Origin of the sequence: Thermohalobacter berrensis (assembly GCF_003609645.1) — a bacterium.
Lineage (GTDB): Bacteria > Bacillota > Clostridia > Tissierellales > Thermohalobacteraceae > Thermohalobacter > Thermohalobacter berrensis.
In genome coordinates this window covers 461372-519042 of record NZ_MCIB01000001.1, presented here as the reverse complement: position 1 = coordinate 519042, position 57671 = coordinate 461372, and the positions used below count along the sequence as shown (strand labels likewise).

The window sequence follows — 57671 nt, the reverse complement described above, 5'->3', positions numbered from 1 at the left end:
CAGATATAGACAAAGTTATTTTAGTTGGAGGTTCAACTAGAATACCTGCTGTTCAAAGAGCAATTAAGAATTTAACTGGTAAAGACCCTCATAAGGGGATTAATCCAGATGAATGTGTTGCTATTGGTGCTTCTATTCAGGCAGGGGTACTTAGTGGAGAAGTTAAAGACTTGTTATTACTAGATGTTACACCACTTTCACTAGGAATTGAAACATTAGGTGGAGTATTTACTAAGCTTATTGAAAGAAATACTACAATACCAACTAAAAAGAGTAAAATTTTCTCAACTGCAGCAGACAATCAAACTACTGTTGATATACATGTTCTACAAGGTGAAAGACAAATGGCTAAAGACAATACAACACTTGGCAGATTCCAATTAACTGGAATACCACCAGCACCTAGGGGAGTACCTCAAATAGAAGTAACTTTTGATATAGATGCAAATGGTATTGTAAATGTATCAGCAAAGGACTTAGGAACAGGTAAAGAGCAGAAAATCACAATAACAGCTTCTACTAATTTATCAGAAGAAGAAATAGAGAAAAAGGTTAAAGAAGCAGAAAAGTTTGCTGAAGAAGATAAAAAGAAAAAAGAGGAAGTAGAAGCCAGAAATAATGCTGATTCAATGGTATATCAAACAGAAAAGATTTTAAAAGATCTAGGAGACAAAGTAAGTGAATCTGAAAAGGCTAATGTTAAAGCCAAATTAGACGAACTGAAAAAAGCTTTAGAAGGAGATAATACAGAAGAAATCAAGAAAAAGACAGAAGAACTTCAACAAGAATTCCATGGCTTATCACAAAAGATGTATCAACAAGCAGCACAACAACAGGCTAACCAACAAGCCCAAGGGCAACAGGCAGGAGCTCAAACAGGTCAACAAACGGAAAATGATGATGACAATGTTGTAGATGCTGACTATGAAGTTGTAGATGAGGAAGACAAAGATAATAAATAAGATTACCAAAGCTAAATCCTTTGGATTTAGCTTTGGTTTTTAATGTTGAGAGGTGGTATATAGTGAGCAAAAGGGATTATTATGAGGTTTTAGGTGTTGACAGAAATGCTAGCCAACAAGACATCAAAAGAGCATATAGAAAACTTGCTAAGAAATATCACCCTGATTTAAACCCTAATAATAAAGAAGCTGAACAAAAATTTAAAGAAATTAAAGAAGCCTATGAAGTATTAAGTGATTCAGACAAAAGGGCAAGATATGACCAATTTGGTCATGCAGGTGTAGATGAAGATGCTGCAGGGGGTTTTGGCGGATTTGGTGGATTTGGCCACGGTGCAGGTGGCTTTGGTGATATTTTTGACGATATATTTGATATGTTTGGTGGAGGATTTTCCTCTAGAAAAAGAAATACAGGACCTAAAAAAGGTGCAAATCTAAAAATTACCTTAGATATAAAGTTTGAAGAAGCAGCCTTTGGAACAGAAAAGGAAATCAAGGTAAAGCGAACAGAAGATTGTACTGTTTGTAATGGAACAGGGGCTAAACCTGGTTCAAATAAATCAACTTGTTCTCAATGTAACGGAACTGGTGAAGTAAGATATGCACAAAGAACACCCTTTGGTCAGTTTGTTAATGTTAGAACCTGTGATAAATGTCATGGAACTGGGGAAGTTATAGAAGAACCTTGTAGCAAATGTGGGGGAACAGGTAAGGAAAAAAGAATAAAAAAGATTACTTTAAAGGTTCCAGCAGGTGTAGATACAGGTTCTGTAATTCCTTTAAGGGGAGAAGGAGAACCAGGAGAAAGAGGAGGTCCAAGGGGAGACCTATATGTTTATATAAATGTATTACCACATAAATATTTTAAAAGAGATGGCTATGACATATATTATGAAATGCCAATATCTTTTGTTCAGGCAGCATTAGGAGCTGAAGTGGAAGTTCCAACGGTAGATGGGAAGGTAAAATATAAAATTCCTGAGGGAACTCAACCTGACACAGTTTTCAGACTAAAGAACAAGGGTATATCATATCTTGGTGGAAATGGAAAAGGAGACCAATATGTTAAGTTGAAAATACAAGTTCCCCAAAAATTAAATGAAGAGCAAAAACAAATATTAAAAAAGTTTGCAGAAGTGTCAGGTGAAAAAATAAATGAAACTAAGAAAGGCTTTTTTGATAAAGTTAAGGATGCTTTTGGAGGATAAAATAATCACTCCATAAATTTATGGAGTGATTATTGTTTTTGTTGTTTTTAAAATATATAACTAGTTTTTTTTGAAATTATAGGGTATAATAAAGTGAGAATTTATGTGGACGGCTAATCTTACTTATATTAAAAAGGATGGGGATTATATGAAATGGATTGAAATCCAAATTAAAACTACCACAGAAGCTGTTGAAGCTGTATCCAATATTTTATATGATGCTGGAGTTGGAGGTGTAGTAATAGAAGATCCAAAGGATATTCTCATGAGAGATCAGAATGAGGATGACTGGGATTACGTAGACCCTAATCTATTAAAACATGACTTTGAAGGTGCAATCGTTAAAGGATACCTTCCAGAAAGTGAAGACTTAATAGACAAGATTGAATTAATTAAGCAAAATGTAGAAAAAATACCTCAGTATAATCTTGATAAAGGATTGGGAGAAGTTACAACAACAGAAGTTTATGAAAAAGATTGGGCACACGCTTGGAAAAAATATTATAAGCCTAAAAAAGTAGGAGAAAAAATAGTCGTTAAACCCTCATGGGAGGAGTATAAAAAAAGTTCGGATGATGAAATAGTAATAGAGTTAGACCCTGGAATGGCCTTTGGGACAGGAACCCATGAAACTACAATTATGTGTATAAAACAACTTGAGAAATATGTACATCCTTTTGATGTAGTATTTGATATAGGATGTGGTACGGGAATTCTATCCATAGCTGCTGCTAAACTTGGTGCAATAAGTGTTGTTGGCGTAGATTTAGACGAGGTATCTGTTAAAGTTTCTAGGGAAAATGTAAGAAAAAATGGAGTTGCTAATACTGTTCAAATAAGACACGGAAATTTACTAGGTGTTGTAAATAGTAAAGCCAATATAATTGTAGCCAATATTATAGCAGAGGTTATTACAGTTCTTGCAAAGGATATTTCAGACTTTTTACTTGAAGATGGAGTTTTTATTGCTTCAGGAATTATTTTAGAAAAAATTGATAAAGTAAAAAAAGCTTTAGAAGATAATGGCCTTCAAGTTGTTGATTGTATTAAAATGGGAGAATGGGCATGTTTAGTTTCAAAGTTAAAAGAGGGGTCTTGATATGAATAGATTCTTTGTAAATAAAGATAATATAAAAGAAGGCAGAGTCATTATAGAAGGAGAAGATGTTAAACATATAAGAAATGTTTTACGGCTTAATGAAGGTGATTTAATAACTGTTTGTGATTGCCAAAAGAACGATTATTTAGTAGAAATAACTGATATCAAAAAAAATTATGTTCAATGCAATATATTGGAAAAGAGTAAATCCAAAGGTGAACCAAACTTAGAAGTTGTATTGTATCAAGGTATTCCTAAATCAAGTAAAATGGACTTAATAATTCAGAAGGCTACTGAGTTGGGTATTAGTCAAATAGTACCTGTTGAAATGAAAAGAAGTGTAGTTAAATTAAAAAATGAAAAAAAGGAACAAAAAAAGTTAAATAGATGGAGAAGAATAGCTAAAGAAGCTGCAAAACAATGTAGAAGGGGAATAATACCTGCAGTAAGTGAAATTGTAAGTTTTAATGAAATGCTAAAATCCTTAGAAAAAGAAGAATTTATATTAGTTCCTTATGAAAATGAAGATAAAGTTGGATTGAAGGATATTTTGGCTAAAAATAAAGGGAAACATAAAGTTAATATAATAATTGGACCTGAAGGAGGCTTTGAAGAAGAAGAAATAGATAATATTAACAAACTTAACTGGCATGTAGTGTCACTAGGTCCAAGAATATTAAGAACCGAAACTGCTGGATTTACTGTATTATCTATAGTTATGTATGAGCTTGGAGATTTAGGAGTGATTTAAATGAATTCCGTAGCTTTTTATACCTTAGGTTGTAAAGTTAACCAATATGATACAGAGGCAATGATGGAATTATTTCAGAAAAAAGGATATAAAGTTGTAGATGCTAACCAGAAAGCAGATATATATGTTATAAACACATGTACAGTAACCAATTTAGGGGACAAGAAGTCAAGACAATTTATTAGAAAAGCAAAACGATTAAATGAAAATGCAGTAGTTGCAGTAGTAGGTTGCTATGCCCAGACTTCACCTGACGAGGTTTTAAATATTGAGGAAGTTGACCTTGTTTTGGGGACAAATAATAGAAATAAAATAGTAGAGCTTTGTGAAGAAGCTAAAAATGAAAGTATAAAGATAAATGCCGTTGAAGATATAATGAAAGTAAGAGATTTTGAGGAAATGTCAATTATAGAAGTAAAAGGTAAAACTAGAGCATTTTTAAAAATACAGGAAGGATGTAACCAATATTGTTCATATTGTATTATACCTTATGCAAGAGGTACAGTTAGAAGCAGAGAAATGGACAATATAATAACAGAAGTTAAAAATCTAGCTTCAAAGGGATTCAAAGAAATAGTTTTAACGGGGATACACATTGCATCTTATGGTAAAGACCTAAAGGGAATAAAACTTATTGATGTTATAGAAAATATACATAATATAGAAGGGATAGAAAGAATTCGGCTAAGCTCATTAGAACCTACAATTATAACAGATGAATTTATGAATAGGTTTGCAAACCTTAAAAAAGTATGTAATCATTTCCATCTATCACTTCAAAGCGGAAGTGACACAGTACTTAAAAGGATGAATAGAAAATATTCTACAGACAGATATAAAGAGTCAGTTGATATTATTAGAAAATATCTACCAGACTCAAGTATAACTACAGATATTATTGTAGGATTTCCAGGTGAAACTGATAAAGAGTTTATAGAAACATATAACTTTATTAAAGAAATTGGTTTCTCAAAAATACATGTATTTAAATATTCACCTAGAAAAGGAACACCAGCTGCTAAGTTTAAAAATCAAATAGACGGAAATACAAAAAGTAAGAGAAGTAAGATTTTAATTGAACTGGCTAGTGAGCTTACTAAAAATTATAATAAGAAGTTTATTGGAAGAACAATGGATGTTTTATTTGAAGAGAAATCAAAAAACATGAAAGGATGTATGGAAGGATATACTACAAACTATATAAGGGTTATATCAGAGGCCGATGAATCTGTTGAAGGGAAAATTTTGAAAGTTAAAATTAAAGAAGCTATTGGAGAAAATTTATTTGGTGAAATAGTATAAGTTAGAGGAATTTAATTGTTTATGTTGAATATATAGAAGTATGGGAAGCTTTTGCAAGGAGGTGAAACAAAAAATGTCAGAATGTATTTTCTGTAAAATAATTAACGGAGAAATACCTAGTGATAAAGTATATGAAGATGAAAAAGTTATAGCTTTTAATGACATTAATCCACAAGCTCCTGTTCATATATTAGTGATACCAAAGGAACATATTTCATCAATAAAGGAAATTGATGAAAATAATGGCGATATAATAAAACATATTCATTTGGTAATTAACAGAATTGCAAAGGAAAAAGGATTAGATGAAAAAGGCTTTAGAATAGTTAATAATTGTGGTGAGGAAGGTGGTCAAACCGTTGGACATCTTCACTACCATTTATTAGGTGGAAGACAATTACAATGGCCTCCAGGTTAATTTTAACTATATATAGATTATTTTAACTATAACAAACAGCAACTATAATCCACTTTCTGTTTAATTTGGCAGTTAGTGGGAGAGGGGAGGGATAAAGATGACAGAAGTAAGAATAAAAAAGAATGAATCTTTAGACAGTGCTCTAAGAAGATTTAAAAGACAGTGTGCAAGAGATGGAATAATATCAGAAATTAAAAAAAGAGAGTACTATGAAAAGCCAAGCGTTAGGCGTAAAAAAAAGGCAGAAGCTGCAAGAAGAAAAAATAAAAGAAGATAGAAGGTGATAATATGTCACTTAAGGATAAATTAATGTCAGACCTTAAAGTAGCCATGAAAAATAAAGATAAAATAAGAAAAAATGCTATTACAATGGTTAGAGCTGCTATTAAGCAAAAAGAGGTAGATGAGAGAAAAGAATTAACAGATGAAGATATTATTCAAATTATCTCTAAACAGGTTAAACAAAAAAGAGATTCATTAGAAGATTTTAAAAAGGGGAATAGAGAAGATTTAGTTGAATTAACTGAAAAAGAGATAGAAATACTTAAAGAATATCTACCAAAACAGTTAACTGAAGAAGAAATTGAAGAACTTGTAAAGCAGACTATCGAAGAGGTAGAAGCTGAAAGTAAAAAGGATATGGGGAAAGTAATGTCTGCAATTATGCCTAAGGTTAGAGGTAGAGCAGATGGTAGTCTTGTTAACAAAATAGTTCAAAAACATTTACAATAAAACCTGAATATGAAGATATTCAGGTTTTATTACATAAATAAATTTGTTCCCCTCTCCTAAAGGGAAAAAATGCGACCACTTAAATATAACGTGGTCGCATTTTGTAAATTTGGTATATTTTTTGGTATAATGTATGCAACAAAAATAGAACAATTAAAATTTAGAAAGGAGATTTATGTTGGAAGCCGAAAAAATAAAATCTATATTAATGGATATAAAAAAAGGAAAACTAGATATAGAAACTGGATTGACAAAATTAAAGGATTTACCCTTTGAAGATCTAAGCTATGCAAAAATTGACCATCATAGAGGATTAAGGCAAGGATACCCTGAAGTTATATATTGTGAAGGGAAGTCAATTGAACATATAAAGGGTATTGTAAAGAAAATGCTAGAACGTAATAGTAATATATTAGCTACTAGGGCAAATAAAGAAGTATATGAAGCATTAAAAGATACTACAGAAGATATCGAATATAATGAGATGGCTAGAATAATTATGATTAGAAAAAATGAAATAAAAAAGAGTAAAAGTAAAATTCTAGTTGTAACAGGTGGAACTTCCGATATTCCAGTGGCTGAAGAAGCAGCAATTACTGCTGAATTTTTAGGAAATACAGTGGAGAAACTGTATGATGTTGGTGTTGCTGGTATACATAGATTGTTATCACATAGAAAAAATTTAGATGAAGCAAATGTTATAATTGTAGTGGCAGGAATGGAAGGGGCCTTAGCTAGTGTTGTAGGTGGACTAGTTGACAAACCTGTTATAGCAGTTCCTACAAGTGTAGGTTATGGAGCAAATTTTAATGGTTTAGCGGCATTACTTGCAATGCTTAATAGTTGTGCTAGTGGAGTTTCAGTAGTAAATATTAACAATGGGTTTGGTGCTGGATATTTTGCTAGCACAATAATAAAACAAATAGATAAAATTAAGTAATCTTAAGAGGAGGAAAACAATTGGAAGAAAGATTTTTGTATTTTGATTGCTTATCAGGAATTAGTGGAGATATGACTATTGGTGCTTTATTGGATTTAGGCGTTAATAAAGAAGAATTTATTAAAGAATTAAACAAGCTCAATTTAGATGGATATGAAATCCAGATAAAAAAAGGTAAAAAAAATGGAATAACAGGAACAGATTTTAAAGTAATTATAAAGAATGATGAAGAAAGTAATCATGTTCATAGAAATTTACATGATATTAATAATATTATTGATAATAGTCAATTAAATGAAAATGTAAAAAAACTAAGCAAAGAAATTTTCAAAATAGTAGCAAATGCTGAGGCAAAGATACATGATAAAGAAATAGATAATATTCACTTTCATGAAGTAGGAGCTGTTGATTCTATAGTTGACATAGTAGGAACAGCTATTTGTATAGATAAACTTAATATAGATAAAGTATATGCTTCTCCTTTGCATATAGGAACAGGATTTGTTAATTGTGCACATGGAAATATACCTGTTCCTGCACCAGCCACTTTAGAAATTTTAAAGGATATTCCTGTATACTCTAAAGGAATTAAATCAGAATTAGTAACTCCTACAGGTGCTGCAATTGTAAAAGCCCTTTCTGAAAAATTTATTCCTATTCCAGATATGACTTTAGATGAAATTGGATATGGATTAGGAAAGAAAGATTTAGAAATAGCAAATGTTTTAAGAGTAATAATAGGTAAAAAAAAACTAAAGAAAGTTTAGTTATGCTTGAAACAAATATAGATGATATGAATCCAGAATCTTACTCATATATTATACCTTTACTGTTGGAGAAGGGAGCCTTAGATGTTTATTTAACTAATATTATCATGAAAAAAAATAGACCAGGTATAAAGATAAATGTTCTTTGTAATGAAGAAAATTGTAGTAAGCTTGAAGAAATATTATTTACTGAAACTACAACTTTAGGAATAAGAAAATATAAAATTGAAAGGGTTAAATTAAATAGAGAGTTTACAAAAATTAAAACTAAGTATGGCATTGTTACGATTAAAAAAGCATTAAAGGATGGAGAAACTATAAAATATGCACCAGAATACGAAGAGTGCAAAAAAATTGCAGAAGATTTAAAGATTCCTTTAAATAAAGTTTATCAAGAAATAATATGTGAATTTAATAGGTACTTAAATAAGTAAAGCACAAATCCAAAATTGGATTTGTGCTTTATTTACTATTCATACTTTCATAAATTAATTTTTCCTTTAAATTATAAAGGTTGTCTGATAAACATACATGCATAACTTCAGGGTTAGTAAGCCTTTTGTATTCCTCCCATAATGTATTTAGTTCTCTCTGACAATGATTTCTTATTTCCATTACTGGAGGTGTTTTGTAGACACATTCTCCATTAATAAAGATAGGAACTAATAGTTCTTTAAGCTTGTAGGTACCTGATTTTAGTGTTTTTACCTTCCATCTATGTGTTTCATCGTATAAAGTTAAAGTAGAGTTTTCATCTAAATGTTCATTGTCTAAAGTAATAAAATCTGAAATAATTTTATTTGTCTTTTTGTCATATATTCTATAAACCTTTTTCTTACCAGGGTTAGTAATTTTTTCAGGATTGTTAGAAAGTTTTATCTTAGGTATTCCCTTTTCTCCATTTTGAATTTGTACCAGTTTATAAACTCCTCCAAGGGCAGGATCATCTTTTGCTGTTATCTGCTTTGTTCCTACTCCCCATACAGAAATTTTAGCTCCTTGAATTTTTAGCTCTTGGATTAGATATTCATCTAAGTCACTAGATGCACTTATTACAGCATCCTTAAAACCTGCATCATCTAACATTTTCCTAGCTTCCTTAGATAAATATGCTAGATCACCACTATCTAGCCTGATACCATATAATCTTGGCTTAATATTTGCGTCTCTCATTTCTTTAAAAACCTTTATAGCATTTGGCACACCACTTTTGAGAGTATTATAAGTATCGACAAGTAATAAGCAAGAATCAGGATACTTTTTAGCAAATCTTCTAAAAGCAGTAAGTTCATCTTCATAAAACATTACCATACTATGGGCATGGGTTCCCTTTACAGGAATATTAAACTTTTTGCCTGCTAAAACATTACTAGTTCCGTCACAGCCACCTATTATTGCTGCCCTTGCACCATATACAGAAGCATCAGGTCCTTGGGCTCTTCTTAAACCAAATTCTAAAACAGTATCATTTTTTGCAGCCCATTTAACTCTAGCAGCTTTAGTTGCAATTAAAGTTTGATGGTTTATTATATTTAAAATTGCTGACTCTATAATTTGTGCCTGAATTATTGGTGCTTCTATTCTAATTAATGGCTCTTTAGGAAATACAACTGTTCCTTCAGGTACGGCATATATAGTTCCAGTAAACTTAAAATCCTTTAGATAATTAAGAAATTTATCATCAAAAACATTAAGATTTCTTAAATATTCTATATCTTCTGGGGAAAAGTTTAAATTTTTTATATATTCAATAAGCTGTTGAAGTCCTGCAAAAACTGCATATCCACCATTAAAAGGATTTTTTCTGTAAAACATATCAAAAACAACCCTTTGATTATGGTCCTGATTTTCATAGAAAATTTGGTTCATAGTTAGTTCGTAGAAATCGGTAAGTAGAGCGAGTTTTCTGCTATCCATAGGTTACCTCCTATATAATATCTAATTTTTAAGAATTAATATATATTATGTAGAGTAAAATTATAATTTTAGAAACTCTTTAATATTATATCATATAATATTGATAGATTTGCAAACTATCTTGTTTATATTAATATTCTCATATATTTATTATTACATAAACATACTAATAATTTACAAAATATAGTATAATGATAATTAAAGGAGGTGATTTAGTGAAGTCAAACAAAACCATAATTAGCTTTCTACTTGTAATTTTTTTTATTTTTAGCTCTTTTTCAGTATTTGCAGAAAACTCAAAAGATGTTTATGTTATTCCAATAAAGGGAGAAATAAATAAAGCTACTTATCAATTTATAAAGAAAAATGTAGATATGATTATTGATAAAGAACCTATGGCAATAGTCTTTGAAATTGACACATACGGTGGATTAGTAAAATCAGCTGAAGATATAAAAAATTTAATCATGAATTTAGAAATACCTACTATAGCTTTTGTAAATACAAAAGCAGAATCAGCAGGTGTACTTATCACAATTGCTTGTGACAAAATTGTAATGGCTGAAGGGGCAACTATTGGGTCAGCAGAAACAATACCTAATACAGAAAAAATATTGTCATGGTGGGTTGAAACGTTAAAGGCAACTGCTCAACAAAGAGGTAGAGACCCTCAACTTGTAGCAGCTATGGCAGATAAAGATATTGAGATAGATGATATAGTTGCTAAGGGAAAACTCTTAAATTTAAGTTATAAAAGGGCAGAACAATTAGGCTTTATAGACTTAGTTTCAAATGAATATGATAATTTTTTAGATAAATTAAATATCTCATATAATAATATCATTAAGATAGAAACAAATGCGAGAGTAAAATTAGCCAACATGTTAACAAATCCGTACATATCTGGAATATTAATATTTATAGGCTTTATAGGTCTTCTAATAGAAGTTTTTACACCAGGTTTTGGTGCAGGGGGGACTATAAGTTTTATTTCCTTTGCTCTATTCTTTGGAGGAAGTATCCTTGCTGGCAATACTGGTTGGGGAGTGCTTATTTTATTTATAGCTGGTCTAGCTTTATTATTAATCGAAGCTGCAATACCAGGTTTTGGCGTGCCAGGCATTGGTGGAATAGCCCTTTTTGTTGTAAGTATTGTATTAGCCTCAGATAATATAGAAATTGGTATCCTTTCTGTTGGAATATCCATAATTTTAACTATTGTAATAGCAATATTACTATTAAAATATGGGTACAAAAGTCCCTATTTAGATAGAATTATATTATCTTCTAAACAAGAAAATAAAAGTGGTTATGTTAGTATAGCTTCAAGGGAAAACTATTTAAATAAAGAGGGAATAGCAATTACCTCTTTAAGACCAGCAGGAACAATAGAAATAGATGGAGATAGAGTAGACGCAGTAACTGAAGGAGGATATATAGATAAGGGTTCTAAAGTAAAGGTACTAAAAGTAGAAGGACCTAGAGTTGTTGTAAGGAAAATTTAAGGAGGTTTTATTTATGCCAAGTAGTATTATTTTTATTCTTATAATCATTATTGCTGCTGTTATTTTTTTCTCAATACTATTTACGTTTATACCAGTTGGGTTATGGATAACAGCGTATTTTGCAGGAGTTAAAATTGGCTTTTTTACACTAGTAGGTATGAGGCTAAGAAGGGTAATCCCTTCTAAAATAGTTGGACCATTAATAAAAGCAACAAAAGCGGGTCTAGATTTAAGTGTAGATAAGCTAGAAGCCCATTATTTAGCAGGTGGAGATGTTAACAGTGTAGTAGATGCCTTAATAGCAGCCCAAAGGGCTAATATTAATTTACAGTTTGAAAGAGCTGCTGCTATAGATTTAGCAGGTAGAAATGTATTAGAGGCTGTTCAGGTAAGTGTTAATCCTAAAGTTATAGAAACACCTAAGGTTGCTGCTGTTGCCAAAGATGGAATAGAAGTAATGGTAAAGGCAAGGGTTACAGTTAGGGCAAATATAGAAAGACTTGTTGGTGGAGCTGGAGAAGAAACAATAATTGCAAGGGTTGGTGAAGGTATTGTAACAACAGTAGGTAGTGCAGAAAGCCATAAAAAGGTATTAGAAAACCCAGATAGTATCTCAAGGACTGTTTTGGATAAAGGATTAGATGCTGGGACTGCCTTTGAGATTCTTTCAATAGATATTGCTGATGTAGATGTTGGTAGAAATATAGGTGCTAAGTTACAAACAGACCAAGCTGAAGCTGATAAGAGAATTGCTCAGGCTAAGGCAGAGGAAAGAAGGGCAATGGCAGTTGCAAGAGAGCAAGAAATGAAGGCTGAAGTTCAATCAATGAGGGCTAAAGTTGTAGAGGCAGAAGCAGAAGTACCACTGGCAATTTCTAAGGCTTTAAAAGATGGAAATATAGGTGTAATGGATTATTATAAACTTAAAAATATATTAGCAGATACTGATATGAGAGATGCAATATCTAAGCTAAATAAATCAGATGAAAAGAATAACAGGGGTAATGATAAAATTTAGGGATGTGAGTATATGGATTTTTTAGGTGATATACTTAAGGTTTTTTTTATAATAGGAATCCCAATTATTTTAAAATCTTTAAAAGATAAAAAGGAAATAAATGCTAAAAAAAATATAAAGCAAAGAAAAAAAGTAAATACTATTAATAAAAAAAGAATAGAAAAAGCTGAAAATACAGTTACCTTTAATGTTGAAGATGAAAAAACAAATAAACCAAGTGAATATATGGAAACTAACCTTGAAAAGGGAATTGATAAAATTAAAGATGAAGGAAATATAGATTGTACTATAGAGGATAAAAATAGGCATAAAAAAGAAGATGTAAAAAAAGATGAAATAAGGGATGAGATAAGAGAAAATGAAATAGGAATTGGAAATGTTAAGTTAAGTTTTAAGGAAGATGAGATAATAAAGGGTATACTTATGGCAGAGATACTAAAAAAACCTAAAGGATTAGAGTAAAGCAGGCAATCGCCTGCTTTTATTTTTTGTATTGCTTGTAAATTTGTATTTAACAATAAAAGGATAAATTTTTTCTTTTTTATTTAACATTTAAAATCAGTAATACTAATTGTTATATATACATAAATTTTATATATGGAGGAGGGCTTTTTGTGAGTAAAAAAGTAGAGGAAGTAAAAGAAAGTTTATCTGAAATGTTAGAGTTACCTAAAGATATAGTTTTGGATTTGCCTAAGATTACTATGATTGGTAATTTACAAATTTATATAGAAAATCATAAAGGTATTATTGAATATAATAAGCAGAGAATACGAATTAACACAAATAATGGTTTATTAAGAATTATTGGTAAAAACTTAAGTATTAGAACTATAGTAACTGAAGAAATAATAATAGCTGGTGAAATTGAATCAGTTGAATTTGATACTTAAGGGGTGTTATACTTGTTAGTAATAAGAATATGGAATTATTTTAGAGGATATGTTATTATTAAAATTGAAGGTTTGACTTTGGAAAAATTTATTAATTTAGCAATAGCAAAGGGTATTTATCTATGGGATATAGTTAGGTATGATTATACAACACTTGAAGCTAAAGTAGGAATAAAAGGTTTTAAAGAATTGAGAGATGTTGTTAAAAAAGTTGGATGTAGAGTTTCAATAGTTGAGAAAAAAGGATATCCATTTTTAGTCCATAAATTAAGATATAGAAAGATGCTTGCTTTTGGTTTTGTTATAGCTTTAGCTATAGTGATTTTTTTGACTTCTTTTATATGGAGTATAGATGTTATAAATAATGAAAAAATAGAAGATGAGTATATAATAGACTATTTGCAAAGTTTAGGTATAAAACCAGGTATATTAAAGTATAATATTGATACTCAAGAACTTAAAAGGATGCTATTAACAGATTTAGATGTTATATCCTATGCCCATGTAGAAATAAAAGGTACAAAACTAATAGTTGATATTAAAGAAAGAGAAAAAATAATAAAAAAGATAAAAGAAAATGTTCCTTGTCATATAGTTGCTAAGAAAAAAGCAGTTATTCAGAAGGTTATAGCTAAAAATGGAAAAAGTGTAGTTGAAAAAGGAGATATAGTAAAAAAGGGGCAAATACTGATATCAGGAATAATAGAGGATCCAAAACTTGAAAATCCACTTTTAGTTCATTCAGAAGGTACTATCTATGGAAAGACGTGGTATAAATTAGAAATTAGAGAACCTATATATAAAATCATAAAGAATGAAACTGGAAGAATATATAAATCTAGGGAAATTAAAATAGGTAATAAGAAAATTCAAATGATGGAAGGAGACATACCGTTTAATAACTATATAAAGAAAACTAAGGAAAAAAATATCTTGAAGTGGGGAGATATGAAACTTCCCACAAAGATTTTGATACATGAATATAGAGAGGTAGAAGTAGAAAGAGTTAAACAAAATGTTGATTCACTTAAGCAACAGACAACTGTTAAAGGTGTTCAACAAATAATGGATAAACTACCCAAAAACGCTAGAGTTGTTTCAAAAGATGTTGAATTTTCAATAGAAGATAATACTTTAATTACTAAAATAAATATAGGAGTTATAGAGGAAATTGGTATTAAACAAAAAATTAATTATAGTAGGGAGGATTAATATTGACAAAAGAAACTCAAGAAAAAAATATCTTAATAGAAGAAGTAGATTATACTAGAGAGTTATTTGGGAATTTTGATGAAAATATTAAAATTATTGAGAAAGAATTTGATGTAAACATTGTTTCAAGGCAGGGTGAAATAAGAATTATAGGGTATGAACCAAATATTTCTATAGTTGAGAAGCTAATTTTTAAACTACTAGAAATGATTAAAACTGAAGGCAGGCTGACAAAACAAAGAGTAAGGTATGCTATAAAATTAGTTTGTGAAGGACAAGAAGATAAAATAAAACAATTATTAGATGATGTGGTTTGTATTACTGCCAAAGGTAAAAGTATAAAACCGAAAACCCTTGGTCAAAAGAGATATATAGATGCAGTAAGGAAAAATGATATTGTTTTCTCAATTGGTCCTGCAGGAACAGGGAAAACTTACCTTGGAATGGCTATGGCTGTAACGGCTTTTAAGAATGAAGAAGTAAATAGAATTATTTTGACAAGACCTGCTGTGGAAGCTGGAGAAAAGTTAGGTTTTTTACCTGGTGATCTTCAAGAAAAGGTAGATCCATATTTAAGACCTCTATATGATGCATTATTTGATATTTTAGGACCTGAAAAATACTCAAAATTAATGGATAAAGGCTTAATTGAAGTAGCCCCTCTTGCTTATATGAGGGGAAGAACACTAGATTCATCATTTGTTATATTAGATGAGGCCCAAAATACTACACCTGAGCAGATGAAGATGTTTTTAACGAGGTTAGGTTTTGGTTCTAAAGCTATAATTACTGGAGATGTAACTCAGACGGATTTACCTAAGGGTAAATCTTCTGGTTTAAAGCAAGTGATGAAAATATTAAATGGTATTAAAGGAATAGAGTTTATTACATTAACAAACCATGATGTTGTAAGACATCAGCTTGTTCAAAGAATAATAGAGGCATATGAAAGATATGAGAATAAAAAAGGGGAAGAATAAAATTACGGGGGAAAAATTATGTTCTCTTATATTAAGTTAAAACTGGACAAACTTTCTAACAATACTTTTTTAAAATTTTTTAAAAAGACCTTTGTGCAACAAATAACTCTGGTAACAGTTTTTACTATTTTATTATTTATAATTGTTGTTAATAACATAGCTCAAGAAAAAATAAGTGTTGAAATCGGAGATATTGCTCCTAAAGATGTAAGAGCTACAAAAGATATTGTTGATAGTGTAAAGACTAGAGAATTAAAACTTAAAGTAATGGAAGAAGTTGAACCAAGACATAGGGTAGACCCATCAATACAAGTAAAAGTAAAAAATGAAATAAAAGAATTTTTTGAATTAGTCTATGAAGTAAAAGAATATGAAGATACTACCTTTGAAACAAAAGTAAAGTTATTAGCACAAGATTCTAATATTGACTTGACAAATGAAAACTATAATGCTGCATTGAAAGCTTCAAAAGAGTCATTAAATATGCTTGAAAGTAATATAAGTGATATTTTATCACAAATAATGGGAACAGGTATAAAAAAGGAAGAACTTGAATACGAAAAAGAAAATGTAAAGAAAATATTTAATAGTTTAGATGATTTACCTAAAAATTTAAAGATACTAGGTATTAATATTGTTAATAAAAGTATAAGACCTAATCGTTTTCTAGATAAAGAAACAACAGACCAAAAAAGAAGAGAAGCAGCAGAACAAATATCACCAGTTATTGTCAAAGAAGGAGAATTAATAGTAAAAAAAGGTGAAAAAGTCGATGAAAGAATATTTGAGTTAATAAAAAGCACAGGGCTATTAAAGGAGAAAAATGGAATTGACTATAGTTTAAATATTGGAACCCTTTTTATTGTATTGTTATTAGAGGGTATAGTTATTTCTTATTTATATATTTTTGAAAGAAGAACTATTAATGATGTAAAACATTTAGTAATTCTTTCAATAATTATATTATCAGTCATTCTTATTTCTAAAGGTATAAGTGGAATTTCTGGTTATCTTATTCCAATATCCGCTGCAACTATGTTAATTTCAATTTTAATTGATGCCAAGTTAGCTATATTAATAAACTTTGTACTGGCTATTATAATTGGCATGATAACTGGTAATGACGTAAATAATATTATTATGTTGCTAATTGGTGGAACCGTTGGAGCCTTTGGTGTTATAAACACAAATCAAAGGCATAATATTTTTTTAACTGGTTTAATAGTAGGTGTCGCTAATGTTCTTACAATACTTTCATTTGGGTTAATTGCTGATGTTAGAATTCAGGAACTATTAAGTAAAGTTATTTATGGGTTATTAAATGGATTGTTTAGTTCTATATTAACTATTGGTTCGTTACCATTATGGGAGAGTATTTTTAGTATTCTTACACCTTTAAAATTATTAGAGCTTTCAAATCCCAACCATCCATTATTAAAAAAGCTATTACTAGAAGCCCCTGGAACATATCATCATAGTATTATAGTAGGAAACTTAAGTGAGGCTGCTGCCGAAGCAATTGAGGGTAATACACTTATAGCTAGAGTTGGAGCATATTATCATGATGTAGGGAAATTAAAAAGGCCTTATTTATTTAAGGAAAATCAGTTTAATAATGAAAACCCTCATAATAAATTGAATCCAAGTTTAAGTACTTTAATTATTACTAGTCATGTTAAAGATGGAGTAGAAATGGCTCAAAAATATAAACTACCTAACGTTATAACTAATATAATTAGAGAACATCACGGAAATACTTTAGTTGCTTACTTTTATCATAAAGCACTAAATTGTGAAAATAATGAACATATTGATGAAGATAACTTTAGGTATGATGGACCTAAGCCCCAAACTAAAGAAGCAGCTATAATTATGATGGCTGATTCAGTTGAAGCTGCAGTAAGGTCTATGAAAAATCCTACGAAGGGAAAAATTGAAAAGTTAGTTAGAGAAATTATCAAAAATAAATTAAATGATGGCCAATTGGATGAATGTAATTTAACCCTTAAAGATTTAGATGTAATTGCTAATGCCTTTTCGAATGTCTTATTAGGAATATTTCATGAAAGAATAGAGTATCCTAAACTTGATTTAAAAGATTTAAAAGGAGGAAAGCTAAGTGGAGCTTCTAATAGATAATAGGCAAGAGGAAATAAAAATAGATGAAGAAATTATAAAAATAGTTAAGGAAGTAGTAAATGAATGTTTAAATTTAGAGGGAAAAAATAAAAATTATGAAATAAGTATTTCCTTTGTAAATGATGAGGAAATTCGAATTTTAAATAGAGATTTTAGAGGGAAGGATAAACCAACTGATGTTTTATCTTTTCCAATGGAAGATGATGAAGAAGTAACTGATTATACACCTATTCTTGGAGATATCGTAATATCTGCACCTACTGCAATTAGACAAGCAAAAGAGTATGGACATTCTATAAAAAGGGAAATTGCATACTTGACTGCCCATAGTATGTTTCATCTTATGGGTTATGACCATAAAACAGAAGATGAAAAGAAAATTATGAGAACAAAAGAAAAACAGGTAATGAGAAAATTAGGTATATTTAGAGAAGAATAGAATATTAGATTTTATAATAAATTTAATTTATTAATTTTTTATAATTTTTCCTAGAAAAAGGGGTTTTTTATGAAAGTAAGAAAACTGATTGATAGTTTTAATTATGCAGTAGAGGGTATTATATATACATTAAGAACTCAAAAAAATATGAGAATTCATTTTGTTACTGCTTTTTTTGTACTGCTTTTAAGCTTATTTTTTAATTTTAATAGAATTGAATTATTATTATTAATTTTTACTATTGCCTTGGTAATAATAGCTGAAATGATAAATACATCTATCGAAAAAGCAATAGATTTGTTTACACAGGAATACCATCCTTTAGCAAAAATATCTAAAAATGTTGCAGCTGGAGCAGTGCTAATAGCTGCATTTAATTCAATAGTTGTAGCATATCTTTTATTTTTTGATAGGGTAAGTCCATATACTAAATTAATGATATTAAAAATTAAAAATTCATCGGTCCATTTGACCTTTATTAGTATTATTTTAGTAATTATTTTTACTATTTCAATTAAAACAAAAACAGGTTACGGGACACCCTTTAAGGGAGGACTGGTAAGTGGACATGCTGCAATAGCATTTTCTGTAGCTACATCAATAACTTTCATTGCTAAGAGTACCCTTGTAGCTACATTAAGTTTTATAATTGCAGTTCTAGTAGCACAAAGTAGAATTGAAGGAAAAATACATTCGACAATCCAAGTATTTGCTGGAGCTATTTTAGGGATACTTATTACTGTATTAATTTTTCAGTTTATTGGTTAATTTAGGAGGGATTATACTTGTCGGATATCGAATTATATGTCCGTTTAGTTATACTATTAGTTTTATTAATTTTATCTGGAGTGTTTTCAAGCTCTGAAACAGCTTTAACTTCTATGGATATAATTAGATTGAAAAAGCTAGAAGAGGATGATAAAAAAGCAGCTAAAATACTAAAGAGAATAAAGAAAAAAATGAACACTATGTTAGCTACAATTTTAATTGGAAACAATTTAGTTAATATTGCTGCAACTGCAATTATGACAGAGTTAATTGTTGAGATATTTAAAGGGAAAGGCAGTACTTTAATAGCTACAGGTATTATGACCGTATTAATATTAATATTTGGAGAAGTTACACCAAAAACTTTTGCAAATCAAAATCCTGAAAAGGTTTCAGCAAAAGTAGGATATACTCTAGAAAAACTGTCTATATTATTTAAACCTATAATTTTTATATTAAATAAAATTACTTCCATTACGATAAAGATAATGGGAGGAGATATGTCTAAAAATGAACCCTTTATTACAGAAGAAGATTTGAAATCTCTTATGGATGTTGGTGAAGAGGAAGGGGTTTTAAAACATCAAGAAAAAGAAATGATTGAGGGAGTTTTTGAGATTGATGATATAGATGTAACAGAAGTAATGGTTCCCAGAATAGATATTGTAGCAATATCAGAAGATGCAACCATTGAAGAAGCTCTAGATTTAATTATTAGATTTGGTCATTCTAGGATACCAGTATTTGAGGATACAATTGATAATATTATTGGTATATTATATGCAAAGGACATTTTACCTTATTTTTTTACTAAAAGGGATAAAATAACCAATAAAACTATAAGAGAACTAATGCGTCAAGCCTATTATGTACCTGAAACCAAAAAAGTAAGTCAGCTTTTAAAGGAATTTCAACACAATAAAATTCATATGGCTATTGTTTTAGATGAATATGGTGGAACAGAAGGTCTTGTAACTATAGAAGATATTTTAGAGGAAATAGTCGGAGATATATTAGATGAATTCGATAATGAAATAGATTTGATTGAGAAGAAAAAAACAGGTGAATATTTAGTAAAAGCTGAAATTTCATTAGAAGAAATAAATGAGCAATTAAATCTTGATTTACCAGAAGAAGATTTTGAATCTTTAGGGGGATTTGTGTTTAGTACATTAGGAAGGGTTCCTATAAAGGGAGATTTTATCAAATATAGAGGATATAAAATGATTGTAACAAGTGTAGTAAACCGAAGAATAAAACAAATAAAAATAGAGAAGATTGAAGAATCTAAAAAAATAGAGTAGGTGATATATATGCAAAAAAGAAATATACTACTAATATTATTAATAATTCCTATGGTATTTTCTTTAATAGGTTGTAGCAAAAGTGAAGATACAATATCTAATACAGATAATTTAAAGAGTAAAGGAGAAACTAAAAATGAATTAGATGAAAAAAAGAGTGACTCTGAAGATGAGAATGAACAAGATTTATTAAATAATAAAGAAGATGTACCTAAGAAAGAGGGAGTCCCTTCACCTTTAAGTGGATTGTATGGTCCTGAGGAAAAAATAAAAAGAAGACCAGTAGCAGTAATGATTGATAACCATCCAAGAGCTAGATGGCAGGCTGGATTAAGTAAAGCAGAAATCATTTATGAATTTTTAGTAGAAGGACCCTATACTAGATATATGGCTATGTTTTTAAAGAATGACCCAAAACATATTGGTCCTGTAAGGAGTGCAAGACCATATTTTATAACAACCTCATTAGAATATGATGCTGTTTATGTTCATTGTGGAGGGAGTCAACAGGCTTTATCTGATATAAAAAAATTAAGACTTGCTGATATTGATGCACTTGCTAGTAAAGCTGATGTTTTTTGGAGATACTATAAAACTGGAAAGAGGGCACCAAATAACTTATACACAAATATAGATGTTATTAGAAGAACGCAAAAAGAGAGAAGGTACAGGAATAAAGGAGAATTTGAAGGCTTAAAATTTAATGAAAAAGATATACAAATAGATGGTATTAAAGCCAATGAAGTTATAATTAAATATTTTCCTAATAATGTGACTAAATACGTATACGATGAAGAACAGAAAGTATATAAAAGGTATAAAGATGGCAAACTACACATAGATGAATATAATAATGAAGAAATAATAGCTAAAAACATTATAATTCAAGAAGCAAAAACTAGAGTTATTGATAACAAAGGAAGACTTTCAATAGATTTAATAGGAAAGGGAAAGGGAATGTATATAACAAATGGAAAGGCAATAGAAATTACCTGGGAAAAAGATACTAAAAGAAGTAAAACAAAGTATATTGACAAAAATGGTAATGAAATAAGACTAAACCCAGGAGTTACTTGGATTCAAGTAACGAAAGCAAATCCTAATATTACAATAAAATAGGAGGATTTTGAATGGACATAAAATCATTAATAAAGCAAGCAATAAAAGCTAAAAAAAATGCATATGTACCCTACTCAAACTTTAAAGTAGGTGCTGCACTTTTAACTAAATCCGGAAATGTTTATACTGGTTGTAATATTGAATCGGCATCATTTACACCAACAAACTGTGCAGAAAGAACAGCAATTTTTAAAGCAGTTTCTGAAGGAGAAAGAGATTTTAAAGCTATAGCTATTGTGGGAGATTCAAAAAAAGATTACACATATCCATGTGGGGTTTGCAGACAAGTTATCCGTGAATTTGGAAAAAATATAAAAGTTATTATTGCAAAATCTGAAGATGATTATAAAGAATATACCCTTGAAGATTTACTACCTAATAGCTTTGGACCAGATGATTTATAATAAGAAAGGAGTAGAAAATAATGTACAAGTCAGGATTTGCAAGTATTATTGGAAGGCCGAATGTAGGTAAATCTACACTATTAAATCAAATAATTGGAGAAAAAATAACTATCATATCAAATAAGCCTCAAACTACTAGAAACAAGATACAATGTGTTTATACTGAAGATGATTTTCAAGTTGTTTTTTTGGATACTCCAGGGGTACACAAACCTAAAAATAAATTAGGAGAGTATATGGTTAAAGTAGCTAAGGAAAGTCTTAGTGAAGTTGATATGATTGTTATGATGACAGATAATAGCTTGAAAATAGGTGCAGGGGATAAATATATTTTAAATGAAATTAAAGATATAAAAACTCCCAAAATATTAGTTATTAATAAGATTGATAAATTAAAGGATGACCAATTAGATATTATAATTGATAATTACAAAAAATATAATATATTTGAAGAAATTATACCTATTTCTGCAATAAATAATTTTGGTATTGATAAATTACTTAAAGTTATTAAGAATTTACTACCTGAAGGTCCACAATATTTCCCAGAAGATATGATTACAGATCAGCCTGAAAGGTTTATTATTTCAGAAATAATTAGGGAAAAAGCCCTGTTACATCTTAGTCAAGAGGTGCCACATGGCATAGCTGTTGATATTGAAAGGATAAGAAAAAGGGAAGATAAGGATATAGTAGATATAAACGCAACAATAATATGTGAGAGAAATTCACATAAAGGAATAATAATAGGGAAAAATGGAAGAATGCTAAAAAAGATCGGAAAAGACGCAAGACATGATATTGAAAAGCTTTTAGGAAGTAAAATATTTTTAGAGTTATGGGTAAAAGTAAATAAAAATTGGAGAGAAAAGGAAAATATTGTTAAATTCTTTGGGTATAAATAGATAAAGATTATGCCTGATATTTTTCACATTTAAATTCTATTAACAAAAATAGAACAAATTACATCGAATAAAAGATTTATTAGGTAGCAAACTATTAAACAAAAGAGTCTATTAGGAGGGACTAAATTGTTAAGGGATGAAATGTGGAAAATATTCCAGGCTAAAGGTAATATAAATGCTTATCTTTATTATAAAGAAAGTCTTAAGATAAATAACAAAAAAGAGAAACAATATAAAAAGGAGAAGATTGCACAAAGTTTATAGCTTTGAGGTGAAGAAATGCTTGTAAAAACTGAAGGAATAGTACTTAGACAAACTAAATTTCAAGATACTGATAAAATACTTACTATTTTTTCAAGAAAAAACGGTAAAATACAAGCTATAGCAAAGGGTGCTAGAAAGCCAAAAAGTTCTTTAATATCCAGCACCCAAGTTTTTTGTTATAGTGATTTTATTTTATATAAGGGTAGAAATTTTTACCATATAAACCAAGGTGAGGTAATTGATACTTTTTATAGTCTTAGAGAAGACTTAAACAAGCTAGCATATGCAACTTATTTGATAGAGTTGGTAGATTCAGGTATTACAGAGGAAGAGTCAAACGAGAAAATATTTCAATTGTTACTAAAGACTTTAAAAATATTTGAAGTATTAGATAGGGATTATGAAAAATTTGTACGAGCTTTTGAATTAAAATATATAAGTTTTTTAGGATATAAACCAGAAGTAAAAAAATGCATATTATGTAATAAAGATTTAATAGGAAAAATGAAATTTAGTATAACTAATGGTGGAATTCTATGTAAAGAATGTATTGAAAAAGGTATAACTGGTGAAAATATAACTAAAGAAATACAAGAAATACTGGAATTTCTTTTATACAGTAAATTAGAAGAACTACATGATTATAAAATAAAACCTGAAAACATGATAATAATAGAAAGAATATTAAAAAATTATTTAATGACATATATTGATAAAAGAGATTTTAAATCATTAGACTTTATTAAGTCAATAAAATAAAAATAAGGAGGTGTGGGAATGGATATTAATTTAGAAAAAATTGATACTATTAGAGAAAGAACAGGTGTTAGTTACAAAGAAGCAAAGGAAGCTTTAGAAAAAAGTAATGGTGATGTTGTAGAAGCTCTTATATATTTAGAAGAAAATGAAAAATCTTGGAGTACAAATATGTCTGCAAAAGGCGAAGAAATTATGGAAACTTTAAAAGAAGCAATTAGAAAAGGAAATGTTACAAAAATTATACTAAAAAAAGATGGGGAGGTAATAATGAACATACCAGTAACAGCTGGTGCCATAGGTGCATTATTATCACCACCTATTGCAGCATTAGGGTTAACTACAGCATTATTATCTAAAACTTCAGTTGAAATTGTTAAAGAAAATGGTGAAGTAGTCAATATAAATGAAATGGCTGAAAAGACAGTCGATAAAGTAAAAAGTAAAGTAACTAGAAATAAAAATGAAGAAAATCCAGATGATACAGTTGACAATTAGTTAATTATTTGCTAAATTATTTTTAACAAATTGATTAGAAATAATTTTATTAATTAACTAAAGAGGAGTTTTTTATGGTATACTAAAGAAGAGGATACCTCTATAGGTATCAATTTTATGTTGATAAGAGAAGGAAACCTTTCTTCCCTATAGGGGACAAAGGTTTTTTTTATTTTTGACTTAACTTTAAAGGAGGTAAAAGTTAATGCAATTTCAAGATTTGATAATGAAACTACTAAAGTATTGGGGAGATAAAGGCTGTGTAGTAATGCAACCTTATGATGTTGAAAAAGGTGCTGGTACTATGAACCCTCAAACGTTTTTGAGAGCTCTAGGTCCAGAACCTTGGAAGGTTGTATATGTTGAACCATCTCGAAGACCAGCCGATGCTAGATATGGTGAAAATCCAAACAGGGTTTATCAACACCATCAAGTACAAGTGATTTTAAAGCCATCTCCTGATAATGTACAAGAACTATATTTAGATAGTCTTAAAGCTATAGGTATAGATCCTAAAAAACACGATATTAGATTTGTAGAAGATAACTGGGAAGCCCCAACACTAGGTGCATGGGGATTAGGATGGGAAGTGTGGTTAGATGGAATGGAGATAACACAATTTACATACTTCCAACAAGTAGGTAGTATTAACTGTGAACTTGAGTCTGCAGAAATTACATATGGTTTAGAAAGGATTGCAATGTATCTACAAGATGTAGATAATGTATTTGATATAGAGTGGGTTGATGGAATAACATATGGTGAAGTGTTCAAACAGGCTGAATTTGAGCATTCAGTATATAGTTTTGAAAAGGCAGATATAGATGTTTTAAATAGACTTTTTGATACATATGAAAATGAAGCAACGAGACTAATTAATGATGGATTAGTTTTACCTGCATATGATTTTGTGTTAAAGTGTTCACATACTTTTAATGTATTGGATGCTAGAGGAGCTATTAGTGTAACTGAAAGAACAAACTATATATCAAGGGTTAGAAATTTAGCTAAACTTGTTGCTGCTAAATATATAGAAAGAAGAGAAGAGATAGGTTTTCCACTTCTAAAAGGAGGTGCTCCTAATGCTGAATAAATATTTATTAGAAATTGGAACAGAAGAAGTTCCAGCAAGGTTTATTGATGATTCATTAAATCAGCTTAAAAACAAAGCAGAAGATATGTTTAAAGAAGAGAGGATATGTTTTGACAATATAAAAACATATGCAACACCTAGAAGATTAGTATTACTCATTGAAAATATAGCAGAAAGACAGGAAGATTTAGAAGAACTTGTTAGAGGACCTGCAAAGAGAATAGCGTATGATGAAGAAGGAAATCCAACTAAAGCTTTGATGGGTTTTGCAAAGGGCCAGGGAGTAGAAGTTGATGATATAATAATAAAGGAATATAAAGGTGAAGATTATGTTTTTGCTCAAAGAGTATTAAAGGGAAAAGATTCAAAAGAAGTTTTAAAGGAAAATATACCTGAATTAATAAAATCCATAACTTTTCCTAAATCTATGAAATGGGGAAAAAAGAGCTTTAGATTTGTAAGGCCTATTAGATGGGTTTTATCATTATTTAATAATGAACCTATTAGCTTTGATTTTGAAGGTATTAAAGTTTCAAATATTACTAAAGGACATAGATTTTTAGGAAGTAGTAATATAGAAATAAATAGTGTTGACGAATATTTTGAAAAGTTAAGAGAAAATTATGTAATAGTTGACCAAAATGAAAGAAAAGAGTTAATTATAAAAGGATGTCGAAAACTTGCACAAGAAAAGGGTGGAAATATCCTTGATGACGAAGAATTATTAAACGAACTAACACATATTGTTGAATATCCTACACCATTAAGAGGAAGAATCAAAGATGATTATCTAAAACTACCTAAAGAGGTTATTACAACCCCAATGAAAGAACATCAAAGATATTTGCCTATAGTTGATGATAATAAAAATTTATTGCCATACTTTATAGCAGTTCGTAATGGTAATGATGAGTATATTGATATTGTAACTAAGGGTAATGAAAAAGTACTTGATGCCAGATTAGAAGATGCGAAATTCTTCTATAATGAAGATGTTAAAAAGCCTTTAGAGGATTATGTAGAAGGTCTTAAGGACATAGTTTTTCAAGAACAATTAGGTACTGTATGGGAAAAGACAAACAGAATTATTAGATTATCAGAAAAAATAGGAGAGACACTAGAAGTTGGAGATGAAACCTTAGAAAATACTAAAAGGGCAGCTTATCTGTCAAAAGCAGATTTAGTTACAAAAATGGTATATGAATTTACAGAATTGCAAGGTATTATGGGTAGAGAATATGCAAAAACATCAGGTGAAAATGAAATAGTTAGTTTAGCTATATATGAGCATTATCTACCTAGATTTGCACAGGATGAACTGCCAACTACAACTGCTGGAGCTATGTTAAGTATATCAGATAAAATAGATACTATTGCTGGTTGTTTTGCAATAGGAATACAGCCTACAGGTTCACAAGACCCTTATGGATTAAGGAGGCAAGCATTAGGTATAGTCAATATACTGCTAGATAGAAACATACATATATCTTTAGACAAATTAATAGATTATTCTTTAAATATTTATGAAGAAAATGGTCTTACTTTTAACTATGATGAGGTTAAAAAAGAAATTCTAGAATTCTTTAAAGCTAGAATAAGGAATATGTTCATAGATAATGGAATAAGATATGATGTTGTTGATGCTGTATTAAATTCAAATAACTATGATATAGCCGATTTATATATTAGGGCTTCAGAACTTAATAAATGGATTAAAAAAGATGAATTATCAGAAATACTGGCAGCATTTAACAGAGTTAGTAACTTAGCTAAAAAAGCTGAGAATAAAGTTGAAATTAACACTGAATTGTTAATAGAAGAACAAGAAAAAACATTATATAAAACTTTTAAGGAAGTAAAAAATGAAGTAGAAATATGCTTAAATAATAAAGAGTATAACAAAGCATTAGATACCATGATAACTTTAAGAGGACCAATAGATGAGTTTTTTGATAATGTAATGGTAATGGTAGATGATGAAAAACTTAAAAATAATCGACTATCACTAATAAAAGAAATTTCAGATACTATGCTAAAAATATGTGATTTATCTAAAATAGTAAATAAGTAATGTGAAAGCATAAAGTCCACCTAGAAGGGTGGACTTTATTTAAAATATGATAGAAAATATCCTTTGATTTTGTTAAAATAAAGTATATATTGCCCATTTATAGAAAAGAGGTGAGAACTATTCAATTTACTGAAAGACAAAAGAGAATAATTAATATTGTCAAGAAAAATGAACCGATAACGAGTGAGGCAATTGCAAAAAAATTAAAACTTACAAGGGCAACTTTGAGAACAGATTTAGCTATTTTGACTATGGCTGGGGTTTTAGATGCTAGACCTAAGGTTGGATATTTTTATTCTGGTAAGTCTACTATTAACTACTTTGCGGAACGGATTAGTAATATAAAAGTTTCAGAGGTTAAATCACTTCCTGTTGTTGTTAGCGAAGGGACATCTGTATATGATGCGATTGTTACTTTATTCCTTGAAGATGTAGGAACAATTTTTGTGACTACAGAGGGTTTACTTTCAGGAGTTGTTTCTAGAAAAGATTTTTTAAAAAGTGCCATAGGAGGTACTGATATTAACAAAATTCCAGTTGGTGTAATAATGACTAGAATGCCTAATATAGTTGTTACAGAGCCTGATGAAAGTGTGTTAGATGCGGCTATTAAAATAATAGAACATCAAGTTGATAGTTTACCAATTGTAGAGAAGATAAAAAATGAGAATGGTGAAGAAGGATATAAAGTAATTGGAAGGATATCAAAAACAAATATAACAAGACTTTTTGTAGACATAGCAAATACCGAATAGGGGGGGAACTCAATGGGAAAAAGAAAAGAAACTGTTATATATATTTTATCAGATTCTGTAGGTGAAACTGGAGAACAAGTTGCTAAAGCAGCTATTAGTCAGTTTAACTCAGGCAAGTATGAAATAAGAAGATTTCCTTATATTACAGATGAAGAACAAATTATAGAAGTGTTTCAAGAGGCTAAAAGAGAAAATTGCATTATTGTATTTACAATAGTTATTGATAAATTAAGACAGTTCTTAGTAAATAAGGCAAAGGAATATAATATACCCGCTATAGATATAATGACTCCTGTTTTAAATTCTATAGAAAATGTTGTTGGAACTAAGCCAAAAGGTGAACCAGGATTAATTAGAAAGTTAGACGAAAAATATTTTAGAAAAGTTGAAGCAATTGAATTTGCTGTAAAATATGATGATGGGAAAGATACTAGAGGTATTAAATTAGCCGATATAGTTTTAATTGGAGTATCAAGAACATCGAAAACACCTCTAAGTATGTACTTAGCTCATAAAAATATTAAAGTAGCCAATGTACCATTGGTGCCAGAAGTTCCGCCACCACAAGAGTTATTTGAGGTAGACCCTTCAAAGATAATAGGATTAACAGCTAATCCTATAAAATTAAATGAAATCAGACAAGAAAGGCTTAAGGCTTTAGGGTTAGACAATAATGCTAACTATGCAAGTATGGATAGGATATTAAATGAAATTGAATATGCTGAAAAAATTATGAAAAAGTTAGGATGTACAGTTATTGATGTATCAAACAAAGCAGTTGAAGAAAGTGCCGGTATTATTTTAGAAAAAATTAGAGAAAAATAATTATATAAATAAAAAGGATGTTGTTTATTCTCAACATCCTTTTTATTTATATAAAAACGATTATTTAACAAAAAATTAATATTTTGCAGGAATCTAATAGAGTTTGTTGTATATATATTAAATGTGGTTAGTTTTGGGTATATAGTAATTGACAAATTTAATTAAGAGGGGTATTATTTGTGAGTATGTATATAAGATTAAAAAGAGAAGAATTAGAAGAAAAGATGTTATCTCCTTTTGCTATGTTAAGTAAGAATTCTAAAGGCAGAAGGATTAAAGAGGAGAAATGTGATATAAGGACTGAATTTCAAAGAGACCGAGATAGAATAATTCATTCAAAAGCATTTAGAAGACTCAAACATAAAACCCAAGTTTTTATAGCTCCTGAAGGTGATCATTATAGAACTAGACTTACTCACACCCTTGAAGTTGCCCAAATATCCAGAACATTGGCTAGAGCTTTGAATTTAAATGAAGACTTAGCAGAAGCAATAGCTCTAGGACATGATTTAGGTCACACACCATTTGGACACACAGGAGAATTTGTGTTAGATGAAATTCATAAATCTGGATTTAAACATAATAAACAGAGTCTAAGAGTAGTAGATATTATTGAGAATAGCAAAGGAAAAAATGGTTTAAATTTAACCTATGAAGTAAGGGATGGAATACTGAATCATACTGGAGAAAAAGATCCAGTAACACTAGAGGGACAAATAGTAAAAATTGCAGATAGAATAGCCTATATAAACCATGATATAGATGATTCTATAAGGGCTAGAGTTATTACTAAAAAAGAATTACCAAAGGATTGTATGGATGTCTTAGGAAAAACACATAGTCAAAGAATAAATAATATGATTGTGGATATTATAAAGAATAGTTTAGGTAAAGATAAGATTTGCATGAGTGAAGAAATGATGTATTATACAAATAAATTAAGAAAATTTATGTTTAATAGGGTGTATTTTAGTAAAAAAGCAAAAAGTCAAGAAGATAAAGCAAGATATATTATTGAGGAGTTATATAATTATTATATTAATAATTTTCATAAATTACCTGTTGAACATAGAAGAATATATAAAAACTATGAAGCTTCTAAGGAAGATATTGTATGTGATTATGTTGCAGGAATGACAGATAGATTTGCCATAAAAACTTTTAAAGATTTATTTGTACCAAAACCGTGGGATAATTAAAGTATTTTACAAAGTGAAAAATTTTTAAAATGTAAATTCTTATTGCATATAAAAAAATTATAAATAAAGAAGGAAAATGGAGATTTATGTCGAATATGATTTAACTGTCACCTTAAATAGGGCTGTTTTAAAATAGGAAAATTGTTTAGTCAATTGATGTAAAGAAATTTTTAACATGTTAAGAAGGAATAAGTCAATTTTTGACGAATAGTAAATAAAAAGGTGGTATTTATGACATATCACTTTAGTGATGAATTAATTGAAGAAATACGAGAGAGTAACGACATAGTTGAGGTTATTTCTGAATACTTATCATTAAAAAGAACAGGGTCAAATTATAAAGCACTTTGTCCTTTTCATAGTGAAAAGACACCATCATTTGTTGTCTCTCCTTCAAAGCAGATTTTCCATTGTTTTGGATGTGGAGAAGGTGGAGATGTAATAAATTTTGTAATGAAATACGAAAACTTAAATTTTATTGAAGCCTTAAAATTATTAGCAGATAGAGTAGGAATTGAGATAGAAAATAAAGCATATAAAAAAGACAGCAAGAAAGAAGAACGAAGAAGAAAGCTTTTTGAAATAAATAGAATAACAGCCAGATATTTTTACTATAATTTAATGAAGAACAAGAAAGCTTACACATATCTTAGAAAAAGAGGACTATCGACTGATACCATTAAAAAATTTGGCCTCGGATACTCTAATCCTAACTGGGATGATTTATTAAATTATTTAAAGAATAAAGGATTTTCTGTAAAAGATATTGAAGAAATAGGATTAGTTATAGAAAGAAAAAGCAAAACTGGCTATTATGACAGATTTAGAGATAGGGTAATGTTCCCTATAGTTAATACTAAAGGAAATGTAATAGGTTTTGGTGGCAGAGTACTAGATGATTCCCAGCCTAAATATTTAAATTCACCTGACAGCTTAATTTTTTCTAAAGGATATAATTTATATGGCTTAAATATAGCTAAAAAGCATTCTAGAGGTAAAAAAATTATTTTAGTTGAAGGTTACATGGATGTAATTTCTCTTTACAATCATGGCATTAAATGTTGTGTTGCTTCACTTGGAACTGCTTTTACCCCAGAACAAGCAAAGCTAATAAAAAGATATGGCAATGATTTTTTTATTTGTTATGATTCGGATACTGCAGGTCTTAATGCAGCTGATAAGGCATTAGATATACTTAAAAATGCAGGTGTTGAAGCTAAAGTAATAATTTTGCCTAAAGGAAAAGATCCTGATGAATTTATTAAAGAAAAAGGCAAAGAAGCTTTTGAGAAGCTTATAGATGAAGCTTTAAGCTATATTGACTATAAAATTTATTTAAATAAAAAGAAATTTAATTTAGATACTGTAGAGGGTAAAATTGATTTTACCAAAGAAATAGCTTCTATTATTAAAGAAGCAAACAGTCCTATTGAAGCAGATGTATATATTAATAAGGTTTCTAGGGAAACAGGAATATCAATTGATGCTATAAAAAAAGAAATATATAAAAATCAAGCAAATTTTAAAACAAAAAAAGCGGACAAGTATAGAAAATATAATTACAGAAATAATAATAAAGATAGAATAAATCCCGTAAAATATATGTTAGAACCAGGACATCTAAATGCTGAAAAGAATTTATTAAATTTAATAATAAATGATAAAACTATATTTAAGAAGATAAATTCATATTTTACTCCTGACGATTTTTCTGACGAAGTTCATAAAAAATTAGCTAATATAATATATAACAAATATAAATCTAATATTGAAAATATCGATGCAAGTGAGATTTTGAATTTATTTACAGAAAAAGAAAAGTCAAAAGTAAAAGAAGTATTTGATTTAGAGAATGATTTTAAACAAAATGAAAAGGCAATTAAAGATTTTATTAATAGAATACAATATTATAAATTGAAATTAAAAAGAGATGAAATAAAAAAACAAATAAGCTTACTAGAATCTAAAAAAGAAAAAAGTAAAGGAGAGGTTGAGAAATTCAAACAATTATGCTTAGAACTAATAAAAATAGACAAAGAACTAAAACTACACTAATAGTTTTTGCCGAAGGGAGGGAACTGAAATGAGTAAAAAAGTGAAAGAAAAAAAACAGAAAAGGATAGAGGCAGTAAAAAAATTAATAGATAAAGGCAAAAAGAAAGGGATGTTGACTTATAAAGAAATTTCTGAGGCTTTAGAAGATATAGAATTAGATTCTGATCAAATAGATGAGATATATCAGAGTTTAGAGGAAATGGGGATAGAGGTTGTTGGAGATAAAGATGATGATATACTCTTAGATAAAGAAGATGATGTAGATGACGACATAAATAAGGAACTAGCACTACCAAAAGGGATTAATGTAGATGACCCAGTAAAAATGTATTTAAAAGAAATAGGTAAAGTTCCACTATTAACAGCAGAAGAAGAGATAGAATTAGCAAAAAGAATGGAACAAGGTGACGAAGAGGCAAAACGAAAGCTTACAGAGGCTAACTTAAGACTTGTTGTAAGTATTGCAAAAAGATATGTAGGTAGAGGAATGCTTTTTCTAGATTTAATACAAGAAGGAAATTTAGGCCTTATAAAAGCAGTAGAAAAGTTCGATTATAGAAAAGGATATAAGTTTAGTACTTATGCAACTTGGTGGATTCGTCAGGCTATAACTAGAGCTATAGCAGATCAAGCGAGAACAATTAGAATACCTGTTCATATGGTAGAAACTATTAACAAATTAATAAGAGTTTCAAGACAACTTTTACAGAAACTTGGTAGAGAACCTAATCCTGATGAAATAGCTAAAGAGATGAATATGGATGAAGAAAAAGTAAGAGAAATATTAAAAATAGCACAAGAGCCTGTTTCTTTAGAAACACCTATTGGTGAAGAAGAAGATAGTCATTTAGGTGATTTTATACCTGATGATGATGTTCAAGCACCTGCTGAAGCCGCAACATTTGCACTTTTAAAAGAACAATTAGTTGATGTTTTAGATACATTAACACCAAGAGAACAAAAAGTTTTAATGTTAAGATTTGGTCTTGAAGATGGTAGAGCTAGAACTTTAGAAGAAGTAGGAAAAGAATTTAATGTAACAAGAGAAAGAATAAGACAAATAGAAGCAAAGGCCTTAAGAAAGCTTAGACATCCAAGTAGAAGTAAAAAATTAAAAGACTTTTTAGAATAAAATTAAAGATTCGCCTAAGGCGAATCTTTAATTTTGACCTTTTATACTTTTTTCTTCAATAAATTCAATAAATTGTTTAATTCTTGACGCTTCTTTAGACCATTTTGGCGTAGTTCCACCCCAACTGAAATGGGGAATCTTTTTATTTATTAAATAATTTTGATTGTATTTTTTCATATTAATACCCCTTATTTTATTTTTCCCAAATTTAAAATATATAATAATGAGAAAGAGAGTGGTTGGATTGAATACATTCTTATTTGATTTAGATGGAACACTTTTACCGTTAGATTTAAAGGAATTTACACAAGCTTATTTTAAAGAGCTTACTAAGAAACTTGCTGGTAAAATAAATCCTAAAGAATTACAAAAGTTAATATTAAAATCAACTAATTATATGGTAAGTAACTTAGAAGAAAATAAAACAAATAAGGAAGCATTTTTTGAAGACTTTCAAAAAAATATTAATATAGATATTAATAGTATAAAAGTACAATTTGAGGAATTTTATAAAAATGAATTTAAAAACTTAAAAGAAATAGTTTGTCCTAATCCAATTGTTAAAAAGATTATAAAGCTTCTAAAATCTAAAGGATATACCTTAGTAATAGCGACAAATCCAATCTTTCCTAAAGAAGCCATATATCATAGGATAGAATGGGCAGGACTTAATATAAATGATTTTGATTTAATAACAACATTTGAAAAAATGCACTTTTGCAAACCGAATATAGAGTATTATCAAGAAATACTTAATATACTTAACAAAGAACCAGAAGATGTAATGATGATAGGAAATGATTTACTTGAAGATATGATTGCTTCAAAGTTAGGTATAAAAACTTATTTAATAGAAGACTATATGATAGATAGGTCAGATAAGAACATTGAACCGGATTATAGAGGAAGCTTAGAAGAATTCTATAAATTTGTAAAGGACCTACAAAATTTATAGAAAAGGAGAAATGCTATGAAGTTATCACCTAGATTAAAAGCCATTACTAAATTTATAAAATATAATTCCATAGTAGCTGATATAGGTACAGACCATGGTTACATTCCTGTATATTTAATAGAAAATAATATAAGTAAAAAGGTAATTGCTTCTGATGTTAATGAAGGTCCATTAAATAATGCTAAGGCATTTATAACTAAAAAAGGATTTGAAGAAAAAATTGAAACGAGATTAGGAAATGGATTAAAAGTTTTACAACCTGATGAAGTAGATACTGTGATTATAGCAGGAATGGGTGGTACTTTAATTAAAAATATTTTAGATAAGTCTAAAAGAATTACTGAAACTATAAATAACTTTATATTTCAGCCTATGGTTGATTCATATAATTTAAGAAAATATTTATATGAAAATAATTATAAAATTATTGATGAAAAGTTAGTTAAAGAAGGAGAAAGGATATATGAAATTATATATGTGGAACATGGAAAAGATTACTTGGAAAATGAAATTTATTTATTAGTTGGAAAAAAACTAATTGAGAATAAAGATCCATATGCTAAGGAATTTATACAAAATAAAATCCAAAAGTATGAAGGAATTATGAAGAAAGTAGAGAAAAGTAAAACTGTAGAATCAAAAAAGAAATATGAAAAATTAAAGCGTGAGCGGGACAGCTTAATGGAGGTGATTAAGTGGCTGTAACTGTACGTAATATAGTAAAACTTATAAATACATATGCGCCACCACATTTAGCAGCTAATTGGGATAATCCTGGTCTACAAGTGGGACGTTTAGATAAACAAGTTGATAAAGTACTATTGGCCCTTGATGTTACGCAGGATGTTTTAGAGGAAGCAAAGAAAAAGGATATCGATTTAATTATTACACATCATCCTTTAATTTTTAAACCATTAAAAAGAATTTCTACTGAAAATCCTAAGGAAAAGTTTATATATGAATTAATAAAAAATGATATTGCAGTTATTAGTGCTCATACCAATTTAGATATATGTGAAAATGGAGTAAATGATGTACTAGCAGATATAATTGGACTTAAAAATACAAAAGTTTTAGAAAAAGTACAGGAAGAAAGATTGTTTAAGTTAGTTGTTTTTGTTCCTAAATCACATAGTAGCACAGTTAGAGAAGCTATTTGTGACAATGGAGCTGGCTGGATAGGCAATTACAGTCATTGTACCTATAACATTGAAGGTATTGGTACTTTTATGCCTAGAGAAGGAACTAATCCATTTATTGGTAAAACCAATGAGTTAGAGAAGGTTGAAGAAGTAAGAATAGAAACTATAGTTAGAGAAAGTGATTTAAATAAAGTTAAAGAGAAAATGATATTAGCACATCCTTACGAAGAAGTAGCTTACGATATATACCCTTTAAATAATAAGGGAAAAGTATATGGATTTGGTAAAATTGGAGAAATAGAAAAAGAAACCGATTTATTGAAATTTGCAGAACAAGTTAAAGAAAAGTTAAAATGTAAGAATATTAAAGTTTTTAGTAAAGAAAATGTAAAAGTTAAAAGAGTAGCATTATGTAGTGGTAGTGGAGCTGATTTTATTAAAAAAGCATATGTGATGGATGCAGATGTTTATATTACTGGAGATGTAAAATCCTATGAAGCTCAAATGGCTTTAGAATTAGGAATGGCTGTAATTGATGCTAACCATTATGATACAGAAAAAGTAATATTACCAGTAATAAAAAAGTATTTAGAAGAAGAAATTGGAACTAATAAGATTAATGTTTTAATATCTGAAAACAGACTAGACGATAACGCCCCATTTATAATTGTTTAGGCTTATTTTATGTGGGTTAATTGTTAAGGAGGTAAAAAAATGAGCCAGCTAGTACTACTGTGGAATTTGGAGGAACAATATAATAATATAAAAAAATTAAAAGAGCAGCTAGATAATATTTTAAATGAAAAAGAAACTGAAGATTTAAGGGTTAAATTAAAACAAACTGAATATGATTTAACTAATAAAAAGACATTACTTGAAGTAAATGATATTAAAATAAAGAGAAATACACATAAAGTTGAGCAACTAAATTTTCAATTGAAGGAAAATGAGAAAAAATTGTATAGTGGGAAAGTGTCAAATATAGATCAACTATCACATATGCAGAAAGAAAGTGAAAGAACAAAAGAAGAAATTCAAAATGTAGAAAATGAAATTCTTGAACTTATGGAGGATACAGATAATCTTAAAAAAGAAATAGAGGAAAATGAAAATAAATACAAATCACTAAAAAAAGAATTAGATGAGACTATAAAGAAATATGACATTTTAAAAGAAGAATTAGAACAAAAAATTAAGGAAAAGGAAAAAGAGATAAAGATATTATCTGGAAAAATAGAAAAGGATTTATTAAATAAATATCTAAAATTAAAGGAAAAAAAGGGAAAAGCTATTGTTAAAATATCAGGAGATAGATGTACAGGTTGTCATATGAGTGTTCCTTTATCAATTATTTCAAAATTAAAGAGCAAAAAGGTTATTGTTACTTGTGATAATTGTGGAAGAATATTATATTATGAAAAAGAAGATTAATGCAAAGTTGCTATAATTTACAATTTGACTTAAATCTATTATTATGATATATTATTACTTGTCGTTAAAAAAAGAATATACGAGTAAGTCAGACAGTCGCATGCATTATGCATGAGGAAAGTCCGAGCTCCATAGGGCAGGATGCTGGGTAATACCCAGTGGGGGCGACCCTAAGGAAAGTGCAACAGAAATATACCGCCACATGTCTCATGTGGTAAGGGTGGAAAGGTGAGGTAAGAGCTCACCAGCAGCTAGGCGACTAGTTGGCTCTGTAAACCCCATCCGGAGCAAGACCAAGTTAGGGACATAAAAAGTAGTGGCCCGCTACTGTCCCATATGGTAGGTCGCTGGAGCCTATTGGTAACAATAGGCCTAGATAGATGACTGTCTAATACAGAACTCGGCTTATAGACTTGCTCGTGTTCGGTGAAATCGCCATTTTGGAAGGGCGATTTTTTATTTTGCCACCCATTTGCCACCGAAATTATTTTTAGTTTAAAATTGAATCGACAAAAAATGATAAAATATTGTTATTTTGATTCAATTATGATAAAATTTTATCAAACAGTATGTAATACATATAATAGATAGGGATGTGATTATATGTCTCTTATAGATAAATTTATTAAAAATAACATTACAGAACCTTATATATTAGTCTGTGAATCTAAGTCTCAGATGTTATATAGCAAAGATCTAATGGACAAATTACAAATTGAAAATGATTTAATCCCAACTCCAAAAGGTTTTGGAGGGGTTTGTACTACAGCAATTAAATTTGATAAAAAAGATATTTCCAAAGTAGAAGAAATTGTTGAATCTAATAATATTGAGTATGAAGGAATTTTTTCTTTAAAAGACAAATACAAATATGATTTAAGCCAAATTTATAATTTAAATATAACAGATAATTTTAAAGAGATTATTAAAAAAGTTGAAGCCAATATAGATTTAGAAAAGAAAGATATATTATACTTATTAAAAACTGAGAAAGAAGAGTATAAGGCTTTAATTAAAATGGCAGATATAATAAGAAAAGAGTGTGTTGGTGATAGAATTGAAATAAGAGCAGCTGTTGAATTTTCAAATTACTGTAAGAAAAATTGCAACTATTGTGGAATAAGGAGGAAAAATAAAACTCATAGATATAGAATGAGTGAAGAAGAAATTTTAAAAGAAGTTGATAAACTTTATAAAATAGGAATAAAAACAGTAATTTTACAATCAGGTGAAGATCCATATTATGATACAGAAAAAATCCTTTCAATAGTAAAGAAGATAAAAGAAAGATATAGATTAGGGATAACTTTAAGTATTGGTATAAGAGATGAAAATGAATATAAACTATTTAGTGAAGCAGGAGTTAATAATTATTTATTAAAAATTGAAACAGCAAGTAGAAAATTATTTGAGCAGATACATCCTGACGATGATTTTAATAAAAGAGTAAAACATACTAAATTAATTAAAGAAGCTGGTATCAGAGCAGGGTCAGGAGGAATGATAGGATTACCAAATCAAACTTTAGAGGATATTGCAGAAGATATATTATTCCAGAGAGACTATGGAATTCATATGATAGGTTTTGGACCATTTTTACCCGCTAAAGGTACTCCTTACGAAAATTACAAACCAGGTGATTTAAATCTAACACTTAAAGTTGTAGCCATTTCAAGAATAGTATGTCAACATGTTTTTTTACCAGCAACTACGGCTATTGCCTCATTAAATCCAGATGCTCAAGCTATGGCATTACAAGCTGGAGCAAATACTATAATGCTTATTAGCACACCACCACATTTAAGAGAAAATTATGAAATTTATTCAAATAAAAATATGGTTAATTTAGACTTTGCTATAAAATCTGTAAAAGATGCAAAAAGGAAACTACCTAAATATTTGAACTATGATTATTTAAAAAAATTAGGATATGAAATAGATGAAAGTTTGATAAATTAAACTTTTAAAACATTATAACGAATAACTTGTAAAGCAGATATCAAAAATGGTATCTGCTTTTATTGTTTGTAAAATTCGACAAAATTCAACAAGATTCGTTTACTTTATAATTTCCCTGTGTTAAAATTTATAATGAAAATTCAATTTTAGAAGGAGGATGCCAATGAAAGAAAATATTAGTAAGTTGTTTAATTTTAGAAATAAACTTATTTTAGTTTTTGTACTAATTACAATTATTCCGATTTTATCTATTAGCACATATGTTAGTCAAAAAATTGAAACTAGGCTTAAGGAAGATTTCATTAATTCAACCGCTAGAGAACTTTATCAAGTAGATAAGTCAATAAATATGTTTTTTGATGGAATTGAAGAAAACTGTAATTATCTTGCTAATAATCCAATTGTACAAAAAGCAGATAAAACTATTACTAATTATATTAATAGTATTGGTGATGAAGAAGGTTTAGTAAATATGACACCTTCTAAAGATGGTGGGCTTACATCTGAAATATATGAAGTTTACGAAAACTTTGCTAAGACACATCCTAATTCAGCTTATGTATATATGGCTACTAAGTATGGAGGATATGTTCAATGGCCAGAAGGGAAGACTATGGAAAAATATGACCCAAGAAAAAGGCCCTTTTATAAGGCAGCTATGAACAACCTAGGAGAAATAGTTAGAACAGCTCCATATTATTTTGAAGCTGATGATGCAATTATCATAAGTACTGTAACAAAAATCGAAAATGATGAAGGTGAAGTAATAGGAGTACAGGGATTAGATGTTAGTTTAAAAGGACTTACTGATATAATAAATGATATTTCCATAGGAAATTCAGGTTATATAATAATGACAACAGAGAATGGAACAATATTAGCCCATCCTAAGAAACCAGAGTTAAATTTTAAAAATATAGAAAAGTTGGGTGTAGATAAGCTAAAAAATATTGATAAAATAGAAAATGATAATTTTGAAATTGTAATGGATAATAAAGAATACATAGCTAATATTTATACTTCATCTAATACTGGTTGGAAATTCATAGCTTTTATTGAAAAGTCAGAATTGCTTCAAAGTATTAGTAGTATAAAAAACACAATAAAATTATTAGGAATAGTTGTTGTGATAGTTTCGGTAATTATTTCAATATTAATTTCAAATAGATTTGCAAAACCGATAAGAGAAATAGTAAATTCATTTATTAATGCAGAAAAAGGAGATTTAACTGCAAGAATAGCTGTTAAAGGTAATGACGAGATAGCGTTACTTGCCAATAGTTTTAATAACATGATGAAAGGGTTTAGAAGGCTAATAAATAATGTAAATAATGTAATGAATAAAGTTTCAAAAAGTAGTGATAACTTAGTTAACATTACATCAGAGACTGTTACATCTATTCAGCAAGTTGGTCAAGCCATGGAAAACGTTGCTATAGGTGCTACAGAACAAGCTAATGATACACAAAGGGGTGCTGAGAGAATTAATCTTCTATCTCAAAAAATAGGAAATATTAAAGAAGGTTCAAATATTATGAAAAGCAATGCAATTAAAACACAAGAATTAGCATATAATGGAATGAAATCAATGATGGCTTTAGAGGAAAAAATTAAAGGAAGTATAGATGAAATTAATAAAGTTTCACAAATAGTAAATAATCTTGGGAATAAGGCAGAGAAGATAGGGAGAATAAATGATACAATAACCTCTATATCAGAGCAAACAAATTTATTGGCTTTAAATGCTGCAATAGAAGCCGCAAGAGCTGGTGAAACCGGAAGAGGATTTGCTGTAGTAGCAGAAGAAATTAGAAAATTAGCTGAAGAGTCAGGTAATTCAGCTAGTGAAATTGAGGATATGATAAAAGATATACAGAGTGAAATTAATAATGTAGTTAAAAGCATGAATAATACTAAAGCAACTGTAAATACTTCGAATAATGCTATATCAGAAACAAAGTCAGTATTTGAAAAGGCTAGAAAAGCAGTACAGGAAATTTCAGAGAATATACAAAAGATAAATGAATTGATAGGAGATGTAAATGAAGAGAAAAATGAAATAATTGAAGCAATGGAGAGTATTTCTTCTGTATCAGAAGAAACCTCAGCTTCGACAGAGGAAGTATCAGCTTCAGTTGAGGAACAAATTGCAGCTGCTGAAGAAATAAATCAATATAGTAAAGAACTTAAAAATCTTGTACAAGAGTTAAAAGAGTCATTAAATGAATTTAATATAAGTTAATTTTAAAAGGACATTCTGCATAAAAACAGAGTGTCCTTTTAAACTATTAATGAAGGCTTTGTATTGATATTTTTGTATGTTATAATCTAATTGTACATATAAAATAGGAAAAGGTTTTAAATTGTGTTTTATAACACATAGGAAATTATAAACAAATAAAAATTGTGGATAAAATATAATTTCTGTTATGTGTTTGAAAAAAGTCAACCTTGAGAATCTTCTATTTTTAATAGAAGACTTTTTTATAAAGTATATTAACAAGGAGGGAACTAATGACTACCATATTAAAAGGGAAACCCGTTGCTGATAAGCTAAATAAAAAAATTAAAAAAGAAGCTGAAAGTTTAAAATTAAAAGGTATTAATCCGACTATTGGAATTGTACAGGTAGGAAATAGAGCTGATGATGTATCATATAGGAAAGCTATTATAAATAGATGTGAAAAAGTTGGTGTAGAAAGTTATCTATATCAAGTAGAGAAAGATATATCTATGAGTGGGTTTATAGAAAAAATAAAGGAAATTAATAATAACCCTAAAGTACATGGAATATTAATTTTTAGGCCATTACCTAAACATTTAGATTATAACGTAATTAAACATATCATAAACCCTAATAAGGATATTGATTGTATGCATCCCTATAATTTAGCAAAGGTCTTTGAGGGAGAGTTAGAGGGATTTGTTCCTTGTACTCCAAAGGCTGTAATGGAAATACTTAAATATTATGAAATACCTTTAATAGGGGCAAATGCAGTTATAGTAAATAGTAGTGTAGTTGTTGGGAAACCATTGAGCATGATGTTATTAGCTAAAAAAGCCACTGTAACAATCTGTAATTCAAAAACGAAAAATCTTACTGCAAAAACGAAAAATGGAGATATTGTAATAACAGCTATAGGGAAGGCTAAATATTTTGGTGATGAATACTTTAGCCAAAAGAATAATGTTATTGATGTTGGAATTAATACTGATAATGATGGGAAAATTTGTGGAGATGTAAATTACGACTTAGTAAAAGATAAAGTTAAAGCAATAACACCGGTTCCTGGTGGAGTTGGTAGTGTAACTACCAGTGTATTATTAGATAATGTTATTTATGCCTGTAAAAAAATACTAGCTGAGAAATTTTAATCCCTCAGCTAGTTACTAAATACTATATAATTTTTTACTGTATATCGATACTTCTGCCTTTTCTATTATTTTTAGATTTAGGAAGTGTAATTTTTAAAATACCATTGTTATATTTAGCTTTAATTTTATCTTCATCTACACCATCGACGTAGAATGAACGACTTGTTTTTCCCATTCTTCTTTCTCTTCGTATATAATTTTCTTTTTCCTCTTTAATCTCATCTTTTCTTTCTACTGAAATTGTCAAATAGTTATTATTATATTTAATTTCTATTTGCTCCTTTTCTACTCCTGGAATTTCTGCTTCTAATAAATACTCATTATCATTTTCTTTAATATCTACCCTTATATCATTTAATGAGGTAATGTTTAAGAAATTATCTGATACCATTTTGTCAAACATTTTTTCAATCTCTCTCATTCTTCTATTAAAAGGTACTAAATCAAACATTTTAACACCTCCTAAAAAGATTTCATTTAATTTTATTATAACATGAAGGTCAAAGAAAGTCAAAGTCAAAACCACAAAGACTTTATTAATAGTGCACTTTCTAAACAATTTAATTTTATATTTATAAAAACAAATTTATATATTTATTTTTATCTTTTAATGTTATAATTATTTTGGTAATTTTTTTTAATGAAGGAGAGATTTTAATGGTATATCTTTTTTTATCTATTATATGTAGTGCATCAATAGCTTTGATATTCAAATATAGTGAATCAAATAGAGTGAATAGATATGCTGTTACAACCGTTAATTATCTTACAGCATTTTCTGTTAGTTTATTGATGTCAATTAAGGATAGATTGATTACATTCAAGGAGGTATATTCAATTACCACCTTTTTAAATGATACAAAGAAGGTAGTACTACATAATAAAGGTATATTTTCAGTGCAATCAAGTATAATTTGGGCAATAATCGTTGGGATTATTGCAGGAGTATTTTTCTTTTTATCATTCATATATTACCAAAAGAGTGTAAGGGAAAATGGAGTAGGTCTTGCAGGTACATTTTCCAAGTTAGGTGTATTAGTTCCAATGGCTTTGTCTATTATATTTTGGAATGAAATTCCTACTTTAATTCAGTGGTTTGGAATTTTATTATCTATAGTTGCAATAATTATAGTTAATGTTTCGTTTAGTAAAGAAGTTATCAAAGATTTACGAGTTTCTCTTTTGCTTTTATTTATATTTGGTGGTATATCAGAATTTTCCAATAAAATATTTCAAAAATACGCTTTAATAGAGTATAAAAGTTTGTTTTTATTTTTTGTGTTTTTTACAGCTTTTATTATTAGTTTGATTTTTACAATAATAAAGAATAAAAAAATTACTAATAAAGACTTAATTGTTGGATTTTTAGTTGGAGTACCCAACCTATTTACTTCATTTTTCCTTATTATGGCATTTAATTATGTAAAGACTTCAGTAGCACTTCCTGTTTTTAGTGCTGGTTCTATTTTAGTAATCAGTATCTGTAGCCAAATGTTTTTTAAAGAAGAACTTACTAAAAAAGAAAAGATTTCTATCGTTATGATAATAATTGCTTTGATTTTAGTTAATATAAAATAGATTAAGAACATAATTTTTCTTCCAGCATAATCTGTTAATATAGTACAAATTATGCTGGAAGGGGTTGTTTAAGTGGGTATTGAATTAAATATTTTACATTGGGTGTATTTGATTTTCATACTTATTATAATGGTACTAATGATTATGAGAAGGGACACTACTCTAGCTTGCATATTAGGGATTTTTGCCTTAGGTATCTTATCTACTAATTCATTAACACAGTCAGTAATAGGGGTCTTTGGTAGTCTTGTTTATGCAATAAAGGAACTGATGGGAACTATTTTAATAATATCTATTATTGTAGGTATGAGTAGAATACTGACAAAAACCGGTATAAATGAAGTTATGATTGAACCAGTTGCTAAATTAATCAAAACACCTACTTTGGCTTATTGGATAATAGGTATACTCATGATGATAATATCGTGGTTTTTCTGGCCTTCACCTGCTGTAGCGTTAGTAGGAGCAGTTTTATTACCAGTTGCCATTAATGTTGGACTCCCTGCTATAGGTGTTGCTATGGCAATGAACTTGTTTGGACATGGAATTGCCCTTTCAGGGGATTTTGTTATACAAGGTGCACCAAAACTAACTGCAGATGCTGCTGGATTATCAGTAAGTGAAGTAACTAGTGCTAGTGTTCCTTTAGTATTTACAATGGGAATAATAACTACAGTAACTGCATTTTGGTTATTAAAAAGAGACTTAAAAAAAGGAAACATTAAGATAGAATCAAATAATGACATAGATGAAAAAACAACATCTACAAGTAATAAAAAGGATTTAAAAAATGTATTAAAATATAAGACTAAGAAAATTCTTGCACTTTTAATCCCTATATTATTCTTACTAGATGTTGTAACTATGTATGTAGCAAACTTACAAGGGGGAGAAGCTACTGCTTTAGTAGGTGGGACAGCAGTATTTATACTTATGTTAATTACTTTGATGGCACATAAAAACAAAGGATTAGAAGAGATAACAAAATACTTTATAAAAGGATTACAATTTGGTGTAAGAATTTTCGGACCAGTTATACCAATTGCAGCTTTTTTCTACATGGGAGATATGGGATTTGTTTCTGTTTTCGGAGAAGTATTACCTTCAAGCTCACAAGGATTAGTTAATGATTTAGGAATAGCTTTAGCACAAGTTGTACCTTTAAATGAAGCTATAGGTTCAATTACTTTAACTATAGTAGGAGCAATAACTGGTTTAGATGGTTCAGGATTTTCAGGAATATCTCTTGCTGGTTCTGTGGCACGTTTATTTTCAACTGCAATAGGTTCAGGTACAGCTACCCTTACAGCGTTAGGTCAGATTGCTGCTATATGGGTAGGTGGAGGCACATTAGTACCTTGGGCTTTAATTCCTGCTGCTGCCATATGTGGAGTAGACCCGTTTGATTTAGCAAGACGCAATCTAATACCTGTTATAATAGGACTTATTGTAACAACAATAGTGGCTATTTTTCTTATATAGTTAAAAAGAAGACCATTTAATATGGTCTTCTTTTTAATAGCCTTTATTCAAGTTTACAACATTAAAAAGCTGTTGTTTATTAATATACCTTTTCATGTTTTTGTAAATAAGATTGTATCTTCTTTCATTTCTCATTTCAGAAACCCAAGAATTATGTGGTGTAATTATCACTTCTTCCATATCCCATAAAGGACTATTTTTATCTAAGGGTTCTTTTTCAAAAACATCTAAAGCAGCCCCTTTTACTTTTCGGTTCTTGATACTTTCAATTAAATCTTTTTCATTAACTATATTGCCTCTGGAAACATTTATAAAGTAAGAATTATTTTTCATCATTTTAAAGGTTGATTTATTAAATAGGTGATGGGTTTTCTCGGTATAAGGAATAGTAAGGACAACAATATCACAAAGTGGAAGTATTTTGTTAATTTCATTTATACTATAGCATTTATTAAAGTATTCAACATCCCTTCCACTAGTATTAATACCTAATATATTTACTTCAAACCCTTGCAGTCTTTTAGCTGATTCCTTTGCAATGCTTCCGGTTCCTATAAAGCCAACTGTCTTCCCAAATAGCTCAAGAACAGAAGTATCTAATTTCCAGGTTTTAGAGTTTTGCTTGTTATAGAAGGATTTACTCCTTTTTATTAGTTCTAAAATTTTCAAGACAACCCATTCACCCATAGGAATACTATAGCCACCCTTATTGTTTGTAACTATTATTTCTTTTTCTTTAACATAATCAAGAGGAACTTGGTCAATTCCTATACTAGATAACTGAATCCATTTTAATTTTTTCATTTTAGTTATATCTAAAGTATTAAATGGGTTGTAACAAACCAAAACTTCTATATCTTCAATTGATTCGTTATATACCAACTCACTTTCATGTATATAGGTTATATCATAACCTAAATCCTTAATTTTTTTCATTTTTTCTTCTCCGTAATTGTATGTAAATAATGCTTTTACCATATAAACACCCCATTTATTTTGTTTACTCATATTATAACAAACAATTTAATAATAATTAAATATTTTCAAACAAATTAGATAATTTTAATATTCAAATAGTTACTTTTTTATTTAAAATTATTTAAATTATTACAAAACAAGACATTTTTCATTGAAGGGAAAATGCAGTGATTTAGAGAATATGAAAGTATTAGTATCAAGGAAATAGGAGGGATAAACCTTGCAATTGGAATTTAAAACAATAGACAAAACACTTATTGTAAAATTTAATGGTGAACTAGATCATCATACTGCAGAAAACATAAGAAAAGAAATTGATAAATTTTACTCTGGTAATATGTTAAAAAACATTATTTTAGATTTGGAAAAGCTTAATTTTATGGATAGCTCAGGAATTGGATTAATCTTAGGAAGGTATAAGAATGTATCGCAAAATGGTGGAAAGTTATGTTTAGTAAATGTATCACCTAGGGTTGAAAAAATACTTAAAATGTCTGGTGTATTGAAAATTGTTAAAATATTTGACAGCATAACCAAGGCTAAAGAGAATATTTAAGGGAGTGATATATTATGGAAAATAGTATGAAGTTAGAAATTCCAAGCAAATCACAAAACGAATCCTTTGCCAGATTTGTTGTTGCATCCTTTGCGTCTCAATTAGATCCTACAATTGAAGAGTTAGCAGACATAAAGACAGCAGTTTCAGAAGCAGTTACAAATGCAATAATACATGGATATGAAAATACGCAGGGTACTGTTATAATAAAGTGCAAGATAGAAAATAATAAATTAGAAGTAATAGTTGAAGATAAAGGTAAAGGTATTAAAGATATAGAAAAAGCAAAAGAGCCCTTTTATACCTCTAAACCAGAATTAGAGAGATCTGGTATGGGATTTACAGTTATGGAGACTTTTATGGATGAATTAGAAATAGAATCTACACCTGAGAAAGGTACAATAGTAAAGATGGTGAAAGAACTAAAAAGTACTTCTTCTAAGGAGTAGATATTATGGGTACAAGCTCTGCAAAAAAGAAGTCTCATGAACTGTTAAGTCATGAAGAGACAATTAAGCTAATAGAAAGGGCTCAAGAGGGAGATAAAGAGGCACAGTCAATTCTTGTAAATCATAATTTAGGACTTGTAAGAAGTGTTTTAAAAAGATTTTCTAACAGAGGGTATGATATTGAAGATTTATTTCAATTGGGATGTATAGGATTAATTAAAGCGATTCAAAAGTTTGATTCTTCATATAAAGTAAGATTTTCTACATATGCCATACCAATGATAGTAGGGGAAATAAAAAGATTTTTAAGAGATGATGGAATTGTAAAAGTAAGTAGATCTTTAAAACAAACTGCAGGTAAAGCAAAAAGTGCTAAGGAGAGGTTAACAAAGAAGCTAGGAAGAGAACCAACTATACAAGAAATAGCTGATGAAATAAAAGTAGATAAAGAAGAACTAGTAATGGCATTAGACTCTAATCATCAGCCAGAGTACTTATATGATGTAGTATTACAAAATGACGGTTCTCCCATCCATTTAATAGATAGAATAGGAAGCAATGAAAGAGAGGATTCTGAAGTTTTAGATAAAATTACTCTTAAACAAGCCATAAGTAAATTGAAACCTAGGGAAAGACAAATTATAATTATGAGATACTTTAAAGATAAAACTCAAACAGAAATTGCTAAAATGTTAGGAATTTCTCAAGTCCAAGTATCTAGAATAGAAAAAAGAGTATTAAAAAATATGAAAAAAATGATTTCAAAGGCATGATTTTATGCCTTTATTTTTTTGCATTAAAAAAATAGGATAAGTACATAATAAAAATATGAAAGAAAATGGAGTTGATAATATGGTTATTTCTACTAAAAAAATTCTTTTTATATTTTTTATTATAATTTTAATTATTTCAATAGGATGGGGAATATACCTAAGTAACAATTCAATAAATAAAATTCCTAAAAGAGCTAAGCTAGTAATTAACTATAATAACTACAGATTAGTGAGGTGATATCTCATAAAAGATAGTAAAGTTTTTTTACAGTTAGAGCCGAAAATAAAAGCCAAACCTGGACAATTTCTAACACTAAAAGATTTAGCTACAGTATATTGTCTTGATACGTCACTTCAAAAAAAATTGCAGGATATCAAAATATATAGAACTCCTAAAAAGTCTAAAACAGTTGTAGTTTCAGTGCTAGATATAATAGAAAAAATAAAAAAAAATAATAGTGGAGTTGATATAGTTGTTTTTGGTAATCCTGAAATTTTAGTTGATATAGGATATAGTGATATAAAAGGTAATATAACATACTATTTAAGGATTTTAGCTGTATGTATAGTACTTTTTATAGGTGCCGGATTAACTATTATAAATTTTCATGAAGATGTAGATATGGAATCTGCTCACAAGAATATATACTATTTAGTTACTGGAGAAAAAAACGAAAAACCATATATAATTCAAATCCCGTATTCAATAGGAATAGGACTAGGAATGGCAACTTTTTTTAATCATATTTTTAGAAAAAGGTGGAAAAAAGAACCTAGCCCTTTAGAAGTAGAAATGTATTTATATAATAAAAATCTTGACAATTATATTTTAGATAATGAAAAGGGTAACAAAAATAATAGGCGGTGAGCCATTTTGATACAAAAATTATTTCTAGCTTTTTTTGGATTATCAGGAGGAGTAGTGGTTGGGTCTTCCTTTGCAGCAATTGTAACTTTATTAGATATTGTACCTAGGCTATCACAACTTGCAAATTCTACCCATAAAATCTCCCTATATGAAAAAGTAATAACTGTCTCAGTAGTTACTGTCTCATTACTTTATTTTCTTAATATAACTCTAAATATAAACAAAATAATTTTATTAGCTATAGGACTTGTTATGGGAATATTTATAGGTCTATTAGCAGCAGCATTAGCAGAGGTTTTAAATGTTATTCCAGTTCTAGTAAGAAGATTTAGTATTATAAATCATCTATACTATGTTCTTATGTCAATGGCCTTTGGAAAAATAATAGGATCATTAGTACAGTGGTTAGTACTTATAAATTACGATTAGAAGGTGAATGTATATGAAAGACTATATGAAGGAGATTCAAAACCCTTTTTTAGGGAAAAATATTGAAGACAAAAATATTAGGTATGATGAAGTAAAGTATTCCTTTGAAGATAAAATTACAAATATAAAAGTTAACTCCAAGCTAAGCCAATTAAGATAAGGAGGCTTTTAATGAATAATATTAATTCTAAAGATTATAGAAAATATGTTAATTCAAAAATACCAAAACCAAGTTATTTTAAAAATTGTATTTGGGCCTTTATAGTTGGTGGAATTATATGTACTATTGGTCAAATTATAACAAATTTTTACAATAATGTTGGTTTAGATAAGGAAGATGGAGCAGCTGCAACTGCAATAACCTTAATATTTATAGGAGCATTATTAACAGGAATAGGAATATATGACAAAATCGGAAAAAGAGCAGGAGCAGGGTCTATTGTCCCTATAACAGGATTTGCAAATTCTATAGTATCACCAGCAATGGAATTTAAAAGAGAAGGATATATTTTTGGAGTTGCTGCTAAAATGTTTTCAATTGCAGGTCCAGTATTAGTGTACGGATTTGGTAGTTCAATAATTATAGGAATTATATATTATTTTATAACAAAATAAGGAGGGTGTATTTTGGCTCAAAAAAAAATAGGTAAACAGACAGTGAAATTTCAAAATCCTCCTTCTATAATTTCTACAGCATCTATAGTAGGTCCTAAAGAAGGAGAAGGACCATTAAAAGAATATTTCGATATAATTTTAGAAGATGATTTATATGACCAGGATTCCTGGGAAAAAGCTGAATCTAAAATGCTAGAAGATGCAATGAAAATGGCAATTAAAAACGCTAAACTGTTAGAAGAGCAGATAGAATATATTTTAGCAGGTGATTTATTAAACCAAATTATATCTTCATCTTTTGCAGTAAGACAGCTACAAAGGCCATATTTTGGACTATATGGAGCTTGTTCTACTATGACAGAGTCTTTAAGTTTAGGCTCCATGATAGTTGATGGGGGATTTGCAGATAATGTATTATGTGCAACATCAAGCCATTTTTGTACTGCAGAAAGGCAATATAGATTTCCATTAGAACTTGGGAATCAACGACCATTTACATCTCAGTGGACAGTTACAGGAGCTGGTGCAGCTGTAATATCTGCAAATGGTAGTGGCCCATATATAACACACGTTACCACTGGAAAAATAGTTGATCCTGGAATTAAGGATGTAAACAATATGGGAGCTGCCATGGCACCAGCTGCAGCAGATACAATTATACAACATTTTGAAGATACAGGTTTTAATGTAGATGACTATGATTTAATAATTACAGGGGATTTATCTGGCATAGGAAAACCCATTGCAGAAGAATTAATATTAACTAAAGGAATTGATATATCAACTATATACAAAGATTGTGGAATAGAAATATTTGATGGTAAAAGACAAGATACTCATGCTGGTGGAAGCGGATGTGGCTGTTCTGCATCAGTTTTTGCAGGATATCTTTATAAGGAACTAAAAAAAGGTAAATACAATCGGATATTATTAGTTTCAACGGGAGCACTCCACTCTCCGGTAAGTGCTAACCAAGGGGAATCAATACCAGGGATAGCTCATGCTGTTACTATAAGTAATGTAATCAGTTAAAAGTTCAATAGGAGGTTTTAGATGGAGTATTTAAGAGCTTTTTTAGTTGGGGGCCTAATATGTGTAATAGGTCAAATTCTTATGGACGGAACTAAACTTACACCTGCCCATGTATTAGTATCTTTTGTTACAGCAGGTGTAATTTTAACGGCTTTAGGTATATATGAACCTTTGGTTAATTTTGGAGGAGCAGGTGCTACTGTTCCTTTAACTGGTTTTGGTTATTCTTTAGCAAAGGGTGCAATAAAAGGAGTTAACCAGAATGGAATACTTGGAGCTTTTACTGGTGGTATACAATCTACAGCCGGCGGAATAGCAGCTGCTGTTCTATTTGGATATATAATGGCAGTAATCTTTACTCCTAAAGCAAAAAGTTAAAATGAAAGAGGTAGTATTATGGTAAAAAAAAGAAAAATAATTTTAGTTACAGATGGGGATACTATAGCTCAAAAAGCTGTGGAAATTGCTACTAAAAATATAGGAGGAAGATGTATTTCTAGGTCTGCAGGTAACCCTACACCATTAACTGGAGATGAAATTAGCCAGTTAATAAAAATAGCTAAATATGACCCTGTAGTTGTTATGGTGGATGATATAGGGCATCCTGGTTTTGGAAAGGGTGAAAAGGCACTAAAAGATATTCTAAATAATGAATATACGGAAATTTTAGGAATAGTAGCAGTAGCTTCAAATACTGAAAATGTTAATGGAGTGGAGGTAGACTTTTCAATAGATTATAGAGGCAAGGTTGTTCCAAATGCAGTTGATAAATATGGAATAGAGACTGATAGCAAAAAACTTTATGGTGATACTGTTGATATAATAAATAAATATTCAGTTCCTTTGATAGTTGGAATAGGTGATATAGGTAAAATGGACGGCTGTGATGATTGTACTATAGGAGCACCAATAATTACAAAGGCTTTACAAGAAATTTTAAATAGAACTAATAAAGGTGGTAGAGATGAAAACTAGCTTTGGGGAAAGAGTAAAAGATTTAGAAGAAAAATTAGGTGTTAATAAAAGTTTTGATATAATTAAAAGGGAAATAAATATAGATGGGAAAAAATTAGTTGCGTTTTTTATTGATGGATTTGTAAAAGATGACATGATGTTTTGGATTCTATCTTTTTTGCAAAAATCCAAAAGGGAAGAAATAGTTCCAAATACTATAACTAAATTAATAACAACTAAGATTCCTTATGTTGAGTGTGATTCAGAAAAAGACTTACAAAAGATAGAATATTTTATTTTATCGGGGGCCGCTGCTTTATTTATCGATGGTGTAGAAGAAGCTATAATAGTAGATACAAGAACATATCCAGCAAGAGGTCCAGAAGAACCAGATTTAGAAAAGGTGACTAGGGGTTCAAGGGATGGATTTGTTGAGACTATAGTTTTTAATACAGCATTAATTAGGAGACGAGTAAGGGATCCAAATTTAAGATTTGAATTGTTGAACGTTGGTAAAAGGTCTCAAACTGATATTGCAATTGGATATATGGAAGATATAACTAATGAAGACTTAATAAAAAGTTTAAAAGACAAGTTAAAAAAGATAGAAACAGATTCATTAGTAATGGCTGAAAAAAGTTTAGAGGAATACATTCTAGGTAGAAATTGGAATCCATTACCACAAGCAAAGTTTACTGAGAGACCGGATGTTGCAGCAGCACATCTTTTAGAGGGTCATGTAATAATTATTGTAGATACTACTCCAAGTGTAATGATTTTACCAGTAACCATGTTCCATTTTACACAACATGCAGAGGATTATTATCAAAATCCGGCTATAGGAACCTATATAAGATGGATTCGATTTTTAGCTATGATACTTTCATATATGTTACCAGCTTTGTGGCTATTATTAGTTAATAATAAGACTATATTACCTGAAGCATTATCGTTTATTGGGCCTAAGAAAACTGGGACTATTCCTTTATTAATTCAATTTATTATTTTAGAAATTGGTCTAGATTTGTTAAGAATTGCATCAATTCATACACCAAATGCTTTAACAACATCTTTAGGTATAATTGGTGCTTTATTATTAAGTGAGTTTGCAGTAAAAGTAGGTTGGTTCATACCAGAAACAGTATTATATGGGGCAATAGCTGGTATAGGTATGTTTGCAACCCCTAGTATTGAATTTGCAATGGCTATAAGAATATTTAGATTAATTTTAGTAGTATTTACAGGATTATTAGATATTTACGGATTTATTGCCGGTTTACTGATTTTTATAGTAACAATATTAAGAACAAAATCCTTTGGTGGTATAAACTATCTTTGGCCATTAATTCCATTTAATAAGAAGGCTCTAACTACTATACTAATGAGAAAGCCAATTCCTGAAGTTAGATTAAGACCTGAAATTTTAAAGGTTAAAGATAAAGATTCATCTCCTCCTAAAGACAAAAACAATTAAAAGAGAGGCTACATAAGCCTCTCTTTTTTAGTCTTGAATAATGTTTAAATTTTCTTCTGGCTGTTCTTGATTATTTTCTTCTTTCTCTTTATTATCTTTTTCAGGTTTAATTAGATCGAACAGATTATCTTTTTCTTCATCTTCTCTATCTTCTTCATCAAATAGCCATTGATCTAGCCAATCAGTAAAGTTTTTCTCCTCAACATGTTCATCACAAACTTCAGTAGGAACAGTATACTGATAGTCAGCAGGTACTAAATTATTGTGTTCTTCAGGATTATAAGGTGGTTCTCTTTTAATAAATACTTTCTTTTCAACTTGTTCAGGTGGACAATATTCATTTGCCAGCTTATTGTTGCTAGTATCAACTTCAACTTCTACATGTATATCACAGTATTCAGTAGGTTCAGTACCTTTAATAAATATCTCTCTTCTAACTGTACTACCTCTTGGGTCTTTTTTACATAACTCTGTAGCTAACTTACCAGATTCAGTACATATATATTTTGATACAAATCCTTTAGGAACATTAAATTCCCTAGGTTTATAGTTTTCATGAACTGTCTTCATTATACTTTGCCATAACTGAGCTGCTTTTGAACTACCAGTTGTTAATTTTAGTTGAGGAGTGTCATTTCCTATCCACACACCAGCTACATAATAAGGTGTATATCCAACGAACCAAGCATCAGCTTTATTCTGTGTAGTACCTGTTTTACCTGCAGCAGGAATTGTTGTATTTCCAGGGTATAACTTAGCTCTATGACCTAATCCACTTGTTACTGTGCTTTTTAATATATCTGTCATAAGATAAGCTACCTTTGGGTCAACTGCTCTACTTTTTATTGTTTTATTTTCAAGTATTACATTTCCATCTTTATCAACTATTTTTGTAAATGTAATTGGTTTAGTATAAACACCTTCATTAGCTATAACTCCATAGGCAGCTGTCATTTCAAGGGGAGTCAAACCTTCCGTTAAGCCTCCTAGTGCCAAAGAAGCTAAGTTCTCGTCATTATATCTTCTATTTTCTTTTCTAGTTACAAAATTATCATTTTGAGGATTATTAGGATCTATTAGGCCAAGCCTTGATAAATATTCCATTGATGTATCTATTCCTATTGATTCTAAAACTTTAACTGCAATAACATTAACTGATTGTTCAACTGCTTGCCTAAGAGTTGTTAATCCTAGATATTTAAATTGTCTATGATCATACCAGTTTCTAGGCCATCTATTACCATCTTTATCATATCGTGGTATATCATCAATAATCGTTGAAGCTGTATAACCATTGTCTAATGCAGGAAGATAGACTGCAAGTGGCTTTATGGCAGATCCTGGTTGCCTTGGTGACTGGGTAGCTCTATTTAATATTCTATTACCTTTTATATCTCTTCCTCCTACTAGAGCTTTAATTTCTCCAGTTCTATAGTCCATAATAACTACAGCAGATTGAGGTTGAACTACACCTTCTCTATTAATATAAAAATACCTAGAATTTAGTAGTAAATTATTATTTTTGTCAATAGTATAAAAATCCTTATGTTTATTTAAGAAGTCTTTCTTAATTATTAATCTGTTACTGTCTATATTATATGCATTTTTAGGAATGTCTATTGAACCAACAGTATGGGTTACCAAATTTTTCTTGCTATCAATTGTATAATAATCATCAATATCTATTGTTTTAGGATAAATATTAATTTTTCTATTATCTATTATTAAATTACCATTTTGCGTTAAACTATATGTTCCTTTTTCAATTACTAGATTATAATTACTATCCAGTAAGTTTTCTTTTTTATAATAAAGAATTTTTCCATTATCTATAATATTACCATATCTATCTTTATAAATTTTAACTAAAATAGGATCCTTTCTTTTATCTAAATTGCCTACTAAAATTTTACCAAAATTATCATATATATTTTCAACTTTGTGCTGAAGGTTCAAGTCCATTGTAGAATAAATTTTTAATCCACCCGCATATAACTCCATTTCGGCTTCTTCTTTAGAATAGCCTAATTTCTCAACTAAAGAATTAATTACATCTTGCTTTACTAAATCTGTAAAATAAGAGGAAATGCCTTCTACTTTTCTTTTACCAGGTTTTATAACCTTTTTCATATCAACTTTTAAAGCTTTTTTATATTGCTCCTCTGTTATGAAACCATATTCCTTCATCTGACTTAAAACTATTCTTTGTCTTTCTACTGAGTTTTCATTAAAAACTGCAGTATATCTTTCACCTAATATATCAACATATCCCACAATATAATGTTTTTTAGAATTAAGATCTTCTGGTTTTAAAAGGATATATGGCGAATATTTTGAAGGATTTTTTGTAATACCTGCTATCATGGCGCTTTCTGCTATAGTTAATTCAGAAACGTCTTTTGAAAAATATGTTTCTGCTGCTGCTTTAACCCCATAAGCTCCTTGACCTAAATATATAGTATTAAGATAAAGTTCTAGAATTTGATCTTTAGATAATTCTCTTTCTAATTTTACTGCTAGATATGCTTCCTTAATTTTTCTGGAAAGCTTCTTATCAAAGGATAGATATAAATTTCTAATTAACTGCTGAGTAATAGTACTTGCACCTTGAACAGGTGCTCCAGCTTTTATGTCAGCAATTAGTGCACCTATTATTCTTTTAATATCAATGCCAAAATGAGACCTAAATCTTGCATCTTCAATTGCAATAAATGCATTTTGTAGGTTTTTGGGTATTTTATTAAGTTCTACAACTGATCTATACTCTTTAGCTTGTACTTTTTCAATTAAATTTCCATTTTTATCATATATCATTGAGGTTTCATTCAACATATTAGCCATTTGGGTTGGGTTAATCCTTGGGGCAGTTTTTATGGTAGCAATAACAAATCCTCCTACTGAACCCGCTGTAATAAATGAAACAAGTAAAATAATTACTACAAAAAGTCTTAATATACTAAATTTCTTCTTTTTCTTTCTTGATTTTCTTTTATTTTTTTCAGTCATAAACGAACCTCCTTAGTGAAATGAGGTAACCCTATTAAAAATACCATACATAATTATATCACATAAACATATGTTTGATAAGCATATAAATTATACCATCATTTATGATTATAACTAGAAAAGCTTAATTCATACATTTAGAAGATTTATTAAATTACTAAATTTTAAATTAAATTCATTGTAATGTTTACATGTATGGGATTGCTTGCATTCAATGAGTATTTTAGGGCAGATGTATCCGTTGCACTTAATATGTTATCTAGTTATTCAGAGTTACCGCAATTACACAAATTATATGTTGCACTTTTAAATTTAAGAGAAAAATTTACAGAGCTTATTGAAAATGAAAAGGTTGTAAATTTAATTTGTAGTATAAATAGGAAAAGTGTAGGTATAAAAATTAAGACTATTTGTAATCCTGATCTAGAAATAACAATTGTAATGAAATTTGAGAATGATTTTTACAAGATATTTAATAAAAAACTGAACGTGATGAGTAAATAATAAAAGACTTCATTTGTAACTAATGACAAAAGGAGCCTTTTGCTAGAGTAGTTTTTATAAAGTAGATAATATAATATAATATATGTTAGAAGATGTTTATTTACTAAATAAATTTGGGTATATAATTAAAGGAGCTTGAAAATTTAGGAGGGAAATTAATTGATTGAATTGGAAAAGCAAATCGATGAAATTGTAAGATATATAGAAAGAGGAGAAAAAGATAAAAAGGATTTTAAACTAGGTGTTGAGTTTGAACATTTTATTGTAGATAAGCAGTCTTTAAGGACAGTTACATATTATGAAGATAAGGGAGTAAAACATACATTAAGGCAATTAATTAAAAAAGGCTGGAATGGTATATATGAAGGAGAGTATTTATTAGGATTAGAAAAAGACAACGCTTCAATAACATTAGAACCTGGAGCTCAACTTGAAATAAGTATTAAACCATACAAAAATATAGAAGAAATTGAAAGGGTATATTTAAATTTTTTAGAAGATTTAATTCCAATATTAGATAGTAAAAATCAAATTTTGCTGTCTTTAGGCTATCAACCTAAAACAAAGATTGCAAATATCCCTTTTATTCCTAAAGAAAGATACAAATACATGTCTAAATATCTACAAAAGAGAGGGAAATATGCCCTTAACATGATGAAGGGAACAGCCTCAACACAAGTA

Annotated in this window: 61 protein-coding genes and 1 other RNA gene (2 of these 62 running past the window's edge); 57 read left to right on the top strand and 5 right to left on the bottom strand. The window is 29.1% G+C overall.

Annotation, left to right across the window (positions count from 1 at the left end):
- The 11 genes from dnaK to larC2 form a co-directional block, all read left to right on the top strand.
- Positions 1 to 962, top strand: the 3' portion of a protein-coding gene (gene dnaK, locus BET03_RS02715; protein WP_120166969.1) for a molecular chaperone DnaK. 910 nt of this gene lie to the left of the window's left edge; 962 of the gene's 1872 nt are visible here — the last part of the coding sequence; its start codon lies off the left edge, out of view; its stop codon occupies positions 960 to 962.
- 62 nt (positions 963 to 1024) lie between these two features.
- The gene (gene dnaJ / locus BET03_RS02710) at positions 1025 to 2170 is read left to right on the top strand and encodes a molecular chaperone DnaJ (RefSeq protein WP_120166967.1); all 1146 of its coding nucleotides are present in this window, start codon (positions 1025 to 1027) and stop codon (positions 2168 to 2170) included.
- Between the two features lie 148 nt (positions 2171 to 2318).
- Positions 2319 to 3269 (top strand): 50S ribosomal protein L11 methyltransferase, encoded by a 951-nt coding sequence (gene prmA, locus BET03_RS02705; protein WP_120166965.1) that lies wholly within the window; start codon positions 2319 to 2321, stop codon positions 3267 to 3269.
- A gap of 1 nt (position 3270) precedes the next feature.
- Complete coding sequence (locus tag BET03_RS02700; protein WP_120166963.1) at positions 3271 to 4020, top strand: 16S rRNA (uracil(1498)-N(3))-methyltransferase; 750 nt, start codon at positions 3271 to 3273, stop codon at positions 4018 to 4020.
- Positions 4021 to 5322 (top strand): tRNA (N(6)-L-threonylcarbamoyladenosine(37)-C(2))-methylthiotransferase MtaB, encoded by a 1302-nt coding sequence (gene mtaB / locus BET03_RS02695; RefSeq protein ID WP_120166961.1) that lies wholly within the window; start codon positions 4021 to 4023, stop codon positions 5320 to 5322. It abuts the gene before it with no gap.
- A gap of 73 nt (positions 5323 to 5395) precedes the next feature.
- Positions 5396 to 5740, top strand: coding sequence for a histidine triad nucleotide-binding protein (locus BET03_RS02690; RefSeq protein ID WP_120166959.1), 345 nt, complete (start codon positions 5396 to 5398; stop codon positions 5738 to 5740).
- Positions 5741 to 5837: 97 nt separating this feature from the next.
- Positions 5838 to 6017, top strand: coding sequence for a 30S ribosomal protein S21 (rpsU, locus tag BET03_RS02685; protein WP_120166957.1), 180 nt, complete (start codon positions 5838 to 5840; stop codon positions 6015 to 6017).
- A gap of 11 nt (positions 6018 to 6028) precedes the next feature.
- The gene (locus BET03_RS02680) at positions 6029 to 6472 is read left to right on the top strand and encodes a GatB/YqeY domain-containing protein (RefSeq protein WP_120166955.1); all 444 of its coding nucleotides are present in this window, start codon (positions 6029 to 6031) and stop codon (positions 6470 to 6472) included.
- A gap of 178 nt (positions 6473 to 6650) precedes the next feature.
- A complete protein-coding gene (larB, locus tag BET03_RS02675) occupies positions 6651 to 7412 on the top strand; it encodes a nickel pincer cofactor biosynthesis protein LarB (protein ID WP_120166953.1) in 762 nt (253 codons plus the stop codon).
- Positions 7413 to 7432: 20 nt separating this feature from the next.
- Entirely contained in the window at positions 7433 to 8179 is a 747-nt protein-coding gene (larC, locus tag BET03_RS14095) for a nickel pincer cofactor biosynthesis protein LarC (protein ID WP_279230316.1), read from the top strand.
- 2 nt (positions 8180 to 8181) lie between these two features.
- On the top strand, positions 8182 to 8613 hold the full coding sequence (gene larC2, locus BET03_RS14090) for a nickel pincer cofactor biosynthesis protein LarC2 (RefSeq protein WP_279230315.1): 432 nt from the start codon (positions 8182 to 8184) through the stop codon (positions 8611 to 8613).
- 28 nt (positions 8614 to 8641) lie between these two features.
- On the opposite strand, the gene BET03_RS02665 is transcribed toward larC2, so the two are convergent.
- On the bottom strand, positions 8642 to 10096 hold the full coding sequence (locus BET03_RS02665; RefSeq protein ID WP_120166951.1) for a nicotinate phosphoribosyltransferase: 1455 nt from the start codon (positions 10094 to 10096) through the stop codon (positions 8642 to 8644).
- Positions 10097 to 10311: 215 nt separating this feature from the next.
- Between BET03_RS02665 and BET03_RS02660 the strand changes: the two genes are divergently transcribed.
- From BET03_RS02660 to rpoD, 23 genes are all read left to right on the top strand, one after another.
- Complete coding sequence (locus tag BET03_RS02660; RefSeq protein ID WP_243096837.1) at positions 10312 to 11601, top strand: NfeD family protein; 1290 nt, start codon at positions 10312 to 10314, stop codon at positions 11599 to 11601.
- A 13-nt stretch (positions 11602 to 11614) separates the two neighbouring features.
- Positions 11615 to 12619, top strand: a complete 1005-nt coding sequence (gene floA, locus BET03_RS02655) for a flotillin-like protein FloA (protein WP_120166947.1) — start codon at positions 11615 to 11617, stop codon at positions 12617 to 12619.
- Between the two features lie 12 nt (positions 12620 to 12631).
- Positions 12632 to 13081: a hypothetical protein gene (locus BET03_RS02650; RefSeq protein ID WP_120166945.1), complete on the top strand. Its 450-nt coding sequence runs from the start codon at positions 12632 to 12634 to the stop codon at positions 13079 to 13081.
- A gap of 152 nt (positions 13082 to 13233) precedes the next feature.
- The gene (yqfC, locus tag BET03_RS02645) at positions 13234 to 13512 is read left to right on the top strand and encodes a sporulation protein YqfC (protein ID WP_120166943.1); all 279 of its coding nucleotides are present in this window, start codon (positions 13234 to 13236) and stop codon (positions 13510 to 13512) included.
- A gap of 12 nt (positions 13513 to 13524) precedes the next feature.
- A complete protein-coding gene (gene yqfD / locus BET03_RS02640; protein WP_120166941.1) occupies positions 13525 to 14724 on the top strand; it encodes a sporulation protein YqfD in 1200 nt (399 codons plus the stop codon).
- Between the two features lie 2 nt (positions 14725 to 14726).
- Complete coding sequence (locus tag BET03_RS02635; RefSeq protein WP_120166939.1) at positions 14727 to 15704, top strand: PhoH family protein; 978 nt, start codon at positions 14727 to 14729, stop codon at positions 15702 to 15704.
- An 18-nt stretch (positions 15705 to 15722) separates the two neighbouring features.
- Entirely contained in the window at positions 15723 to 17843 is a 2121-nt protein-coding gene (locus BET03_RS02630) for an HD family phosphohydrolase (RefSeq protein WP_120166937.1), read from the top strand.
- Entirely contained in the window at positions 17824 to 18282 is a 459-nt protein-coding gene (gene ybeY, locus BET03_RS02625; protein ID WP_120166935.1) for an rRNA maturation RNase YbeY, read from the top strand. Before BET03_RS02630 ends, ybeY begins: the two co-directional genes overlap by 20 nt.
- Before the next feature lie 69 nt (positions 18283 to 18351).
- Positions 18352 to 19050 (top strand): diacylglycerol kinase, encoded by a 699-nt coding sequence (locus BET03_RS02620; protein WP_120166933.1) that lies wholly within the window; start codon positions 18352 to 18354, stop codon positions 19048 to 19050.
- Positions 19051 to 19067: 17 nt separating this feature from the next.
- Entirely contained in the window at positions 19068 to 20354 is a 1287-nt protein-coding gene (locus BET03_RS02615; protein ID WP_120166931.1) for a hemolysin family protein, read from the top strand.
- Positions 20355 to 20363: 9 nt separating this feature from the next.
- Entirely contained in the window at positions 20364 to 21473 is a 1110-nt protein-coding gene (locus BET03_RS02610) for a DUF3048 domain-containing protein (RefSeq protein ID WP_120166928.1), read from the top strand.
- An 11-nt stretch (positions 21474 to 21484) separates the two neighbouring features.
- Positions 21485 to 21877 carry a cytidine deaminase gene (locus BET03_RS02605; RefSeq protein ID WP_120166926.1) on the top strand — a complete coding sequence of 131 codons (393 nt, stop codon included), beginning with the start codon at positions 21485 to 21487 and terminating at the stop codon, positions 21875 to 21877.
- A 20-nt stretch (positions 21878 to 21897) separates the two neighbouring features.
- Entirely contained in the window at positions 21898 to 22782 is an 885-nt protein-coding gene (gene era / locus BET03_RS02600; protein WP_120166924.1) for a GTPase Era, read from the top strand.
- 126 nt (positions 22783 to 22908) lie between these two features.
- Entirely contained in the window at positions 22909 to 23046 is a 138-nt protein-coding gene (locus tag BET03_RS02595; RefSeq protein ID WP_120166922.1) for a YqzL family protein, read from the top strand.
- A gap of 15 nt (positions 23047 to 23061) precedes the next feature.
- Positions 23062 to 23805: a DNA repair protein RecO gene (gene recO, locus BET03_RS02590; protein ID WP_120166920.1), complete on the top strand. Its 744-nt coding sequence runs from the start codon at positions 23062 to 23064 to the stop codon at positions 23803 to 23805.
- Between the two features lie 18 nt (positions 23806 to 23823).
- Positions 23824 to 24300 (top strand): DUF4342 domain-containing protein, encoded by a 477-nt coding sequence (locus BET03_RS02585; RefSeq protein ID WP_120166918.1) that lies wholly within the window; start codon positions 23824 to 23826, stop codon positions 24298 to 24300.
- Positions 24301 to 24505: 205 nt separating this feature from the next.
- Positions 24506 to 25393, top strand: a complete 888-nt coding sequence (gene glyQ / locus BET03_RS02580; protein WP_120166916.1) for a glycine--tRNA ligase subunit alpha — start codon at positions 24506 to 24508, stop codon at positions 25391 to 25393.
- A complete protein-coding gene (glyS, locus tag BET03_RS02575) occupies positions 25383 to 27464 on the top strand; it encodes a glycine--tRNA ligase subunit beta (RefSeq protein WP_120166914.1) in 2082 nt (693 codons plus the stop codon). The genes glyQ and glyS overlap by 11 nt, the downstream gene beginning before the upstream one ends.
- 110 nt (positions 27465 to 27574) lie before the next feature.
- On the top strand, positions 27575 to 28219 hold the full coding sequence (gene ccpN, locus BET03_RS02570) for a transcriptional regulator CcpN (protein ID WP_120166912.1): 645 nt from the start codon (positions 27575 to 27577) through the stop codon (positions 28217 to 28219).
- 12 nt (positions 28220 to 28231) lie between these two features.
- Positions 28232 to 29044, top strand: coding sequence for a pyruvate, water dikinase regulatory protein (locus tag BET03_RS02565; RefSeq protein WP_120166910.1), 813 nt, complete (start codon positions 28232 to 28234; stop codon positions 29042 to 29044).
- A gap of 185 nt (positions 29045 to 29229) precedes the next feature.
- Positions 29230 to 30243, top strand: a complete 1014-nt coding sequence (locus tag BET03_RS02560) for a deoxyguanosinetriphosphate triphosphohydrolase (protein WP_120167034.1) — start codon at positions 29230 to 29232, stop codon at positions 30241 to 30243.
- Positions 30244 to 30474: 231 nt separating this feature from the next.
- Complete coding sequence (gene dnaG, locus BET03_RS02555) at positions 30475 to 32298, top strand: DNA primase (RefSeq protein ID WP_120166908.1); 1824 nt, start codon at positions 30475 to 30477, stop codon at positions 32296 to 32298.
- Between the two features lie 28 nt (positions 32299 to 32326).
- Positions 32327 to 33430 (top strand): RNA polymerase sigma factor RpoD, encoded by a 1104-nt coding sequence (gene rpoD, locus BET03_RS02550; protein WP_120166906.1) that lies wholly within the window; start codon positions 32327 to 32329, stop codon positions 33428 to 33430.
- A gap of 27 nt (positions 33431 to 33457) precedes the next feature.
- Here the strand turns inward: rpoD and BET03_RS13570 are convergent, their stop codons facing one another.
- Positions 33458 to 33607, bottom strand: a complete 150-nt coding sequence (locus tag BET03_RS13570; RefSeq protein WP_183108687.1) for a hypothetical protein — start codon at positions 33605 to 33607, stop codon at positions 33458 to 33460.
- Positions 33608 to 33674: 67 nt separating this feature from the next.
- On the opposite strand from BET03_RS13570, the gene BET03_RS02545 reads away from it, so the two are divergent.
- From BET03_RS02545 to BET03_RS02505, 8 genes are all read left to right on the top strand, one after another.
- Positions 33675 to 34385 (top strand): HAD family hydrolase, encoded by a 711-nt coding sequence (locus BET03_RS02545; protein ID WP_279230314.1) that lies wholly within the window; start codon positions 33675 to 33677, stop codon positions 34383 to 34385.
- Positions 34386 to 34400: 15 nt separating this feature from the next.
- Entirely contained in the window at positions 34401 to 35090 is a 690-nt protein-coding gene (locus BET03_RS02540) for a tRNA (adenine(22)-N(1))-methyltransferase (RefSeq protein ID WP_120166904.1), read from the top strand.
- A complete protein-coding gene (locus BET03_RS02535; protein ID WP_120166902.1) occupies positions 35081 to 36202 on the top strand; it encodes a Nif3-like dinuclear metal center hexameric protein in 1122 nt (373 codons plus the stop codon). The genes BET03_RS02540 and BET03_RS02535 overlap by 10 nt, the downstream gene beginning before the upstream one ends.
- A gap of 39 nt (positions 36203 to 36241) precedes the next feature.
- On the top strand, positions 36242 to 36958 hold the full coding sequence (locus BET03_RS02530) for a zinc ribbon domain-containing protein (RefSeq protein WP_120166900.1): 717 nt from the start codon (positions 36242 to 36244) through the stop codon (positions 36956 to 36958).
- Positions 36959 to 37038: 80 nt separating this feature from the next.
- An RNA gene (gene rnpB, locus BET03_RS02525) (RNase P RNA component class A) lies at positions 37039 to 37382 on the top strand.
- 179 nt (positions 37383 to 37561) lie between these two features.
- A complete protein-coding gene (gene hydE, locus BET03_RS02520) occupies positions 37562 to 38917 on the top strand; it encodes a [FeFe] hydrogenase H-cluster radical SAM maturase HydE (protein ID WP_120166898.1) in 1356 nt (451 codons plus the stop codon).
- 163 nt (positions 38918 to 39080) lie between these two features.
- Positions 39081 to 41159 carry a methyl-accepting chemotaxis protein gene (locus BET03_RS02515; protein WP_183108686.1) on the top strand — a complete coding sequence of 693 codons (2079 nt, stop codon included), beginning with the start codon at positions 39081 to 39083 and terminating at the stop codon, positions 41157 to 41159.
- Positions 41160 to 41431: 272 nt separating this feature from the next.
- Complete coding sequence (locus BET03_RS02505; RefSeq protein WP_120166892.1) at positions 41432 to 42292, top strand: bifunctional 5,10-methylenetetrahydrofolate dehydrogenase/5,10-methenyltetrahydrofolate cyclohydrolase; 861 nt, start codon at positions 41432 to 41434, stop codon at positions 42290 to 42292.
- 34 nt (positions 42293 to 42326) lie between these two features.
- Here BET03_RS02505 and BET03_RS02500 read toward each other — a convergent pair whose 3' ends face one another.
- Positions 42327 to 42743 carry an Hsp20/alpha crystallin family protein gene (locus BET03_RS02500; RefSeq protein WP_120166890.1) on the bottom strand — a complete coding sequence of 139 codons (417 nt, stop codon included), beginning with the start codon at positions 42741 to 42743 and terminating at the stop codon, positions 42327 to 42329.
- 206 nt (positions 42744 to 42949) lie between these two features.
- On the opposite strand from BET03_RS02500, the gene BET03_RS02495 reads away from it, so the two are divergent.
- Positions 42950 to 43870: an EamA family transporter gene (locus BET03_RS02495; protein ID WP_120166888.1), complete on the top strand. Its 921-nt coding sequence runs from the start codon at positions 42950 to 42952 to the stop codon at positions 43868 to 43870.
- Between the two features lie 72 nt (positions 43871 to 43942).
- Positions 43943 to 45352, top strand: coding sequence for a hypothetical protein (locus BET03_RS02490; protein WP_120166886.1), 1410 nt, complete (start codon positions 43943 to 43945; stop codon positions 45350 to 45352).
- 33 nt (positions 45353 to 45385) lie between these two features.
- Here BET03_RS02490 and BET03_RS02485 read toward each other — a convergent pair whose 3' ends face one another.
- On the bottom strand, positions 45386 to 46330 hold the full coding sequence (locus tag BET03_RS02485; RefSeq protein WP_120166884.1) for a phosphoglycerate dehydrogenase: 945 nt from the start codon (positions 46328 to 46330) through the stop codon (positions 45386 to 45388).
- Between the two features lie 220 nt (positions 46331 to 46550).
- On the opposite strand from BET03_RS02485, the gene spoIIAA reads away from it, so the two are divergent.
- The 11 genes from spoIIAA (at position 46551) to BET03_RS02435 (ending at position 53480) form a co-directional block, all read left to right on the top strand.
- Complete coding sequence (gene spoIIAA / locus BET03_RS02480; protein ID WP_120166882.1) at positions 46551 to 46886, top strand: anti-sigma F factor antagonist; 336 nt, start codon at positions 46551 to 46553, stop codon at positions 46884 to 46886.
- A gap of 11 nt (positions 46887 to 46897) precedes the next feature.
- The gene (gene spoIIAB / locus BET03_RS02475; RefSeq protein WP_279230325.1) at positions 46898 to 47335 is read left to right on the top strand and encodes an anti-sigma F factor; all 438 of its coding nucleotides are present in this window, start codon (positions 46898 to 46900) and stop codon (positions 47333 to 47335) included.
- Between the two features lie 5 nt (positions 47336 to 47340).
- Positions 47341 to 48108: an RNA polymerase sporulation sigma factor SigF gene (gene sigF / locus BET03_RS02470; protein ID WP_120166878.1), complete on the top strand. Its 768-nt coding sequence runs from the start codon at positions 47341 to 47343 to the stop codon at positions 48106 to 48108.
- Between the two features lie 244 nt (positions 48109 to 48352).
- Positions 48353 to 48976 (top strand): stage V sporulation protein AA, encoded by a 624-nt coding sequence (locus BET03_RS02465; protein WP_120166876.1) that lies wholly within the window; start codon positions 48353 to 48355, stop codon positions 48974 to 48976.
- A gap of 6 nt (positions 48977 to 48982) precedes the next feature.
- Positions 48983 to 49405 (top strand): stage V sporulation protein AB, encoded by a 423-nt coding sequence (locus tag BET03_RS02460; protein WP_183108685.1) that lies wholly within the window; start codon positions 48983 to 48985, stop codon positions 49403 to 49405.
- 13 nt (positions 49406 to 49418) lie between these two features.
- On the top strand, positions 49419 to 49565 hold the full coding sequence (locus tag BET03_RS13565) for a hypothetical protein (protein WP_183108684.1): 147 nt from the start codon (positions 49419 to 49421) through the stop codon (positions 49563 to 49565).
- An 11-nt stretch (positions 49566 to 49576) separates the two neighbouring features.
- Complete coding sequence (spoVAC, locus tag BET03_RS02455) at positions 49577 to 50020, top strand: stage V sporulation protein AC (RefSeq protein WP_120166872.1); 444 nt, start codon at positions 49577 to 49579, stop codon at positions 50018 to 50020.
- Positions 50021 to 50032: 12 nt separating this feature from the next.
- Complete coding sequence (spoVAD, locus tag BET03_RS02450; RefSeq protein WP_120166870.1) at positions 50033 to 51052, top strand: stage V sporulation protein AD; 1020 nt, start codon at positions 50033 to 50035, stop codon at positions 51050 to 51052.
- Positions 51053 to 51073: 21 nt separating this feature from the next.
- On the top strand, positions 51074 to 51430 hold the full coding sequence (spoVAE, locus tag BET03_RS02445) for a stage V sporulation protein AE (RefSeq protein ID WP_120166868.1): 357 nt from the start codon (positions 51074 to 51076) through the stop codon (positions 51428 to 51430).
- An 18-nt stretch (positions 51431 to 51448) separates the two neighbouring features.
- A complete protein-coding gene (gene spoVAEA / locus BET03_RS02440) occupies positions 51449 to 52027 on the top strand; it encodes a stage V sporulation protein SpoVABEA (protein WP_120166866.1) in 579 nt (192 codons plus the stop codon).
- On the top strand, positions 52017 to 53480 hold the full coding sequence (locus tag BET03_RS02435; protein WP_120166864.1) for a spore germination protein: 1464 nt from the start codon (positions 52017 to 52019) through the stop codon (positions 53478 to 53480). The genes spoVAEA and BET03_RS02435 overlap by 11 nt, the downstream gene beginning before the upstream one ends.
- 27 nt (positions 53481 to 53507) lie before the next feature.
- Here the strand turns inward: BET03_RS02435 and BET03_RS02430 are convergent, their stop codons facing one another.
- Positions 53508 to 56486 carry a penicillin-binding protein 1A gene (locus tag BET03_RS02430; protein WP_120166862.1) on the bottom strand — a complete coding sequence of 993 codons (2979 nt, stop codon included), beginning with the start codon at positions 56484 to 56486 and terminating at the stop codon, positions 53508 to 53510.
- Between the two features lie 252 nt (positions 56487 to 56738).
- Between BET03_RS02430 and BET03_RS02425 the strand changes: the two genes are divergently transcribed.
- Together BET03_RS02425 and BET03_RS02420 are read left to right on the top strand one after the other, a co-directional pair.
- Entirely contained in the window at positions 56739 to 56990 is a 252-nt protein-coding gene (locus tag BET03_RS02425; RefSeq protein WP_183108683.1) for a hypothetical protein, read from the top strand.
- A gap of 159 nt (positions 56991 to 57149) precedes the next feature.
- Positions 57150 to 57671 carry the beginning of a glutamate--cysteine ligase gene (locus BET03_RS02420; protein WP_243096836.1) on the top strand. Its footprint extends 786 nt past the window's final position, so 522 of the gene's 1308 nt are visible here — the first part of the coding sequence; the start codon lies at positions 57150 to 57152; its stop codon lies beyond the right edge, outside the window.

Bases quoted from the DNA above. Each gene is read 5' to 3' on its own strand.
- prmA (WP_120166965.1), top strand. From the start codon at position 2,319: ATGAAATGGATTGAAATCCAAATTAAAACTACCACAGAAGCTGTTGAA.
- BET03_RS02700 (WP_120166963.1), top strand. From the start codon at position 3,271: ATGAATAGATTCTTTGTAAATAAAGATAATATAAAAGAAGGCAGAGTC.
- mtaB (WP_120166961.1), top strand. From the start codon at position 4,021: ATGAATTCCGTAGCTTTTTATACCTTAGGTTGTAAAGTTAACCAATAT.
- BET03_RS02690 (WP_120166959.1), top strand. From the start codon at position 5,396: ATGTCAGAATGTATTTTCTGTAAAATAATTAACGGAGAAATACCTAGT.
- rpsU (WP_120166957.1), top strand. From the start codon at position 5,838: ATGACAGAAGTAAGAATAAAAAAGAATGAATCTTTAGACAGTGCTCTA.
- BET03_RS02680 (WP_120166955.1), top strand. From the start codon at position 6,029: ATGTCACTTAAGGATAAATTAATGTCAGACCTTAAAGTAGCCATGAAA.
- larC2 (WP_279230315.1), top strand. From the start codon at position 8,182: ATGCTTGAAACAAATATAGATGATATGAATCCAGAATCTTACTCATAT.
- BET03_RS02665 (WP_120166951.1), bottom strand. From the start codon at position 10,096: ATGGATAGCAGAAAACTCGCTCTACTTACCGATTTCTACGAACTAACT.
- floA (WP_120166947.1), top strand. From the start codon at position 11,615: ATGCCAAGTAGTATTATTTTTATTCTTATAATCATTATTGCTGCTGTT.
- BET03_RS02650 (WP_120166945.1), top strand. From the start codon at position 12,632: ATGGATTTTTTAGGTGATATACTTAAGGTTTTTTTTATAATAGGAATC.
- BET03_RS02630 (WP_120166937.1), top strand. From the start codon at position 15,723: ATGTTCTCTTATATTAAGTTAAAACTGGACAAACTTTCTAACAATACT.
- BET03_RS02620 (WP_120166933.1), top strand. From the start codon at position 18,352: ATGAAAGTAAGAAAACTGATTGATAGTTTTAATTATGCAGTAGAGGGT.
- BET03_RS02610 (WP_120166928.1), top strand. From the start codon at position 20,364: ATGCAAAAAAGAAATATACTACTAATATTATTAATAATTCCTATGGTA.
- BET03_RS02605 (WP_120166926.1), top strand. From the start codon at position 21,485: ATGGACATAAAATCATTAATAAAGCAAGCAATAAAAGCTAAAAAAAAT.
- era (WP_120166924.1), top strand. From the start codon at position 21,898: ATGTACAAGTCAGGATTTGCAAGTATTATTGGAAGGCCGAATGTAGGT.
- recO (WP_120166920.1), top strand. From the start codon at position 23,062: ATGCTTGTAAAAACTGAAGGAATAGTACTTAGACAAACTAAATTTCAA.
- BET03_RS02585 (WP_120166918.1), top strand. From the start codon at position 23,824: ATGGATATTAATTTAGAAAAAATTGATACTATTAGAGAAAGAACAGGT.
- glyQ (WP_120166916.1), top strand. From the start codon at position 24,506: ATGCAATTTCAAGATTTGATAATGAAACTACTAAAGTATTGGGGAGAT.
- glyS (WP_120166914.1), top strand. From the start codon at position 25,383: ATGCTGAATAAATATTTATTAGAAATTGGAACAGAAGAAGTTCCAGCA.
- BET03_RS02565 (WP_120166910.1), top strand. From the start codon at position 28,232: ATGGGAAAAAGAAAAGAAACTGTTATATATATTTTATCAGATTCTGTA.
- BET03_RS02560 (WP_120167034.1), top strand. From the start codon at position 29,230: ATGTATATAAGATTAAAAAGAGAAGAATTAGAAGAAAAGATGTTATCT.
- dnaG (WP_120166908.1), top strand. From the start codon at position 30,475: ATGACATATCACTTTAGTGATGAATTAATTGAAGAAATACGAGAGAGT.
- rpoD (WP_120166906.1), top strand. From the start codon at position 32,327: ATGAGTAAAAAAGTGAAAGAAAAAAAACAGAAAAGGATAGAGGCAGTA.
- BET03_RS13570 (WP_183108687.1), bottom strand. From the start codon at position 33,607: ATGAAAAAATACAATCAAAATTATTTAATAAATAAAAAGATTCCCCAT.
- BET03_RS02540 (WP_120166904.1), top strand. From the start codon at position 34,401: ATGAAGTTATCACCTAGATTAAAAGCCATTACTAAATTTATAAAATAT.
- BET03_RS02530 (WP_120166900.1), top strand. From the start codon at position 36,242: ATGAGCCAGCTAGTACTACTGTGGAATTTGGAGGAACAATATAATAAT.
- hydE (WP_120166898.1), top strand. From the start codon at position 37,562: ATGTCTCTTATAGATAAATTTATTAAAAATAACATTACAGAACCTTAT.
- BET03_RS02515 (WP_183108686.1), top strand. From the start codon at position 39,081: ATGAAAGAAAATATTAGTAAGTTGTTTAATTTTAGAAATAAACTTATT.
- BET03_RS02505 (WP_120166892.1), top strand. From the start codon at position 41,432: ATGACTACCATATTAAAAGGGAAACCCGTTGCTGATAAGCTAAATAAA.
- BET03_RS02500 (WP_120166890.1), bottom strand. From the start codon at position 42,743: ATGTTTGATTTAGTACCTTTTAATAGAAGAATGAGAGAGATTGAAAAA.
- BET03_RS02495 (WP_120166888.1), top strand. From the start codon at position 42,950: ATGGTATATCTTTTTTTATCTATTATATGTAGTGCATCAATAGCTTTG.
- BET03_RS02485 (WP_120166884.1), bottom strand. From the start codon at position 46,330: ATGGTAAAAGCATTATTTACATACAATTACGGAGAAGAAAAAATGAAA.
- sigF (WP_120166878.1), top strand. From the start codon at position 47,341: ATGGGTACAAGCTCTGCAAAAAAGAAGTCTCATGAACTGTTAAGTCAT.
- BET03_RS13565 (WP_183108684.1), top strand. From the start codon at position 49,419: ATGAAAGACTATATGAAGGAGATTCAAAACCCTTTTTTAGGGAAAAAT.
- spoVAC (WP_120166872.1), top strand. From the start codon at position 49,577: ATGAATAATATTAATTCTAAAGATTATAGAAAATATGTTAATTCAAAA.
- spoVAE (WP_120166868.1), top strand. From the start codon at position 51,074: ATGGAGTATTTAAGAGCTTTTTTAGTTGGGGGCCTAATATGTGTAATA.
- spoVAEA (WP_120166866.1), top strand. From the start codon at position 51,449: ATGGTAAAAAAAAGAAAAATAATTTTAGTTACAGATGGGGATACTATA.
- BET03_RS02435 (WP_120166864.1), top strand. From the start codon at position 52,017: ATGAAAACTAGCTTTGGGGAAAGAGTAAAAGATTTAGAAGAAAAATTA.
- BET03_RS02430 (WP_120166862.1), bottom strand. From the start codon at position 56,486: ATGACTGAAAAAAATAAAAGAAAATCAAGAAAGAAAAAGAAGAAATTT.
- BET03_RS02425 (WP_183108683.1), top strand. From the start codon at position 56,739: ATGTTATCTAGTTATTCAGAGTTACCGCAATTACACAAATTATATGTT.